Source organism: Sphingomonas sp. (genome assembly GCF_041661825.1).
Taxonomy (GTDB): domain Bacteria; phylum Pseudomonadota; class Alphaproteobacteria; order Sphingomonadales; family Sphingomonadaceae; genus Sphingomonas.
Genome location: NZ_JBAZTU010000002.1, coordinates 1,017,048 through 1,074,718, shown reverse-complemented (window position 1 = coordinate 1,074,718; position 57,671 = coordinate 1,017,048). Strand labels below are relative to the sequence as shown.

Below are 57,671 nucleotides of genomic sequence, written 5' to 3'. Positions count from 1 at the left end.
AGGCCAAGGCGCTGCTGCTGCGCGCGTTCATCGGATCGGTGTTCGACGGCGTCGCGGATGCCGGCGAGCGCGAGGCGGTGGAAGCCGCCGCGCAGGCTGCGCTGGAGCGGATGCTGTGAGCGGGACGATCCTTCTTATCTCCCCTCCCTTTCAAGGGAGGGGCAAGGGGTGGGTGCAGCGACGCGGCGGGCTCGATGCCCGGCGTGGCGCTTTGACCTTGATGCAGCGAGTCTTTTTGAGCGCGCAGACGCGCGCGCCCACCCCCAACTCCTCCCTTGAAAGGGAGGGGCTTCAGAAATGATCGTCCTCACCGACACCCGCCCGCTCGACCTGCTCGCCGATTTCCCGGCGATCCCGGAAGGCTGGGCCTATCTCGACACCGCCGCGACGGCGCAAAAACCGCAACCCGTGATCGATGCGATCACCCGCGGCTATGCCGAGACCTACGCCACGGTCCACCGCGGCGTGTACCAGCGCTCCGCCGACATGACGCTCGCCTATGAAGCAGCGCGCAAGAAGGTCGCCCGTTTCATCGGTGCCGGCTCTGCCGACGAGATCGTCTTCGTCCGCGGCGCGACCGAGGGCATCAACCTCGTCGCCCAGTGCTGGGCGCGCGAGCAGCTGAAGGCAGGCGACCGCATCCTGCTCTCCACGCTCGAGCATCATTCCAACATCGTCCCATGGCAGATGGCGGCAGAACGTGTCGGTGCGGTGATCGACGTCATCCCGCTGACCGCCGACCACCGCATCGATCTCGATGCAATGGCCGCGATGATCACCCCCGCGCACAAGCTGGTCGCGCTCGCCCATGTGTCGAACGTGCTCGGCTCGCTGCTCGACGCGAAGCGCGCTGCGGACATCGCCCATTCGGCCGGCGCGAAGATCCTGCTCGATGGCTGCCAGGCCGTGCCGCGCATGGCGGTCGACGTCGCGGCGCTCGACTGCGACTTCTACGTCTTTTCCGGCCACAAGCTCTACGGCCCGACCGGCATCGGCGTGCTGTGGGCGCGGCCCGAACTGCTCGAGGCGATGCCGCCTTATCAGGGTGGCGGGTCGATGATCGACCGGGTCACCTTCGCAAAGACCACCTACGCGCCACCGCCGGGACGGTTCGAGGCAGGCACGCCGCATATCGTCGGCGCACTCGGCCTGCATGCGGCGATCGAGTATGTCGAGCGGATCGGCCTCGATGCGATCCATGCGCATGAAACGGCGCTGGTCGCAAAGACGCGCGAAGCGCTGTCGCAGATCAACTCGGTCACGCTCTACGGCCCCGAGGATTCAGCCGGAATCGTCAGCTTCTCGATTCTGGGGGTGCATCCGCACGACATCGGCACCATCTTGGACGAGGAGCGGGTCGCGATCCGCGCCGGGCACCATTGCGCGCAGCCATTGATGGAGGCGCTCGGTGTGCCGGCGACGGCGCGGGCAAGCTTCGGCGTGTATAACGGCGCGGCGGACGTGGATGCGCTGGTGCGCGGTATCGAACGGGTAACGAGGATCTTCGGATGAACGAAGAGCGTAAGATTGTGGTTGAAGAAGTGGACTCGGTCGAGGCGCCGCCCAAGGCGCGCGTCGATGGCGGGGTAACGGAGACGTTCGAACGCAAGCGCGACTATCTCGAGGGTTTCCTCTCGCAGAAGCCACAGGCCCAGCCTTCGGGCGAGCCGGGCGGCGCGCTGTACGAGGCAGTCGTCGAGGCGCTCAAGGAAATCTACGATCCGGAAATCCCGGTGAACATCTATGACCTCGGCCTGATCTACGGCGTCGAGGTGACGGACGAAGGCCATGCCGTGGTGACGATGACGCTCACCACGCCGCATTGCCCGGTCGCCGAATCCATGCCCGCCGAGGTGGAGCTGCGCGTCGGCTCGGTCCCGGGCGTCGGCACGGCGGACGTCAATCTGGTCTGGGATCCGCCATGGGATCCGCAGAAGATGTCGGACGATGCGAAGCTCGAACTGGGGATGCTGTAATGGCGACCACCGCACGCGTGCGCCCAGCGGCGCTGATCCTGACTCCGACCGCCGAGGCGCGGATCACGGAACTGATGGCCAAGGCGCCCGAGGGCACGATCGGCGTGAAGCTCTCGACCCCGCGTCGCGGCTGTTCGGGGCTCGCTTATTCGGTCGACTATGTCACCGAGGCGAAGCCGTTCGACGAACGTATCGACACCCCCGGCGGCACCCTGTTCGTCGATGGCGGGTCGATCCTGTACCTGATCGGATCGACCATGAACTGGGTCGAGGACGATTTCACCGCCGGCTTCGTCTTTCAGAACCCCAACGCCAAGGGCGAATGCGGCTGCGGCGAGAGCTTTACGGTTTAAGCATCTCAGCGAGCCGGGACGGTCTGCAGGCCGCTGTTGTTCGCGCAGAGGCGCGGAGGCGCAGAGCCTTCGCTTTTGCAGCCGTCCGCTCATCATCGCGCATGCTCTCTGCGCCTCCGCGTCTCTGCGCGAATCATTTCTCCGCGGCGATTGATTCAAATCCCGAAACGCCTGCTCCAGTATCGAACCGGGTGGTGCCACGAGGCGCCGTCTCGCTCTTTCTCATGGCCATGCAATCGGAATTCCCTGTTCCGGGGCAGGATTTCCCTGTTAACGCGCGGAAATTCCCTGTTCCTGGATAACAGGGAATTGGCATTCAAGCCTTTGAAAAGACTTAGCGATTCAGCCAAAAGAAGCCGAGTCGGGAGGCCGAAAAAAGAAAATTCCCTGTTAATTCCCTGTTATCGGCGCAGGAACAGGGAAATTCAGGCCGGCTTCTTCCGCATCAGCGCGGTCCTGAGGCACGAACACACCTCTTCGTCCCGCTGGTTGATCATTCGGTGCCGAAACGTCACCAGCCCCGCATCGGGCCGCGACTTGCTGTCGCGCAACTCCACCACCTCGGTTTCCCCGCGCAACGTGTCGCCGATGAACACGGGCTTGGGCATCACCAGCTTGTCGTAGCCGAGGTTCGCCACCAGCGTGCCGAGCGTTGTATCGCCCACCGACACCCCGACCATCAGCGCGAACGTGAAGGTCCCATTGACGACGATCCGCCCGAACTCGGTCGCGCCAGCGTACTCGGCGTCGAGGTGAAGCGGCTGCGGATTATGGGTGAGGGTGGACATCAGCAGATTGTCGGTCTCGGTCACCGTGCGCCGGATCTCATGGGCGATCCGGTCGCCCACCTGCCATTCGTCGTAGAATCTGCCGGCCATCAGCCCATGCCTCCCAGCGTGCGTCCCGCCGTCCACCCGCCATCGGCCGGCAACACCACGCCCGAGACATAGCGCGCATAGTCCGAGGCGAGGAACAGGCAGACATCCGCAACATCGTCGACTGTGCCCATCCGCCCAAGCGGCACCGACTTCGCCGACCGGGCCTTGGCTTCCGGCGTCGGCGCCAGCCGCTCCATGCCTTCGGTCCCGGCGATCGGGCCCGGCGACACCGAGTTCACCCGCACGCCTTCCGGCCCCCATTCGATCGCCAGCGTCTTGGTGATCATGTCGACCCCGGCCTTGGCCGCACAGACATGGACCTGCATCGGAGTCGCGATGAACGCCTGGGGCGCCGAGATGTTGATGATGCTCGCGCCGGGCTTGGTCAGATGCTCGTACGCGGCGCGCATCACATGGAAGGTGCCGAGCGTATCGATCTCGGCCACCGCCTTGAAGCCGTTCGAGCTGAGCATCGCCGCCGGCACCGGGAAATTGCCCGCCGCGCCCGACACGAGCACGTCGATCGTACCGCGCTTCTCGCGGAAATCGTCGATCGCGGCCTTCACCGCATCATAGTCGCGCACGTCGAGGCTGTAGCCGAGCGCGGGCGTGTTCTCCGACAGTGCCGCGACCGCGGCATCGACCTTGTCCTGGCTGCGGCTGGCGACGGCCAGCTTCGCCCCGCGCCGGGCAAAGGATTTGGCGATGCCCAGGTTGATGCCGCTGGTCCCGCCGAACACCATCACGGTCTTGCCGGTGAAATCGAAGCCGTCGGCCATATCCATCCCCTGTTCTGTTTTCAGAGCTTCAGCTTGAACCCGGCATGGCTCTTGTTCCAGCCCATCTGCTCGTAGAAGCGGTGCGCATCGGTCCGCGTCGACATCGAGGTGAGCTGCGCCATATGGCAGCCCCGCTCGCGGAACAGCGCGACCGCCCATTCGATCATCTGTTTGCCGAGCCCCTGGCCGCGCAGATCGCTCGCGATGCGTACTGCCTCGATCTGCCCGCGCCAGCCGCCGCGAAAGGCGATGCCGGGCAGGAAGCTCAACTGCATCGTCCCGACCACTATGCCGTCGAGCTCCGCGACGACCTGCATCTGGTTCGGATCGGCGACGATCGCCTCGAACGCGGCGAGATAACGCGGATCGAGCGGCAGGCTCGCGTCCTCACGACCCTTGCTCTGTTCGTCATCGTCGAGCAACGCGACGATCGCGGGAAGATCGTCGGTGGTGGCGGTGCGAAAGGCGACCCCACTCACGCCGCCCGCTCGATCCGCGCCAGCACCGCGCCTTCGCTGACCTGCCCGCCGGTCTCCGCGCCAAGCTCGGCCACGGTCCCGTCGAAGGGTGCGACGAGGCTATGCTCCATCTTCATCGCTTCGAGGGTGAGCAGCTTCTGGCCCTTGGTGACGGTCTCACCCGCCGTCACTTCGACGGCGATGATCCGGCCGGGCATGGGCGAGAGGATTGCGCCGTCGGCGGCGGCACCCGCGGCGCCTGCACCTTCGGCACGATAGGGCCGGGTCTCGAATGCGGCACCATTCTCGAAGAGCGTAGTAGATTGGCCGATCTGAACATAGCCCGGATTGTCGTCGAAATAGGAGCTGCGTCCCCATTCCCCGACATAATCGACCTGCGTCGCACGGCCATCGACGGCCAACCATATGCCACGATTGACCGGTGCATTCAGCCGGAAGCCGAGCATTCCGCGCAGCCGATCGAAATCCGGATCGCCGACTCGGCCGATCACGAAATCGTCATGGAATATCGCCTGGTCGGCGGCCGCCTGAAGCAACGCTGGTCCGGGCTGGGGCGCGCTTGTCAGACCCTCCGCGTGATCGGCGATGAAGCCGGTCGTCACATCGCCTGCCGCGAAGGCCGGTTCCTTCAGCAGCCGTGCGAGGAACCAGGCATTGGTCTTCACCGGTTCGCACATCACCTGCGCGCAGCCTTCGGCAAGATCGCTCAACGCCTGGTCGCGCGTTTCCGCATGAGCGACGAGTTTCGCAATCATCGGATCGTAAAAGGGGGAAATCGCATCGCCTTCTTCGACGCCCGTTTCGATCCGCAGATCTTGTGATAGCCACAGATAATCCAGCGGTCCGGTGGACGGGAGGAATCCGGTTGCGGGATTCTCGGCATAGAGCCGCGCCTCCATCGCCCAGCCATCGATAGCCAGCTCATCCTGCCGCTTCGGCAGCGGCTCGCCCGACGCCACCCGCAACTGCCACTCGACCAGATCCTGCCCGGTGATTTCCTCGGTCACCGGATGCTCGACCTGAAGCCGCGTGTTCATCTCCATGAACCAGATGCGGTCGGCGCGCAGGCCGTCGCTCGCATCGGCGATGAACTCGATCGTGCCGGCGCCGACATAATCCACCGCCTTGGCCGCCTTCACTGCGGCAGCGCAGATCGCTTCCCGCGTGATCTCGTCCATGCCGGGGGCAGGGGCTTCCTCGATCACCTTCTGGTGGCGGCGCTGCAGCGAGCAGTCGCGCTCGAACAGGTGAACGACATTGCCATGCGTATCGCCGAACACCTGCACCTCGATGTGCCGCGGCGAGAGGATGTATTTCTCGATCAGCACCTGGCTGTTGCCGAAGGAGGAGGCCGCCTCACGCTGGCAGGAGAGCAGCGCATCGGCGAAATCCTCCGGCGCGTCGACCCGGCGCATGCCCTTGCCGCCACCGCCAGCGACCGCCTTGATCAGCACCGGATAGCCGACCTTCGCAGCCTCCGTCGCAAGCCGATCGGGCGACTGATCCTCACCGAGATAGCCCGGTGTCACGGGCACGCCCGCCGCGATCATCCGCTCCTTGGCGGCATCCTTCAGCCCCATCGCGCGGATGCTGGCGGGGTTCGGGCCGACCCAGACGATGCCGGCATCGATCACGGCCTGCGCGAAGTCGGCATTCTCCGACAGGAAACCATAGCCGGGGTGGATCGCCTCGGCGCCGGTCTGCTTCGCGGCGGCGATGATCTTCTCGCCCACCAGATAGCTTTCGCGCGCCGGGGAGGGGCCGATATGCACTGCCTCATCGGCCTGGCGCACATGCAGCGCCTTCGCATCGGCATCCGAATAGACCGCGACGGTACGTACGCCCATTGCCCGCGCGGTGCGGATGATCCGGCAGGCGATCTCGCCCCGATTGGCGATGAGGAGGGACTTGATCACGCGCCCATTCCTTCGCAGCCGACGGTCTCGACCGTCCAGGTGATGTTCTGAATCTTCCAGCTCCCCGCATCGCGCACCAGATCGAAATGCTGGTGCCCGCAATGCCGCACCTTGCCGTCGATCGCGAAAGTGTACCGCCCCCGCACCATGGCCATCTCGCCATCGACCCGCACCATTGGATCGATCATCCGTTCCTCATATTTCTCAGGGCCAGGCGTCGCGGCGGCATAGGCATCCAGCGCGGCGTTGCGGACCTTGGTGGTGCCGTCCGTTGCCACCATGATCACGGTCGCGGTGCCGGTGGGGCGGAGGTGCGCGCGAACGGCCGCTTCGTCGCGCGCAGACACGCCGGCAAGCGCTGCTTCGACGGTCGCCAGGACCTTCTTGCCGTCGTCGGGGCTCGAGGCCGCAAGGGCGAGGAACAGCAGGAAGGACAAATCAGCCCTCGCAACCGGTAGCGCGCGCGGACCAGGTGATGTTGACGATCTTCCACGCGCCGGCCTCGCGCGCCAGGTCGAAATGGTCGACGCCGCAATGATGCGCCTTGCCGTCGATGAAGAAGGTATAGGGCGCCCAGACCATCGCGATGTCGCCGTCGATCTCGATCGCGGGATTGCTGATGCGCTCCTCATATTTCTCGGGGCCGGGTTTGACGCCGGCGGCGAATTCGGCCCAGCTCATATGGCGGACCGTGCGTGTGCCGTTGGGCGCTTCATTGGCGACGGTGGCGCCGCCATCGGGGCGGAGTTGCGCGAGGATCGCCGCGGAATCGCGCGCGGCGAGGCCTGCGAACAACGCGTTGATCGGCGCCATCACTGCGCCTTCGTCGGTGCCGGGGGGCGGCAGGCCGGTGCCCTTGGGCATTGGCTGCATCGGCGTGACCTGGGCGAGAAGGGCAAGGATCAGGGACATTCATAGGGCTCCATGGAAAGACGCCGTTTCGACGGTCACGATATTATCCCGAGCTCATCATCCATCGATTCCCAGACGAGGAAGGGTGGATGAGCCGGTTCGTAGCCAAAGGCGACAAAGGTGGCGATCACCTCGTCGATCGTGAAAAGCGTCCCGCCCGCGGGCCTGACGGCCCGGAAATGGTGGACCGGACTCTGCGATCGCCGTTCGATGACGTAGCCGTTGCTCTCGCAGGCGGTCTGGATGAAATCGCCATCCGACAGGGTCAGGATCGCGAAGCTGTTCGCACTGTTCGGCGCCAGCACGCGCAGTTGCGCATCCAGCGTCGCAGCGTTGGGCCGTGGGAATACCAGGCCGTCCTCAAGCTCGAATTCCATCGCTACATCCTGAAGACGCCGAACGACGCCCTTTCCGGAACCGGCGCGTTCAAGGTCGCCGCAAACGCCAGCCCGAGCACGTCGCGTGTCTGCGCCGGATCGATGATCCCGTCGTCCCACAGCCGCGCGGTTGCGTGCCAGGGATTGCCCTCGTCCTCGTATTTCTGGCGGATCGGCGCCTTGAACGCCTCGGCCTGTTCCTCGCTCCAGCTCTCCGCATCGCGGTGCACGGTCGCCAGCACGCTTGCGGCCTGCTCGCCGCCCATCACGCTGATCCGGCTGTTGGGCCAGGAGAAGAGGAAGCGCGGCGAATAGGCCCGGCCGCACATGCCGTAATTACCCGCGCCAAAGCTGCCGCCGATCAGCACGGTGATCTTCGGCACGCTCGCGGTGGCCACTGCAGTCACGAGCTTGGCACCATGTTTGGCGATGCCCTCCGCCTCATATCGGCCACCGACCATGAAGCCCGAGATATTCTGCAGGAACAGCAGCGGGATGCGCCGCTGGCACGCCAACTCGATGAAGTGCGCGCCCTTCACGGCGCTCTCCGAGAAGAGCACGCCGTTATTGGCGAGGATCGCGACCGGCATGCCCCAGATATGCGCAAAGCCGCACACCAGGCTCGATCCGTAAAGCGCCTTGAACTCGTGGAACTCGGACCCGTCGACCAGCCGCGCGATCACCTCATGCACGTCGTAGGGCGCGCGGACGTCGGACGGGATGATCCCGTACAGCTCCTCGGCATCGAACTTCGGCGCGCACGGTGCCTTCAGCGCGATGTCGGGCACCAGGTTTTCGGGCAGAGTCGAGACGATGTCGCGCACGATGGTCAGCGCATGCTCGTCATTCTCGGCGACATGGTCAACCACGCCGGATTTGCGGCCATGCGTCTCCGCGCCGCCAAGCTCCTCGGCCGAGATCACCTCGCCCGTCGCGGCCTTCACCAGCGGCGGGCCGGCCAGGAAGATCGTGCCCTGGTTACGCACGATCACCGTCTCGTCGGACATGGCGGGCACGTAAGCGCCGCCCGCGGTGCAGCTGCCCATCACGCAGGCGATCTGCGGGATGCCCTTGGCCGACATGTTCGCCTGGTTGAAGAAGATCCGCCCGAAATGGTCGCGGTCGGGGAACACCTCGGCCTGGTGCGGCAGATTGGCGCCGCCCGAATCGACCAGATAGATGCAGGGCAGGCGGTTCGCCTCGGCGATCTCCTGCGCGCGCAGATGCTTCTTCACGGTCAGCGGATAATAGGTCCCGCCCTTCACCGTCGCATCGTTGCAGACGATCATCACCTGCCGTCCGGAAACCCGGCCGATACCCGCGATCATCCCCGCGCCCGGCACTTCGTCGTCATACAGCCCGTTCGCGACGAGCTGCCCGATCTCCAGAAAGGGCGATCCCGGATCGAGCAGCCGCTCGACTCGCTCTCGTGGGAGCAGTTTGCCGCGCGAGGCATGTCGTTCACGACTTTTCTCGCTGCCGCCAAGCGCCGTCCGCGCGACGTCCGCGCGGAGTCGCTCGGCCAGGGCACGGTTGTGCGCTGCGTTGGCGCGGAAGGTCTCGCTCTCCGGCGATAGCTTGGTGTCGAGAGCCGGCGCGCTCATGTTTTTATCCTCATCTTGGCCCCTGACTAGACAGCGATCGCGCGAATGGGAAGCGACGCTCGCGGCATAAAGCTGTGCAGGGCGGCGCAGGAAAGGGCGGCGTTGGTATCTGGTGTAACCGAAAACACGGGTGTATCCCCCGCGCCATACACCCTGGAGAGGTCTATCACATGAAGCGTTCAACGATTTTTCTCGCTGCCCTGCTCGCCACCACTGCCTGCACCCAGAGCGCAACGACGCCGGTCGCCGGCACTGCGATCGGCGTCGACGTGGCGGGCATCGACAAGGCCGTCAAACCCGGCGACGATTTCGACGAATATGCCAATGGCGGCTGGCGCGCGAAAACCGAGATCCCGGCCGACCGGTCGAGCACCGGCATCTTCCTCCAGGTGTTCAACATCGCTGAAGGCCGCAACGCGCAGCTGATCGCCGAGGCCGCCAAGGCCAATGCCGCGGCCGGCTCCGATCAGCGCAAGATCGCCGATTTCTACAATGCCTATCTGGATACGGCCGGCATCGAGAAGCGCGGCCTCGCGCCGATCAAGCCCGAGCTCGATGCGATCGCCGCGATCGCTGACAAGGGCGCGCTGGCCAGGGCGCTCGGCGCCGATCTGCGCGCCGATGTCGATCCGCTGAACGCGACCAACTACCGCACCGAGCATCTGTTCGGCCTGTTCGTCACCCAGGCGCTCGACAACCCCGGCCAGACCGTGCCGTACCTGCTCCAGGGCGGCATCGGCATGCCCGAGCGCGATTATTATGTCTCGGCCAAGCCCGAGATGGCGCAGCTTCGCACGGCCTATAAGGCCTATATCACCAAGGTCTTCGGCCTGGCCGGGCTGAGCGATCCCGCCGCGCGTGCCGACCGCGTGATGGCGCTCGAGACCAAGATCGCCGGCGCGCATGCCGGCTATATCGAGAGCCAGGACGTCCACAAGGCCAACAACCCGTGGAAGCAGGCCGACTTCGCGAAGAAGGCGCCGGGCCTGGACTGGAACGCATTCTTCAGCGGTGCTGGGCTCTCGGGCCAGCAGGACTTCATCGTCTGGCACCCCGCGCCGACCGCGAAGCTCTCCGCGCTGGTGGCGAGCGAGCCGCTGGAGGCGTGGCAGGACTGGATGGCCTTCCACCATCTCAACACCGTCACCGCAGTGCTGCCCAAGGCGTTCGACGATGCCTCGTTCGACTTCTACGGCAAGACCTTGGCCGGCACGCAGCAGCCGCGGCCGCGCGACAAGCGGGCGATCGGCGCGGTAAACACCAATCTCGGTGACGCGGTCGGCCAGATCTATGTCGCGAAATTCTTCCCGGCTTCGTCCAAGACCGACATCCAGGGCATGGTGAAGAACATCCTCGCCGCCTTTGACAAGCGAGTCGAGAACCTGACCTGGATGGCGCCCGCGACCAAGGCCGAAGCGCGCAAGAAGATCGAGACGATGCGCGTGGGCGTAGGCTATCCCGACACGTGGCGCAATTACGGATCGTTGGAGATCAAGGGAGACGATGCGCTCGGTAACCTCCAGCGCGCGCGGCTCGCAGAGTACAAGCATCAACTCGGCAAGATCGGCAAGGCGCCCGACAAGGGCGAATGGTGGATGACGCCGCAGACGGTCAACGCGGTCAATCTCCCGCTGCAGAATTCGCTCAACTTCCCGGCGGCGATCCTCGAGGCGCCCTTCTACGATCCCAAGGCGGACGCGGCGGCGAACTATGGCTCGATCGGCGCGGTCATCGGGCATGAGATCAGCCACAGCTTCGACAATACCGGCGCCGAGTTCGATTCGAGCGGCAAGCTGCGCAACTGGTGGACCCCCGCCGATTTCGCGCACTTCAAGGAGCAGAGCGCCGCGCTGGCCAAGCAGTACGACGCCTATGAGGCGCTGCCCGGGCTTCACCTCAGTGGCGAGCAGACGCTGGGCGAGAACATCGCTGACGTGGCCGGCCTGACCGCGGCCTATGAGGCGTATCGGGCCTCGCTCGGCGGCAAGGAGGCACCGGTGATCGGCGGCCTGACCGGCGACCAGCGCTTCATGCTCGCCTTCGCCCAGAGCTGGCGCGAGAAGACCCGCGAGAAATCCACGCGGCAGCAGGTCGCGACCGACGGCCATTCGCCGGGCCGGTTCCGTGCGCAGACGGTGCGCAACCTCGATGCGTGGTACAAGGCGTTCGACGTGCAGCCGGGCCAGAAGCTGTACCTTGAGCCCAATGCGCGCGTGAAGGTCTGGTAAGAAGGGAAGGGCGGACCATGTTGCTCATCGGACAATATGATTCGCCCTTCGTCCGCCGCGTCGCGGTGACGTTGAAGCTCTACGATCTGCCCTATCGCCACGCGCCGCTCTCGGCGTTCGGCGATGTCGAGGAGATCGCACGCTACAACCCGCTGCGGCGCGTGCCGACCCTGGTCTATGACGACGGCATCGCGCTGACCGACAGCAGCGCGATCGTCGACGCGCTCGACGAAATGGTCGGCCCCGACCGAGCGTTCCTGACCCGGCACGGCGACGATCGCCGCGCGATGCTCCGCACCTGCGCGTTTGCCGCCGGGGTTGCCGAGAAGGCGGTCAGCCTCGTCTATGAACGCGCCTTCCGCGACGGGCACAAGATGTGGGTCGAACGGTGCCGTGCCCAGGTGATCGACACGCTCGACCTGCTCGAACGCGAGCGGGCCGCCGCGAAGGACCCTTGGCTGCTTGGCGCGACGATGAGCCATGCCGATGTCCTGCTCGGCACGATGCACGGCTTCGTCAGGGAAGCGCTGGCCGACCAGTTCGTCATGGATGGCTGGGTCGCGCTCGCCGAGCATGCCGCGCGGTGCGAAGCGCTCCCCCAGTTCGTCAATGCCTATCAGGCGTTCAAGCTGACAATGCCGGATTAGGCAGCATAATAGCCGGGTTGATCGATGTCGCTCAGCAGGTCAGGACCGGTCGGCTCCCAGCCGAGCAACGACCGCGTGCGTGCGCTCGATGCCGGGATGTCGGCGCCCGCAAAATCGGCGAACCAGCCGAAATGCTCGCGGCCACGCGATTCGACCGGGACACCGAGCCGCCGGCCGATCACTGCAGCAATATCCTTGAAGGCGACCCCTTCGTCCGCAGTCGCATGATAGGCGGGCTCGGTGACACCCTGTTCGAGCGCAAGCCGGTAGAGCCGTGCCGCATCAAGCCGGTGGACGCCGGGCCAACGGTTCAGCCCGTCGCCGATATAGGCGGACAGGCCCTTCTCGTGTGCCAGGCCGATCAGGAACGGGATGAAGCCATGATCGCCAAGGCCGTGGACCGAAGGCGCCAGCCGGATGGATGCGGCACGTACGCCGCGCTCCGCCAATGCTCTCGCCGCCGTTTCGGATCTGCGCGGGTAGGAGGGGTGGGACGCGGGCAGATCCGCCTCGGATGCGATCCGGCCCGGCGCGAGCAACGCAAAGCCCGATGTGACGAGCAGCGGCCGGTCTGACCCGATCAGCGTGCTCCCCAATGTCTCGATGGCCAACTGATCCTGCCGCGCATTCTCTGCGAACCGAGAGAAATCGTGGTTGAACGCAGTGTGGATCACCGCGTCCGCCGCCGACGCCGCGTCGCGCAGTGTATCGAGGTCGTCGAGCGTCCCGGACACGATCTCGGCACCTGCCGTGGCGAGTCCCGTTGCCTTTTCGGCGGACCGGGCCAGGCCCGTCACCTGGTGACCGGCGCCGACCAGCTCCTCGACCACTGCCGACCCGACCCAACCCGTGGCACCCGTTACAAATACGCGCATCTGCTTGTCTCCATTTCAATGCGCCTATTGTCGTCATCCTGCTTATGCAGGTAAAGTAGTGACCTTATCCTGGTATAAGCACTAACTGGATGGGCAACCATGTCCGACGACAACATGCTCGGTACCTACCTCCGGAACCGGCGCACCAGGCTCGATCCCGTATCGTTCGGCTTCGCCGGTCGGCGGCGAACCGCGGGGTTGCGCCGCGAGGAAGTGGCGCAGCGCGCCAATATCAGCCCGACCTGGTATACCTGGCTCGAACAGGGCCGCGGCGGAAAGCCCTCGGCCGACGTGCTCGACCGCATCGCGACGGCATTGACCCTGACCGAGGTCGAGCGCGAACATCTGTTCCTGCTCGGTCTCGGCCGTCCGCCCGCGGTCCAGTATCGCGGCAGCGATTCGATCACGCCGCGGCTGCAACGGCTGCTCGACGTGCTGACCTGCAGCCCTGCCATCGTGCGGACTGCGACCTGGGACGTCGTCGCCTGGAACCGCGCCGCAGCGGTCGTCCTCACCAACTACGGCACGCTCCCGCCCGATCAGCGCAATATCCTCCGCCTGATCTTTTGCGACGATCGCGTGCGCGCGGCACAGCCCCAATGGGAATCGGTGGCCCGGTTCGTCGTGAGTTCGTTCCGGATCGACGCCGCGCGCGCGGGCGCCGACGCCGAGGTCGCGCCGCTGGTCGACGAGCTCTGCCGGTCGAGCCCGGAATTCGCCTCGATGTGGCGCGACAATGAAGTGCGGACCTATGGCGACGGGACGAAGCATTTGCGCCACCCCGAGGTCGGCCTGATCGCCCTCGAATATTCCGCCTTCGCGGTGGACGGCCGGCCGGACCTCAGCCTGATCGTTTACAATCCGGCCACGCCCGACGATCGGGCGCTCATCCAGTCCCTGGTCGACGGGTGGCAGGCTCCCGTCGAGGAATCCCGCGCGGTCTGGGCATCCTGATCGGGGTACCGATTGACTTAGGTCCGGCACTCGCTCACCTATCGCCCGTCGCACGGGAGAGATCGGCTTTGGCCGGCGCCGAAGGAGCAACCGCCCCGGAAACTCTCAGGCAAAAGGACCGCGCGACACAGACACTCTGGAGAGTGGTGCCATGGCACCCGCCGACGGGATAACGATCTCAGGCAAAGGGACAGAGGGGGCATGCAACGGCGTTCGCAGCGCCTGACAGGAGCATGCCCCGGTGACTTCAACGTCTGTGACGCCTCTTTCCAATCCGCGCCATCGTCCGATCAGCATCGCCGAGATGTTCACCATCGGCATCGGCCCGTCGAGTTCGCACACCGTTGGCCCGATGCGCGCTGCAGCGGATTTCGCGCGGACCATCCTGGCCCTGCCGGAGCGCGCGACCAAGGTCGGTTGCAGCCTGTACGGATCGCTCGCCCTCACCGGCATAGGGCACGGCACCGACATCGCGGTCCTGCTCGGGCTCGCCGGTTGGGAGCCGGAGACGGTCGACCCGGAAGCGGCGGCGGCGTTGGTCGCGGACTTCCGTGCGGACAATGCGCTGCCACTGGGGCGAGGGGAGGGAGAGGGCGGCTACCCGGTCGAGCTGGAGGGAAGGGGCGGTATCGACTTCCACCCCCAGCGCTTCGAGCCGGAACACCCCAATGCACTCGACCTGACTGCCTGGTTCCCCGACGGCACCACCCATATTTCACGCTATTATTCGGTCGGCGGCGGCACGATCCGGCGCGGTGGCGAGCGGCCGGAGCTGGGCAATGTCGCAGTGTGCCATCCCTTCACCTCGGGCGATGAGCTGCTGCTCGCGGCGGAAGCCGAGCATATCTCGATCAGCGAGCTGGTCCGCCGCAACGACACCGCCTGGCGCACGGCGGCGGAGACCGACGCGCTGCTCGACGGCGTCGCCGATGCCATGCGCGCCTGCATCGATCGCGGCATGGTGAAGGACGGCATATTGCCCGGCGGCCTCAGCGTCCGGCGTCGCGCCAAGGGATTGCACGAGGCGCTGATCTCTCGCTCGGAACGCGGCGCGCCGTCGCATACCATCCAGTGGGTCAGCCTCTGGGCACTTGCGGTGAATGAGGAGAATGCGGCGGGCGGCCGGGTGGTCACCGCGCCGACCAACGGCGCTGCCGGCATCATCCCCGCGGTGATCCGCTATTACGAAACGTTCGAAGGCCCGGCGACGCGCGAGGGCATTCGCATCTTCCTGTCGACCGCCGCGGCGATCGGCATGCTCTACAAGACCCGCGCCTCGATCTCGGCGGCCGAGATGGGCTGCCAGGGCGAGGTCGGTGTCGCCTGCTCCATGGCCGCCGCCGGCCTCGCGGCGGTGCTCGGCGCGACCAACGCCCAGATCGAGAATGCCGCCGAGATCGGCATCGAGCACAATCTCGGCCTCACCTGCGATCCGATCGGCGGGCTCGTCCAGGTGCCCTGCATCGAGCGCAACGCGATGGGCGCGGTCAAGGCGATCAACGCCGCCTATCTCGCGCTCGACGGCGACGGCACGCACATCGTCAGCCTCGACCAGGCGATCGAGACGATGCGCCAGACCGGCGAGGACATGCGCTCCAAATACAAGGAAACCAGCCTGGGCGGCCTCGCGGTCAACGTGGTCGAATGCTGACGGCGTCCGCCCCTCAATAATCCTTCGAATAGCGCAGGTTGATCGCGGTCCCGTTCGATCCGCCGGTCTGGCTCAGGATGCTCAGCGCCTTGGACAGCGCGATCTCGAGCTGGGTCGCCGTGAACCCGCGCGTGTCGGTGACGATCTCCACATAGATGTCGTTGGAGATGTACTTGCCCGCGGCGACGGAGGTCCCGCGCCCGGTCGCTTCGTCAGCACCAAGCACCCGCAGCCGGTCGATGCCCGAGGCGGAGCGCAGCTTGCCGAGCGGGTTCAGCCCGCCGCCCGATCCACGCAGCGAGTTGAGCGCTGAGGCGAGCTGGATCGCCTGCATCGGCGACAACTCGGTGATCGAGTTGCCGAACAGGATACGCGAGAGCAGCTCGTCCTGCGGCAGGCTCGGCGAGGAGCTGAAGGTGATCTGCGGGTTCTGCGCCCGGCCGCCGATATTGATCGTGATCGCGGTACCCGAAAGGGTCGCCGTCGCTCGCATCGACAAGGTCGGGTTCGCGACCGAACCACCTTCGAAGCGGATCACGCTGTCCTGGTCGAGGTCGAAACGCTTGCCCGCGAAGTTGTAGGTGCCGCGCACCAGATCGACATTGCCGACCACCTCCGGCGTGGCCGATGTGCCGCCGACCCGGAGATCGGCGCTCCATTCGCTCTCCAGCCCCATGCCCGTGACGAACAGGCGATTGTCGGCGCGGATGCGCAGGTCGAGCTTGAACAGGCTCGGCACGCCCGCCGCAGCAGCAGCGGCATCGCGCGCTGCCTGCGCACGGCTGGTGCCCTTGCGCCGCAAGCCCTGCAATTCGGCGACCTCGGCCGCGCCCTGGCGGATGATCTCGTACCGAACCTCGGGCAGATTGAGCGTGCCCGAGATCAGGCCGCCATTCGCCTTGCTGTTCGTGACGGCAACCTCCCCCGAGACGGTCGCGCCCAGCGCGTCACTGCGGGCGAGCTGTGCATTGCGGAGCGTCACACGGATATCGATCGGGAAGCCCGCGTCCGAGCCGAACCCGACGCTGCCGCTCGCTGACACGGTGCCCTTGCCGGCACGCCCGTTGAACTCGCTGATCTCGAACCGGTCGTTGGTGAAGCGCCCGGTCAGCCGGATCGCGCTGATGCGCGTGCCATAGGTCTCATTGTCATAGGCCAGCGCATTGGCGCGGATCAGTCCGGTCAATTGCGGGTTGGAGATACGACCGGTGAAATCGGCGGCGATGCCGATCTGTCCCGTGAGCGTCTGGTTCGCCAGCCCGGACAGGCTCCACAGCACGTCGGCCGGCCCGTTATAGCGGATGCCGCCGGCGAGCGGCGCGTCCATCAGCGCCGTCATCCAGTCGCCGCCACCCACCGGCTGCAACCGCACTTGCGCCTGCCCGATGGTTGCGCCGCCGCGCTTGATCAGCGCGGCCAGCGTGCCGCCCTCGGGCCGCAGCGTGCCGAGCGCCGAGATGTCGACCGGGGTCGACACGACCGCCGCACCGGAGCGGGTGAAGCTGCGGATATCGATGCGCAGGTCCGCGCGCGGCACGCCCGATCCGGCCTGGACATAATCGAGGCTGCCCGTCGCCCGGCCGCCAATGCCCGCGCCGGCGGCAAAAGTGTTGAGGATCGCGAGGTCGAAATTGTCGAAGCGCGATTGCAACTCGAGCGTCTTGCCATAGCGCCCGGCGACACGGACCTGACCCTGCGGCACGACGATTGCAACCGGCGCGAGCACATAGGTGCCATGATCGTTTCTGATCACCGCCGGCTGGGCAAGGTGGAAAACCACCGAGCCGACCTGACCCTGTGCGGCAATCCGGTACAGGTCAGTGGAGAGCTGGGCATTGGCGGCAATGCGGAAGCTTGCGCCGCTCTGGCCGTTCGCGACGAGCTGCGCGGTGCCGCGCCCGCCCTGGTAATTCACCTTGGCGCGCGCTGTCTGGAGCAGGAAATTACCCTGCCGCACGCCGGCAAGCTGCACATCGGCCAGGATTTCCGGCGCCTTGGCGTAAAGGGTGATCGTCGCCTCGACGATCGCACGCTCGATTACCAGCTTGGCCTGCCCTGGAATATGCGCCCCATTGGCGCGGGCCGAGACCTGCGCCCGCTGGACCTTGCCGACCGCCGACAACGCGACCGTGCCGGTGATGCCCGAACCGTTTGCGGTGAGTTTCCCAACGAACGGTCCCGCGGGCGCCTGGCGGACGGTGCCGGCGAAATCGACCCCGGCGAAGCGCGCCCGGTGGATGTCGATGGTCAGCGGCCCGCCGCCGGTACGGATCAGCACGTCCGCGTTGAACGGCCCGTACGGCGATCCACCGGTCGCGATCACCGCATAGCCGGTGCCCGTGCCACGGATCGTCGCAACGACATCGCTGAGTTGAACGCCGACATTGGGCCGGCTCGCCCGGACCTTGATCAACGGACGCTCGGCGGTGCCTGACACGGCGACTGCAAGCGGACCATATTGTGTGGAATTGCCCTGTGCGGTGAACGCGATGCGGCCATCGGGCAAATAGCTGCCCTGGCCTCCGCTGAGGCGGAAATTCGGTGCGCCCACGCGCAGATTCTGGACCCGGAACACGCCCTTGGGATCGAAGCTGATCGTGCCGGCGATCACCGCACGCCCGCCGAGGAAATCCGCCACGCCCGCATTGTCGAGCTTCACCGTGACGATGCCGAACCGTCCTTGCAGCCCGAAGCCGCCCGACGGAACGGTGACCAGGTTCATGTCGGTCGTCAGGTTGATGATCCCGACACCCTCGATGCGATAATCGTTGATCCGCCCCTTCAGCCCGGCGCGGTAGATGCCGGTCGAGAGGTCGGCGACGACGATCGCGGTCGCGTCGATCTGGGGTGAGCGGATGCGCAGATTGTCCGAAAGGATCGTGTCGCCCGAGATCGCGAACTCGCCGTTGATGGTCACCTTGGTCAGCAATCCGCCGGCCGCCGCGTTCAGCCCGGTGACGCGCGCGATACGGCCGGCGACGGGCACGATGATGCGGTCGGCGTCGACCCGGCTGCGGCCTTCTGCGTAGAGGCCCTGCACCACGGTCTTGTCGAAGCCGATCGCCGCCGCGCTGATCTTGTAATCGACCAGCGGCCGGGCAAACGCCCCGTCAAGGCGCAGCGACGCGCGCACGTCGCGGCCGTTGAGGTTCGGCGCGATCGATCCGGGGGTGAGCAGGCTCGCCTCGACCTGCAAGCCCTCGAAGCGGCTCTGCGCCAGATCGATCATACCGTTCGCTGTGACCGCCAGCGCGTCGGACCTGACCGACAGCTTCGTGTTCGCCCGGCGCTGGGCCAGAGTAGTGGTCAGGTCGACCAGCAGCGCCGGCGCGGTCAGCCGCTCGACCGGTCCCGCCAGGATCAGCCCGGGATGGAGCGGCCCGCGCGCGGTGAAGGTGCCGTTGCGTCCAGTGAGATCAAGCGCGGCGAGCGGCTTGCCGCCGAGCATCGCCTGCGCCTGGCCCTGCCAGGACGACCAGCTGCCGCGCCCGTCGATTCGCGCGACGAGCGGCTGCGTGAGGCCCGCCATCCCTGCGACGATCCCGCCCGCCGGCGCATTGAGCCGCGCATCGACGATCAGCCGATCCTGGTCCGGCACCGCATCGAGCACCAGCGCGAGTCGGTCGCCGCCATCCAGCGCGGCGGCATTGCCGGTGATCTGCGCGCGGCCATCGGCGATATGCGCGACGGCATCGAGCGTCATCAGGCGCCGCGTGCCGGTGACGGGCGCGCCGAGCACGAGGCGGTCGACCTTCAGCTTGCCGATATCGATGTCGATATCGGGCAGGGTGGGGGCGTTGGGGTCGCTCGGCACCGGCTTGAGTTCGGGCAGGCGGGCGAGGGTGATCAGGGGCGCGCTGGCGGACCGGATGTCCGCATGGTTGCGGATGAAGGCGAAGGGCCGCCAGTCGAGGTCGACCTGTGGTGCTGTCGCGAACACACCCTTGGGATCGCTGATCTTCAAATCGCGGATGGTGAGCTTGCCGTAGAGCGAGCCCTCCAGGCGGCCCAGCTCGACCTTCAGGCCGGACGCGGTCTCATAGCCGGAGAGCTTGCTGACGAGGAATCGCCGGCCGGGATCGGTATTGAGCGCGAACGCTGCCAGCACGGCGAGCGCCAGCAGCGCGGCAATGACGATCGCCACCCATTTGGCGATGCGTCCAACCGGGAAACGGCGGCGTGGCGCGACGGTTTCGACCTCGGTCTCGGCCATCAAAAGGCCTGCCCGATCGAGATGTAGATCGCGACCTTGGACTCGCCCTTGCGCCGGCCCAGTGGTGTGGCGACGTCGAAGCGAACCGGCCCGAAATTGGTGTAATAGCGCGCGCCGATGCCGACGCCGTAGCGCAGGTCGCTGAACTTCGGCTGAGTCGAGGCATAGGCTTGGCCGATGTCGAAGAACGGCACGATGCCATAGTCCCCGAACCGGTATCGCGCCTCGATCGCGCCTTCGACGAGGCTGCGCCCGCCGATCGGATCGTTATTGATGTCGCGCGGGCCGAGCTGCTGATAGCCGAAGCCGCGCACCGATCCGCCGCCGCCCGCATAGAGCCGCCGCGACGGCGCGATCGCATCGCGCGGCGCGCCGGCGATCGAGGCGACGCGCACGCGCCCGGCCACCACCAGGCTGTCGGAGACCGGGTAATAGGTGCTGCCGTCCACCTGCGCGCGGACATAGCGATAGTTGCTGCCCTGGGTCTGCGACGTCTCAGGGCTGATGCGGACCATCGCGCGGAAGCCCTTGGTCGGATCGAGCAGGCTGTTCGTGCTGTCGAAGCCGACCTGGCCATTCAGGCCGAAAATGCCGTAATTCTGATAGTCGCGCTTGCCGGTCGCCGCCTGGAACGTGTCTTCGCGCGATCCGAGCAGCTCGAAGCCGTAGGCCCAGGTCCAGCGCTTCTGCCAGATCGGCGTGGAATCGAGCGAGATCTTGCCGTTGATGCCGATCGTCAGCGCCTTGTACGCGTCGAAATCCTGCCGATCCGCCGTGATGCCGAGCAACACCGTCTTGTCGCGCCGTCCGGCATTGGCGCGGCGGAAGGTCGCGGCCACGCCCTGCTCCTGCGTGCCCGCGGTGCCTGTGAAGGTCAGCGATCCTTCCGGGCGGAACAGGTTGCGATGAGTCCAGCTCGCCTCGAGCTTGATGCCTTCGCCTGTCGAATAGCCCGCGGTCGCGGCCAGGCGGCGGGGCTTGCCGGCATTCTGGGTCACGAGCAGGTCGACCACTTCGGTGCCGTCTGGCGCGGTCCGGCCGGTCTGGCGCGGCTCGACCGCGACGCTGTCGAACAGGCCGGTCGCGACCAGCGCCTCGCGCAGGTCGCTCACCTGCCGCTCGTCATAGAGCTGGCCCGGCTTGAAGCGGGCGAGGATGCCGACATGCTTCGCGTCGAAGGCGAGCTTGCCCGTCGTCGAATAGGTGCCGAACGAGGAGCGCGGCCCCGGATCGACCGGCAACGTATAGGCGCCGAGATGAGTCGCATCGTCCAGTTCGATGTCGCGCTGCCCGACCTTCACGAAGGGATAGCCCTGTTGCGGTAGTTGTAGTGCGACGCCGCCCTCCGCCGCCTCGATTGCGCTGGCGACGATCGGATCGCCGGTCCGCAGCGCCAGCGCGCTTCGCACCAGGCCCGGCGGCAGCGTTTCCGGCCCTTCGATGACGATCGAGCCGAGCGTATAGCGCGTGCCAGGTGCTGCGCTGATCGTCGCGGTGACTCGGCCCGGCTGGTTCTGCACCGGTTCCACCAGCGAGGAGACGACGCCGTCATAATAGCCCTCGGACCGGAGCAGCCGCTGGGCCAGCCCCTCATCCTCCTTCGCCCGTGCGGCAATCACCGCGCCGTTGGCACCCTTGCCGTTACCCTTGTCGAGCGCCGAGAGCGCGCGGAAGGGGCCTTCGAGGTTGACCGCGTCGAGCCCTTCGATCTTCACTGAGTAGCGAAGCTCGGGCGGCGTATCCGCGACCTCGGTCTGCGTTGTCGCGGGAGGTGGCTCGACGTCGAAGCCGGCAAGCGGGGGCAGGAGCTGGTTGAGCGTCGGGTCGTCGGCGGCGGGCGCGGCGACCGTCTGCGGAGCGGTGGGGCTCGGCGTCGTCGGCTGGGCGGCGGGCTCGGCCGGCATCGCATCGATGCTCTCGATCGGGGTGAGCGGCTGATTCAGCTCTCCGTCGATCGGCGGCAACGCTTCCCGGAACTGCGAATCCGTGATGATCGGGTCGCTGCTTTCGAGCGCGGTGGAATCGGCCTTGGCCGCCTGATCCTTCTGGTCTTCGCGCGCCTGTTCCACCGGATCGGGGCGGCGCTGTGCGGATGCAGGCTGCGTAACGGCATACAGGCTCGCCAACAGGAGTAAGCTTGAGCTTGAACGCAAAACAGCCTGTCCCCCCGGGCGCCAATGAAGTGAAGTACCTTCCCGTGCGGCGCCTATCGGGCGGGCTGGGTCAGGTCCAGACACAACCCGGCCATCCCGGCCCCTTGTCCTGTTTAACCGTCCGAAAGCCACGCTGGTTCCCTCGGCACGTCGAACACCCGCCTCCGGCTGCCTCTCATACCAAGGCATGAGTCGAAATTTTCCCCGTACCGCTCACTTGAAACGGTGGGATGGCACGCTTATTAGTTGCCGAAGCAACCATTGCTGGAGCAACGAGGTGCCGATCTACTCGCACGAGAAGTTCAACCCCGACATCTCGGTCGGCTATCTGACCAAGCGCATCTTCCAGACGGCGCTGATCGGGCTCGAGCCGATCTTCATCGCGGAGGACATCACGCATCTGCAATGGTCAGCGCTGGTGTCGATCTGGTTCGAGCGGGGCATGACCTGCCGCGCGCTCGCTCACGACCTGGGGCATGACAAGGGTGCGACGACGCGTCTCGTCGACTCGCTCGAGGAGCGCGGCTTTGTCGCCCGCGACCGGGACGAGGGCGACCGGCGCGTGATCAATCTCGTTTTGACGGAAAAAGGCCAGCAGGTCGCTGAGCGCTGCATGCACGGCGTGGTCGATCTCTGGAACGGCTGGCTTACCGGTTGGTCGCCCGAAGATGCCGCACAGCTGATCGGCTATCTGCAGCGGTTGCGGACGACGCTTGAGTCAAGTGTCGGAGAACCGTCATGCGCCTGACCGCCCTGGCGCTTGCCACCACTGCTTTGCTTGCCGGCTGCGCGATCCCCGCATCGCGGCCCGAAGTCGCGCCGATCGCCGATTCCGCGCTCGGCCTGACCGGTGCTACCGACGCCGCCTTCCCTGCGATCGCCGATGACTGGTGGCGCTCGTTCGGCGATCCGCAGCTCGACCGGCTGGTCGCCGATGCGCAAGCCGGCAATCCGACGCTCGACGCGGCGCTCGCCCGCGTGCGCCAGGCAAGCGCGATCCTCGCCAGCCAGCGCGCCGAGGACGGCCCCAATGCGGCGTTCGACGCCCAGGCCCAGGTCGCTCGCCTCAGCGGCCGCTACCAGATCCCGCCGCCCTTTGCCGGCACCACCCGATTCATCGGTCAGGCCCAGGCTGGCCTGAACTGGAACCTCGACCTGTTCGGCCGGCAAAAGGCCGTGATCGCCGGTGCCCGCGCCTCCACACGGGCGGCAGTGCTCGATGCGACCGCTGCACGCCTCGCGCTCGCCGGCTCGGTGGTACAGACCTATATCGAACTCGCCCGCGCCGAACGCCTCGCGGCCCTTGCGCAACAGACCATCGCCACTCGCCAGGGCTCGCTCCGGCTGGTGCAGGTCCGCATCCGCAACAAGCTGGCAAGCGATCTCGACGCGCAGGCAGCGCAGACCCTGCTCGCCCAGGCGCAACAGGCGTTGGTCCGCGCCACGGCGCAGCGGGAACTCGCAGCGAACGCGCTGGCCGCGCTGGCTGGGCGCGGTGTGGACTATCCCGCGACCATCGTCCCCGCGCGGCTCCAGCTCGATGCGGCCCTGCCGTTACCGGCAACGATCCCGGCCGATCTGCTCGCCCGCCGCGCTGATGTTGCTGCGTCCCTCGCGCGGATCGACGCTGCCTCGCAAGGTCGGCTGGCTGCGCGCCGCGCCTTCTATCCGGACGTCAACCTGTCGGCGCTTGTCGGCCTGCAGGCGATCGGCGTGGGCAATTTCTTCAACGCCGACGCCGGCACGGCGGGCGGCGGCGGCGCGATCCATTTGCCGATCTTCGACAATGGCCGGTTGAAGGCCGGCCTCGAAGGCGCGACCGCCGGGGTCGATATCGCGATCGCCGACTATAACGAAAAGGTCGTCGGCGCGGTCCACGAAGCCGCCGATGCGCTCACCCGCATCCGCAACCTCGCCGAGGATCGCGCGCGCCAGACGGAGGTCGTGCGCGGCCTTGCCGAGACCGGGCGGCTCAACACGATCCGCGTGTCGAGCGGGCTCGAATCCCGTCTCGGCCTTGTCGACAATGATGTGCGGCTGCTCGACGCGCAGCAGTCCGATGCCAATCTCGCGGCCGATGCCGCCAGCCAGCGGGTCGCGCTGGTCATGGCGCTGGGCGGCGGCTTCGATCCGAAGGACCCGAAATGACCAAGATGGAAAAGATCGAAGTGCCCGCCGAAACGCCGGCTGCTCCAGAGCCCGCCGCTCCTCCGAGCCCGCCCGTGCGTGGAAACCCGAAGGCGCGCCGTCGCGGGCTGACCATTCTGGCCATCCTCGTCGCCATCGCGGCAATCATCTGGGCGGTGTTCCATTTCGTGCTCGCCAAGCCCGAGCAGGAGACGGACGACGCCTATGTCGCAGGCGATGTCGTCTCCATCACCGCGCGCGACCCCGGCACCATCCTTGCCATCCATGCCGACAATACCCAGACGGTGCGTGCCGGCCAGCCCCTGCTCGATCTCGATCCGGCTACGGTGGACGTCGGCCTCGCCGCCGCTGAAGCCGAGCTGGCCCGCGCGGTCCGCTCGACCCGGTCCGACTTCTCGAAGCTCAACGAAACCGGCGCTGCCGTCGGCCAGGCCCAGGCCGAGCTTCAGCGTGCCCAGAACGACCTCTCGCGTCGTCGCGGTGCCGCAGCCGAAGGCGCCGTCTCCGGCGAGGAACTCAGCCACGCCGCCGATGCAGTGAAGGTCGCCCAGGCCAATCTCGCCCTCGCGCGCAGCCAGCAGGCCCAGTCGCGCACTGGCGTGCAAGGCACGACGGTCTCGACCAACCCGGCGGTGCTCGCGGCGATCGCGGCCTATCGCCGCGCGTCCATCGCGCACAGCCATATGCACATCACCGCGCCGATCGACGGCGTCATCGCGCAGCGCACCGTCCAGCTCGGCCAGCAAGTCGCGGCCGGCACCCCGCTGATGGCGGTTGTCCCGCTCGACCGGGTCTGGATCGACGCCAATTTCCGGGAGACTCAGCTAAAGGACATCCGCATCGGCCAGCCGGCGACGGTGATCGCCGACATGTATGGCAGCGGCATCGTCTATCACGGCCGGGTCATCGGCCTCGGCGCCGGCAGCGGCAGTGCCTTCGCGCTGCTCCCGCCGCAGAATGCCAGCGGCAACTGGATCAAGGTGGTGCAGCGCCTGCCGGTACGCATCGCGCTCGACCGGGGCGAACTTCAGCGCAACCCGCTGCGCGTCGGCCTCTCGGTCAACGCCACGATCGACACGGCGGACGCCAGCGGCGCGCGCGTGGGTGCTCCGGCGCGTCAGGTCTATCATGACGGCGCGTCCGATGGCGGCGACCCCAAGGTCGAGGCGCGCATCGCGCAGATCATCGCGGCGAACCGCTGATGTCCGGCGCCGCCCAGGCGCCGCTCCGGGGCGGCGCGCTAGCCTTGACAGCGTTCGCGCTGGCGCTCGGCACCTTCATGCAGGTGCTCGATTCGACCATCGCCAACGTCTCGCTGCCGACCATCGCCGGCAATCTCGGCGTCAGCAGCGACAATTCCACCTGGATCGTGACGGCCTTCGCCGTCGCCAACGGCGTGGCCGTGCCGCTGACCGGCTGGCTGATGGGCCGGTTCGGCGTGGTGAAGACCTTCAGCGTCTCGGTGCTGCTGTTCACCTTCGCTTCCTTCCTGTGCGGCATCGCCTGGGATCTGCCCTCGCTGATCGGCTTCCGCATCCTGCAGGGCGCCGTGTCGGGCCCGATGATTCCGGGCAGCCAGGCATTGCTGATCGCGATCTTCCCGCCGCAGAAGCGCTCCACCGCACTCGGCATCTGGTCGATCACCACCCTGGTCGCGCCGATCATGGGGCCGATCCTGGGCGGCTATATCTCCGACAATTATCACTGGAGCTGGATCTTCCTGATCAACATCCCCGTCGGCCTGTTTTGCGCGTTCGTCTGCTGGCAGAGCCTGCGAACCCGCGAGACGCCGACGCGGAAACTGCCGATTGACCAGGTCGGGCTGATCCTGCTCGTTTTGTGGGTCGGATCGCTGCAGATGATGCTCGACCTCGGCAAGAACGATGACTGGTTCAATTCCACCCGGATTGTGGTGATGGCGGTCATCGCGGTGATCGGCTTTGCCGGCTGGGTGATCTGGGAACTGACCGACGCCAATCCGACGGTCGACCTGACCCTGTTCAAGAACCGCAATTTCCTGTTCGGGTCGATCGCCTTCTGCCTCGGCTATGCGGTGTTCTTCGCCAACACGCTGATCCTGCCGCTCTGGCTGCAGACTCAGCTCGGCTATACCGCGACCTGGGCCGGCCTGGTCGCGGCCCCGAGCGGGGTGGTGGCGGTGATCCTCACGCCGTTCGTTGCCCGCGCCTCGGGCAAGGTCGATGCGCGGATCCTCGCCTCGATCGCTTTCGTGGCGTTCGGCATCTCCTACTATATGCGCGCCGGCTACACGACCGGCGCGAGCGAATGGGATTTCATGCTGCCCCTGCTCGTCCAGGGCGTGGCGATGAGCACCTTCTTCCTGGCAATGGTGACGATCTCGCTCGACGGCATCCCGCCGGAGCGCATCCCCTCGGCGACGGGCATCTCCAACTTCGCGCGCATCACGGCGGGCAGCTTCGCCGCCTCGATCATCACCACGGCGTGGGACCGGCGCGAGGCGCTGCATCAGAGCCATTTGTCGGAAGCCGTCGGCACCGGATCGCCCCTGCAGGCGGCGCGCGAGGCGCTCGGGCGGCTTGGCATGACCGATGTCCAGGCGGCCGGCGCGATTACCCGCCAGATGGTGGGGCAGGCCTATCTGCTCGCCTCGACCGACCTGTTCCGCGTCTCGGCCTGGCTGTGCGCGATCCTGATCTTCGTGGTCTGGCTCACCCGCCGCCCGCAACCGCCCAAGGGCCCGATCGCGGCGGACTAAGGCCACCTAGATCGCCTGGAACCCGAACTGCTGGATCTTCTTCAGCAAATCGCGGTTCCGGGGGAGCTGGTCGCGCATCCGCGCCGTCATCCGCGCATTCTCGTCGATCAGCCGTGCCGCCCGCTGCCGGGTCGAGGCCGTCTCGAGCGGATTGGCCTCGGTCTCATAGCCCATGCCGTACAGGACATATTGATAGCTTGCGGCGGGGAAGATCTCGTCCAGCCGGTCGAACTCCTCGAAGAACCAGGGCGGCTGGTATTTCCACAAATGCATCAGCTCGCGCAGCCGCTCCGGAATGCTGGAGGGCGCGACATTGTCGATCCAGAACGGGGTGTCGCGCCGCTTGGTCAGCACATAATGCAGCTTCAGGAAGTCGATGATCCGGCCCCAGCGATAATGGCAGGTCTCGTTGAAGCGCCTGGCGACGATGTCCATCACTTCGCGATTGGCCGGCATCTGCTCCGCGATCAGCTTGGCCGACAGCTCGACCAGGACGATCGCCGAGGATTCGAGCGGCTCCATGAACCCGGCGGCCAGCCCGACCGCGACGCAATTGCGTTTCCAGAAGGTCTCGCGGTGCCCGGCGCGGATCGGGATCTTCCGCGCGGTCAGCCCCTCGGCCGCGGGGCCGACATAGGCGCGCAGCTCGCGCTCGGCGGTCTCGTCGTCGATATGCGCGCTCGAATAGACATGACCGGTGCCGCGCCGCGTCGGCAGGCCGATGTCCCAGATCCAGCCGGCCGATTGCGCGGTCGAGATGGTGTGTGACGCGATCGGCGCATCGGGGTCGTCGAACGGCACCTGCATCGCGATCGCGGTGTCGCAGAACAATATGTCCGAACATTCGCGAAAAGGCACGCCCAGCGTCTTGCCCAGCAACAGCGAGGCAAAGCCGGTGCAGTCGACGAACAGGTCGCCCGGAATGTCGCCCGCCTGTTCGGTGCCGAGGCTCAGGATGTCGCCGTCCTCGGCCTGGTTGACCGTCGTCACATCGGCCAGCACATGGCGCACGCCAAGGGTGCTCGTGCAATGCCTCTGCAGGAAGGGCGCGAACTTCCCCGCGTCGAGGTGATAGGCGTAATTGGCGACCGCATCATATTCGGCGGTGGTGATCATCTTGGGCGCAAGGCCCGCCTCGCAGATCGCTTCCTGCGGGCAGACCGCATCGCTGAAGGTCCGGCCGTGCCCGTCCTGCAGCCAGTGCGGCACCAGATTCACTTCGCTGAACCCCTGGGGCAGCATCAGCGGATGGTAATAGGCGTCGTCCTCGGCGCCCGTGGTCCATTTGGCGAATTTCGCGCCCTGCTTGAAGGCAGCGTCGCATTCGCGGAAGAAATCGGTTTCGGAAACGCCCATTTTCTGCAGCGTGGTGCGCATCGTCGGCCAGGTGCCCTCGCCGACGCCGATGATCTTGACGTTGGGCGATTCGATCAGGGTGACGGTGAAGTCGCCCGCCGCGATCCGGCCCTTGTGCCGCGCGGCGATAACGCCCGCGGTGAGCCAGCCGGCAGTACCGCCGCCGACGATGACGATATTGCGAACCGGACGAACCATATCAGTCGGTTACTTTCTTGGGTGTGGCCCGGGCCGCACCTAGCATGAAAGAAAAGAGGGCCGCCAACCGTGACGGTCGACGGCCCCAGGGGATGCGACTCTTCCTAGTAGTGGAACCGAACACCGGCCGTGAGGCGCCGGCCATAACCATAGGCGGTCAGCAGCTGGTTCTTGTACCGGCCATGCGTGCTGTACGTTTCGTTGGTCAGGTTGGTGGCTTCGGCGAAGATCGTGAACTGCTTCGTCAGATTGTAGCTCGTGCTGAAGTCGATCTGCGTGCTCTGGTTCACGAAGGTCGGTTCGGCACCGAACCTGCCATTGTTCTGCGCCTGGCCGAACTGAAGCAGATATTCGTCACGCCAGTTGACCGCGACGCGGGCCTGGAAGCCGTATTTGTCGAAGAATCCGACGAAGTTCGCCGAATTGGCCAGCCCGGTGACGGCGAAGCCGCTCTGGCTGAAGTCGTTCGGATCATAGGGCTTGTTGGTATCCACGAGGGTGGCGTTGGCGTTGAAGCCGAAGCCGCTGTCCCCGAACACGTGCTGCCAGGCGATTTCGACACCCTTCACCGTCGCGTCCGGTCCGTTGACCCGGGCCGAAACGGAGAACTGCGCCGGCAGATTGGTCGTCGGATCGATCACATTGTTGATCGGCTGACGAGTCACGCCGGCAACGATGAAGTTGCTGACGTTCTTCACGAACAGATCCACCGCGAAGTAGGAGTTGCGCTGGTAATACCATTCGGCCGTGAGATCGAAGTTGTCGGATAGATACGGTTTGAGCGTCGGGTTGCCGCCGGTCGCCGTGAACGCGCCGAGCCGCTGCCCGCTGCCCACGTTGAGAACCGGCGTCAGGAAGCCGAGGTTCGGACGAGTCAGCGTACGCGAGGCATCGAAGCGCACGTCGAATTTGTCCGTGATGTTCAGCTTCATGTCGATGCTGGGCAGCAGATAGGCGTAGCTGCTCTTCGTCGTGACCGCCTGGCTCGGCGAGAACCCGACCGACAACAGGGTCGGATCGCCAATGCCCTGGGTCAGCGTCAGCGGCAGCCGGCCGATACCGCTCGAAGTGATGTTCGTGACTTCCTCGCGGGCACCCGCGTTGAAGTTGAACTTCATCCCTGCGATCTCGGTTTCGAAGCTGGCGCGGACGAACGCCGCCCAAGTCTTCTCTGTGATGACCTGAACGCTACCCGGGTTGAGCGCAACGTCGAAGGTTCCCTTGAAGTTCGGCCCGACCTGCGGATCGCCATAGTTGAAGCCGGGGATATTCTTCGTCTGCGGATTGCCCAGGCTCGTCAGATACGCCTGATAGTCCGCTGCCGTATAGCGCAGCAGCGTCGGTGGCAGATTGCCCGTATAGCCCGGAAGGAAATTGGCCGTGCTCACGGTACCCTTGAACAGGCTCGCCGGGAGCAGAACGCCCGTCGTGCCACCGGAGGGCGGTCCATATCCCGAATAGGCCTGCCAGAAGTTGTTGGCGAAGGTGTCGCTGGTTTGGATTTCGAACGTGTCGTCGAGATAGGTCCCGCCGAACTTGAGCGAGAAGTCGTCTTGTTTCCATTCACCCGACAGGCGAGCCTGCTTGACGGTGTCGGTGTTCTTGTTCGCGGTGTTCACCGTCACGTGCGATCCGATGACCGAGGTATCGGTCCAGCGCGCTTCGTCACCGTTGACGCCATAATTGTTGAGCGTCGGAATCGAATTCGTGCTGTCGCCGGCGATGAGAATGCCGAGCGACGGACCGATGCCGAAACCATAACCTACGTCGCCGTTGCGGCTGTTGACTCGCCCGTCCGGGTTGCGCCAGCCCCTGGCATAGTTGGCGTCGGCTTCGACCTTGAAGTTATCGGATACGTCCCACTTCACGTTCAGGCCGGTCTGGCTCGTCTGGCGTACGTCGCTGTTCGTGGTGGCATTGAAGTCGGTCTGCGTGCCCGCCTGGGTAAAGTTCGTCGGCACGCCGTTGCTGTCGAGCGTGACGTTGCGAAGAGCACCCTGGTTGAACCAGATACCGAACCCGAATGAATCCTGGTTGATCGTCTGACGCGAGAAATTGCTGTCGAGCGTTACCAGAACCTTGTCGGACGGTTGCCATTGCAGGGCAAGGCGCCCGTCAATGCGTTCATCCTTGGTGTAGATCTGACTCAGGCCATATTGCTGTTCGAACGCACCGCGGACGCTCGTCAAATTGCTGGCTGGTGTCGGGACGTGGTTGGCGTCCTCGAGCGCCGAGGTCGGCGAGCAGGTCGGCGCCGTGCTTCCCGCCAGCTGGCAGGGGGCGAAATACGCGAAGCCGAAGCCATTGATATAGGCCTGGTTCGACTGGGTATCGTGGCGGGTATAGACCACATCGGCCAGGATGCCGAAAGTATCGTCCGCAAAGGTCTGGCTGACCAGCAGTCCGCCGGTCGGCACCACCTTCTTGGCGAATTCCTGGTACGATCCCGATGCGGTCGCGGCCAGCCGGAATCCAGGATGGTCGAATGGCTTGGGGAACAGGATGTTGAGGGTCGCGCCGATCGAGCTGGCGCCGATCGAGACGTCCGGGGTCTTCATCACGTTCAGCTGACCGACGAAATCGGCGCCGACCGTGCTGAAATCGACCGAGCGTCCGCCGTTCGTCGTCGGAACGCGACGGCCGTCGTACAACGTCTCGTTGAAGTCGCCGCCGAAGCCGCGGACGGTAATGCCAGTGGCTTCGCCGCGCGCGCCGTCGCGCTGGATCGACACGCCGGGCAGGCGCTGCAGTGCTGATGCGACGTTCGAATCCGGGAACTTGCCGATGTCTTCCGCCGAGATCGCGTCGAGAACGCCCACCGCGTCGCGCTTGATGTCGAGGTTGCGCTGGAGCGAACCGCGGATGCCGGTGACGACGATGTCCTCGGAAGGGGATGCTGGCTCGGCGGCGGCCGGAGTGTCCTGCTGCGCCGCGGCCTGGGCATAGGCCGGTGCCGCCATCATCGTGAGCGTCGAAGCGCCGAGGAGCAGAAGGCTGCGTATCGGCAGCGCGCTCCCCCTGTTTGGTTGTGTGCCCACCCTGTTCATGCTCATTCTTCTCTCCTGCTTAGTTTCTGGTTCGGCGCCCGGCATTCTTCCCGGTTGGCGCATCCTTGTCGGCGCGGGTCACTGCGAACCACGCCCCATGCCGCGCCAGGCCCAGGGGCCCGACGACGCATTTCGTCACGATGATGAATGAAGCCCCACTCATCCTCCTCCTGGTGAGGTCGCGCCGTTACGCGCCTCATCGATTTTCATATCCTATATGCGCTTTCGCATATTATATATCCTATATTGGTAGCGCGAACATTTTTGTTGGGCAAGCGTCATATTTGCCACATTTACAGGGCCGAACGGCGAGCCGCCGCCCAGTCGGAAGATTGAAATGAACGGATCTACAACAGGAATGGATCTAGTTTGTGTGCGCTATCATCCACCATTGGCTTCGCATATGGCGGCAGCTACCATCGGGCGATGGCGAGCCCCATGGTCAGGGGCGCGGCGAAAGCCATCGCCAAAACGGATCGGTCAGCCGACGTGAGAACGGCGCGGCCATGGGAAGGGCGGCGGAATAAATGAGCAATATCGTGCCACTGGACACCGTCGCGCACCGCGACCTGCGCATCGATACCGTCGCGTCCCCGCGCAACGGCGACGATCGGCACCTCGTCCAGGTGATCCTGCGGGAATTCGCCTTGCTCGCGGTCGACTATCCGATCCTGTTCGGCAAGCAGTCGGACACTGGCGCCTTTTTCTGCGGCGCGATGCTCGGTTTCGGCGAAGGCGAGAATCTGTTCCTCGAGCCGGGCGGTGGCATGAAGGGTTACCGGCCGCTCAACCTGGAGCGCGAACCTTTTTTCGCGACCGAGACTGGCCTCGCGATTGATCTCGACAGCCCACGGATCAGCGCCTTCGGCGGCGAGCGCGTGTTCGACGATGTCGGGGAGCCGACGCCCTATCTGCAGCGCATCATCGCCGCCTTCCGGGAATTGCGGCCGGGCATGGAGGAGACGCGTGCGTTCATCCGGACGATGCTCGATCTCAAGCTGGTCGAACCGATCGATATCGATGTGAGTTTCGACGACGGCACGAAGAGAAGCGTGGCGGGCGCCTATACGATCAATCGCGATGCGCTGGGCGATCTCGAGGATGTACAGGTGGTCGACCTGTTCCGGCGCGGCTATCTCCATGCCGCGTCGCTGATGCTCGGCTCGCTCAACCAGGTTCCGTCGCTGGCGCGCCGCCGCAACGACCGGCTGACGGCGCTGGCCCCGGCCGGAGCGTTCTGAGCCGGCCATGCCCGCCGTCGAGGAATATCCGGTAGGGTCCATCACGGGCGCCGCGGCGTTCCGGCGGGATGTGGTCGAGCCGTGCCGCCCGGTCCTGCTGCGCGGGCTGGTGCGCGACTGGCCGGCGATCGCGGCGGCGACTGACTCGCCGGCCGCGTTCGCGCGCTACCTCGCACCGTTCGATGCAGGGCGTGACATGGAGGCTTTTTTCGGCGCGCCGCGTATCGCCGGCAAATATTATTATGACGAGACGCTGCAGGGCTTCAATTTCGAGCGTCGGCGGATGCGCTTCGCAGAGGCGCTCGAGGCGATCGTCGCCGGCCTGGGCAAGCCCGATGCCGACAGCATCTATGCCGGCTCGCTGTCGATCGACGACTATCTCCCGGGTCTCGCCGATCGCAACCCGCTCCCCATGCTGCCCGGCATCAGGCCGCGCATCTGGATGGGACACGCGTCCAATGTCGCGGCGCATTACGACACGATGGACAATATCGCTTGCGTCGTCGCCGGCCGCCGGCGCTTCACCTTGTACGATCCCCGACTGATCGACAGCCTCTATGTCGGCCCGATCGACCGGACGATGGCGGGGCAGCCGGTCAGCCTCGCCGCCGCGGCGGCCCCCGGCGATCCGCGCTATCCGCGCTTCGCGGCAGTTCGCGATCAGGCGCTGGTCGCCGAGCTCGAACCCGGCGACGGGCTCTATCTCCCCAAGCTCTGGTGGCATCAGGTCGAATCGACCGCGCCGTTCAACGTGCTGGTCAATTACTGGTGGGACGCGTTCAGCGCGGGGCCGGACGCGCCCTATACGACGATGCTGCTCGCGATGATCGCCATCGCTGACCGGCCCGAGGGCGAACGCGGCGCCTGGAAGGCGCTGTTCGACCATTATGTCTTCCGCGAGAATGGGCATCCGCTCGCGCATCTGCCGCCGGAGCGGCACGGCATCCTCGGGCCGCTCCGCGACAATTACGGTCGCATCCGCGCTTATGTGATGCAGATGCTGCGCGGTTGAGCGCCGCCGTCAGCCTCGACTGATAAAGGCGACGAGATTGTCGAGCGTCCGGCTGGTGCCGAGATGCACGCCCATCTGCATATACTGGTCGAGATGCTCGCCCGATTGGCACTGGATCTCGACGGTCATGCGAGTCCTGCCCGCAGCCTCGTCGAGCATGACCCGGCCGACCGCGCCATTGGCGTCGAACACGATCAGGTGCGGCGGCGCGATCTCGCGATAGATGCCGGAAAAGGGCCGGTCGGGATGGTGCCCGCTGACGAAGCGGAAGGCACCGCCAGGGCGCAGGTCGATCTCGCACGAACTGAGGCGCTCGCCCGTCGGATCCCACCAGCCGGATACCTGCTCGGGCTGAGTCCACGCCTCGAAGACGCGGATGGAAGGGGCGTCGAAAGCGCGCATGAAGCGGATCGTGTTCGTTTCGCGATCGATCGTGAAGCCGGTGGGGTTGATGAGGTCGTTGTCGGTGTCGGTGGCAGTGAACATGAGTCAGTCCTCCTCTTTCGCGGCTTGGGTGGCCAGATGTTGGTCGAGATTGTCGAAGCGGCGCTCCCACAGGCGGCGGAACGGCTCGATCCAGTCGGCCATGTCCTTCATCGCCTCGGCGCGCAGCCGTCGCGGCCGGCGCTGCGCATCGCGGCCGCCCTCGATCAGGCCGGCATTCTCCAGCACCTTGAGATGCTTCGAGATGGTCGGCTGACTGAGCGAGAAGGGTCGCATGAGTTCGGAGACACTCGCCTCGCCGAGGCTGAGGCGCGCGAGAATCGCGCGTCGTGTCGGGTCGCCGAGCGCGGAAAAGACGGCATCGAGGCCGGGGTCTATTTGCATTGCCATTTAGATATATAGCCATATGGCAATGTACGAGTCAAGAGCTTGCGCTCGATGCAGGTGTCGCGGGTTCTGGGACCGGAATGCCCCAGGGGTGGATCGCGCAGCCTTTTGATGATGACGGGTCGATTCAACCCAATCGAAATAGCTGCATGATGCTTCCGGATGCGGGTTCCCGACACCCGCCGCGCTCTTTGACATGACCGACCGAAGGGCGTCTTGGAACGCCGCATGCCCACCCTGTTATTGGCGCGGGTTCACCCTGTTATGCCGAATTTACACCCTGTTCCGCATAACAGGGAGGGCGTGGGTCAAATCATTGATATTTCTTCGAAAAAAGGCACTCCGAATCCAACATAACAGGGAGGGAGTTTTTCCCCTCCCTGTTCCTTCCCTGTTAATCGGCCGAAACAGGGAGCAAAACGGGTCAATCGGGCTACCGCCCAAGCCCCGCCCGCACCGCCGGCAAGGTCTTGCGCACCACGATCGCGACCCCCTTCGCATTGGGGTGTAACCCATCGGCCTGGATCAGGGCGCGGTTGCCTGCCACGCCGTCGAGGAAAAAGGGATAGAGCGGCATGCCGTATCGTTTCGCCAGGCGCGGATAGATGCTCTCGAACGCGCCGCGATAATCTGCGCCGAGATTGGGCGCGGCGCGCATGCCCATGATCAGCACCGGTATCTGGCGCCGCTTCAACTCGGTCAGGATGCGGTCGAGATTGCTCGCGATCTGGCCTGTCGGCAGGCCGCGCAGCATATCGTTCGCACCGAGTTCGAGCAGGACGAGATCGGGCTTCTGGCCAAGTCCGCGCAGGCCCCATAGCAAGCGCGCGCGTCCTTGCGCGGCGGTGTCGCCCGACACCCCGCCATTGCGCACCTCTGCATCGACGCCGGCTTGCCGAAGCGCCCGTTGCAGCTGCGGCACATATCCCTGGTCCGGCGGCAGTCCGAGGCCCGCGGTCAGGCTGTCGCCGAACGCCCAGACCAGCTTTTTGGGTGGCGCCGGCGCGGCGGCGGTGAGCGCCAGCAACAAGCCGAGTTGGACAAGTCGGCGAAGCACGCCATATCCCGGGAATCGTGGCATCATCATCTTCTTCCGCATCGGCCGGTATCCCGGATAGCCCCACACCTAACGAAAGCAACGTGATCGTTGCCGACGGGGTCACGCTGGCGCTGGGGCAACCGCCCGCCCGCGTGCAGATCCTGCATGGGATCGACCTTTCGGTCGCCACCGGGGACAGCGTCGCGCTGCTCGGGCCGTCGGGGTCGGGCAAGTCGTCGCTGATGGCGATCCTCGCCGGGCTGGAGCGGCCGAGCAGCGGGGCCGTCGGCGTAACCGGCCTGGATTTCGCGACGCTCGACGAGGATGCGCTCGCGGTCGCGCGGCGCGGCCGGATCGGCATCGTGCTTCAGGCCTTCCACCTCCTCCCGACCATGACCGCACTGGAGAATGTCGCCGTCCCGCTCGAACTGGCCGGCGAGCGCGACGCGTTCGAGCGGGCTGCGGCGGAACTGGAAGGCGTGGGGCTCGGCCACCGGCTCGACCATTATCCCGCCCAGCTCTCCGGCGGCGAGCAGCAGCGCGTCGCCATCGCTCGCGCGCTCGCGCCGCGCCCGGCCTTGCTGTTCGCCGACGAACCGACCGGCAATCTCGATACCGCGACCGGCGCCGCGATCATGGACCTGCTGTTCGCGCGCCACCGGGACACTGGCGCAACCTTGTTCGTGATCACCCATGATCCGGCACTGGCGGCCCGCTGCGCCCGGGTGATCGAGCTGGCCGACGGCCGCATCGTCGCTGACCGGCGCCGCGCGTGAGGCTCGCCTGGCGGCTGGCACTGCGGGATCTCCGGCGCGGTGGGCGCGGCCTGATGCTGCTTGCGCTGTGCCTGTTCCTCGGCACCGCCGCGCTCGCCGGGATCGGCAGCCTGTCGGCGAGCATCCTCTCCGCGCTGGAGGGGCAGAGCAGGGCCATGCTTGGCGGCGACCTGCAGATGCGCATCTCGCAACGCCGCGCGACGATCGAGGAAAGCGCTGCCTTCGCCGCCCGCGGCCGCATGGCGGAAACCGTCGGTATGCGCGCGATGGTCCAGCCGGAGGGCGGCGCGACGCCGACCCTGATCGATCTCAAGGGCGTCGACGATCACTGGCCGCTCGTCGGTAGCTTCAGGCTCGCCCCGGGCGCCACTGCCCAGCGGCCGCACGGGCGCCAGGCGGCCATCGCGCCCGCGCTCGCCGATCGCTTTGGGCTGAAGGTCGGTGACCATATCCGCATCGGTACCGCGCGCCTCGCCGTGATCGGCATCATCGCCGAGGAGCCGGACGCATTGGGCGACGGCTTCAGCTTCGGCCCGCGCGTGATCGTCGACATGGCCGGGCTCGATGCGACCAATGCGGTGCAGCCGGGCAGCCTCTATGAGAGTCGCTACCGCCTGGCACTCCCGCCGAGTGTGGATGTCGAGGCGCTGGGCAAACGCCTGACCGCGCGCTTCCCGGGCGCGGGCTGGTCGGAACGCACCGCCGATAGCGCCGCCGGTGGGCTCAGGCGCGGCATTGCCCAGCTCGGCCAGTTCCTCCTGCTCGTCGGGCTCGCCGCGCTAGCCATCGCCGGGGTCGGCGTAGGCAGCGGCGTCAGCGCCTATCTCGCCGGCAAGACCCCGATCATTGCGACGCTCAAAGTGCTGGGCGCACGGTCGAGCACCATCGCCTCGATGTTTCTGATCCAGCTTGGCCTGGTCGCCGGCGCGGGCATCGGCGGCGGCCTGGTCCTCGGCGCGGCGGTACCGGCGATCGTCACTGCCTTCGCGGGTGACGCGCTGCCCGTACCGCCACGCCTCGCTTTCTATCCCGCGCCCTTGCTGAGCGCGGCGGCGCTGGGCTTGATCGTCGGCGTCCTGTTCGCGCTCCCGGCGCTGGCCCGTGCGCGAAGCGTCCCTGCGGCACGGTTGCTGCGTGGCGCAGTCGCCCGGCGCCATCTGCCATCGTGGCGGGTGATCGGGGCGATGGCCGGGCTGCTCGCCGCGCTGGTCGCGCTCGCGGTGCTCACGGCGTCGGATCCGATCCTCGCGCTGGGCTTCGTCGGCGCCATCGCGGTCCTGATCATCGCGCTCTGGCTGATCGGACTGGCACTCCGGCGCGGCATCGCCAGGCTGCCGCGCCCACGCCGACCGCTGCTGCGCATGGCGCTCGCCAATCTCCACCGGCCCGGCGCGCAGACCGACCGGCTGGTGGTCGCGCTGGGGCTCGGCTTCTCGCTGTTCGTCGCGCTGGCGGTGATCGACACCAGCCTGTCGAGCGAGATGGCCAATGCCGCCCCGGCCAAGGCACCGCGCTTCTTCGCGATCGACCTCCAGCCCGAGGATGCGACGACCTTCCAGACTGCGGTCAAGCGCGCCACGCCCGATGCGCGGTTCGAGGCGACGCCGTCACTGCGCGGCTCGGTCGTGGCGCTCAAGGGCCGGCGCGTGACCGACATGAAGAACTTGCCCGAGGACGCCTGGGTGCTCCGCGGCGACCGCACCATCACCTGGGCCGCGACCCTGCCGGCGCGCAACACGATCAGCGCTGGGAAGTGGTGGCCGGCCGACTATCGCGGCCCGCCGCTCGTCTCGATCGAGGACAAGGCGGCGGCGTCGCTCGGCCTGAAGATCGGCGACGAGATTACCGTCGCCGTGCTCGGCGTCGATGTGCCGGCGCGCATCGCGGCCTTGCGTACCATCGACTGGAGCGGGCTCGGCCTGAACTTCGCGATCGTCTTCTCGCCCGGCCTGATCGAGGAAGCGCCGCACAGCCTGCTCGCCAGCGTCTATGCCCCGCCGGGCCGTGACGGACAGATCGCGCGCGAAGTCGGCGCGGCCCTGCCCTCGGTCACCTTGATCCGGGTCGGCGATGTGATCGGGCAGCTGGGCGAGCTGCTCGGCCGGATCGCCTTCGCCGTCCGTGCCGCCGCGGCCGTGACGGTGGCGGCCGGCATCGCCGTGCTGGTCGGCGCGGTCGCTGCCTCGGCCCGTGCCCGCCGGATGGATGCGGTGATCCTGAAGCTGCTCGGGGGCAGCCGGGCGCAGGTGCTGGCGGTCCAGGCGATGGAATATGCGCTGCTCGGGTTGCTGCTCGCCGGCGTGGCGCTGGCGATCGGGGCGGGGGCAGGATGGTACGTCATCGTGCAGGTGTTCGACCTGCCTTGGGCGCCGGACTGGGGCGTGGTCGCGCTGACGCTGGCGGCGTCTATCCTGGTGACCCTGGGCATCGGCGTGCTCGGCAGCCTGCCGGTGTTGAACGTGCGGCCGGCACTGGCATTGCGAGAGGATTGACCGTCAGAGCTCGATGATCCCGCGCCGCGCCGCCACGGTGACCGCATGGGTGCGATCGGCCACGTCGAGCTTCGCGAAGATCGTCTTCAAATGCCCTTTCACCGTCTCTTCCGAAAGGCCGAGGTCGCGGGCGATCTGCTTGTTGGCCTTGCCGATCGAAACGAGCCGCAGCACCGCGACCTCCCGTTCGCTCAGATCCTCGTCGATCACATGCAGCGCGATCTCGTCTGCGACGTCGCGGTGCAGGTGCCGGCGGCCGCGATGCACGTCGCGGATCGCCTCCAGCAGCTCCTTGCGCAGGCTGCTCTTGAGCAGATAGCCGGCCGCGCCCGCCCGGAGCGCGCGCACCGCCAGCACGTCGCCGGCATAGGTGGTCAGCACCAGGATCCTGGCCTCGGGGAATTCGCTGCGGATCGCGGTGATGGTCTCCAGCCCGTTCATGCCGGACATCTTCAGGTCCATCAGCGTCACGTCGGGGCGAAGTGCGCGGAAGCGCTCCAGCGCCTGGGCGCCGTCCTGCGCTTCGCCGACCAGTTCCATATCGCTTTCGATGTTGAGGATCGCACTGACGCCCTCGCGCAGCATGGCGTGGTCGTCGACGATCAGGATGCGGATTGGGCTGCTCATCGCTCAGGTCTCCGCGTGACGGAACAGGGGCCAGGAAAACGGGCCGAACCCTTTCCGCTCTTCGCCGACATAGGCCAGCCTGGCAGGGATGGTGAAGCTCACATCGGTCCCAGCACCCGGGGTGCTGTCGATCGACAGGCTGCCGCCCAGCTCCTCCGCGCGCTCACGCATGCCGGGCAGGCCATAATGCCCCTCGGCCTGTCCCCGGGCGAGGATCTCGTCGGGAATGCCGACGCCGTCGTCGCGAATGCGAAGGCCAAGCTGTTTCGCGCCAAAGCTGAGATTGATCTCGACCGAGCGGGCCTTGGCATGGCGCGCGATGTTGAACAGCGCCTCGCGGCCGATCCGGGCAATTTCCAGCGCGGCGAGGGGATTGGCGGCGCGCGGCCGCCCCTCGACGACGACACGCACCGGCAAGGAGGGATCGAGCGTGCTGGCGACCATCTCCCTGACCAGTTGCTGTAGGTCACCCGGATTATCGCGGGCACGCAGGATGCGGACGCTGTCCCTGCCTTCCTCCAGCACATCGTCGGCCCGCTCGAGCGCGCTTTCCAGCCGCTGCCGCGAGGGCGCGTCGCCGGGCATGTCGTTTGCGACCGCCTGGAAACGCAGGATCAGGCCCTGGACGCTCTGCAGCAGCGTGTCGTGCAGGTCGCGGGCGATGCGCTCGCGTTCGCCATGGCGTTCCTCGAGCCGTCGCCGCATGCGGTTCGCGACCTGATGCAGGCGAACCCGGAAGAGCAGCCAGGCGACGAGGAGCGCCAGCACCCCGCACAGCAAGGCGAACCAGCGGGATTGCAGGAAGGTCGGCGGAACCTCGAATGTCACGACGGCGCCGGTGCGGTTCCAGACGCCGGCATCATTGGCGGCGATGACCTGGAAGCGATACTGCCCCGGTGCGAGGTTGGTGTAGAAGGCCTGCCGCCGCTTGCCCGGGTCGATCCAGTCCTGGTCGACGCCCTCCAGCCGATACCGCACCTTGACCAGCTCCGGAATCGAAAGGCTGAGCGCGGCAAAATCGATCTCGATGCTCGGCGAACCGCTCGGCAGGGAGAGGGTTTTCGGGTCGCGATACCGTCTCTCGCCGACCGTCAGCGCGGTAATTGCGACGCCGGGCGGCACGGGGTTGCTGTCGATCTTCGCGGGATCGATCCAGACGGTCCCGGCCTGGGTCGCGAACCACACTCGCCCATCTCCACCATGGACGATGCCCCGGCCGGTCTCGGCGGTCGGCCGGTCGGGCAGACCCTGATGGAAATCCACAACGGTGACGGGCGGCAGGTAGCGACCGTTGGACAGGGCCTTGTCGAAGTCGCGTGTCGTGATCCGCGCGACACTTGCCGTGAGCATCGCCCAGATATCGCCCTGCGGCGTCTGCACGATACCGTCCGCGCCCCTGAGGCCGGGAATCCTGGCCATCGGCAACAGTCGTGCGCGCCCTGCCTGCACGCGCGCGAGACCGAAATTCCCTAGGACAAGCAAACCATCGGGCGTCTCGTCGAACGCCCTCACGATCGGCTTGCCCGTGCCGACGGTGATCGATTGGCGATTGGGGGGATCGATCCAGCTGATCGTGCCCGGGTTCCACAGGACGACCGGCCTGTGCCGCGCATCGGCGATCATCCTGGTCGGATGGAACCGGGCCTCGTCGGTTGGACCGAACATCGCCTCCCACCGTCCGCCGCGATAGCGGTACATCCCGTTCCCGGCCGCGGTGAGCCACAGGTCGCCGCGACGATCGACTGCGCAGTCATAGACGCCCGTCTCGGTGCGCGGGTGAGTCAGCACATGGGTGGTGCCGTCCTTCCTTCCGACGATCCGATCGGCGAACACGGTCCAGACGGTGCGGTCGGGTGCCTCGCACATCGCCTCCGGCTCGGCCGTCTTCGTCATGTAAGGCTCCGGGCGGCCGCCCGGCGCGACCCGGTAGACGCTGTCGGCCTGGGCGACATAGACCGAGCCGTCCGAAGCGCCGAGCAGGATGTCGCCATAGGCGGCCGGTCTGGTCAGCAACGGTTCGACCGCCACGGCCGCCGGCCGGAACCGGTCCAGCCCCAGCGAGGTGGCGACCCAGATATTGCCCTCGCGATCCTCGAGCAGCTTGTTCGTCCGATCGGAGGTGAGGCCGTCCTCGGCGCGGTAATGGTCGATCTGCGCAGCGGCCACAGCGGCCGAGGAAGCACCGTTGGGGGACGGCGTGCGGAGCCGTTCCAGCCCACCCGAGCGCAACGCGATCCAGAGATTGCCGTCCCGGTCGAAGATCGGCCTGCCCCGGCGTAAAGACCGGTCCGTCGGATAGGGAAATCGGACCACCGGTGCCGGCCCGACACCGCCCGGGCCAGTGACCGCGCGCGTTCCGTTCTTGTCCGAAAGCCAGATCTGTCCGGCCTTGTCCGCGGTCAATGTTCCCGAGGCCTCGGGCGTGGCCAGCATCTGCTGGAACCGCCGGGCGCCCGGCGCGAGCCGGTGGACCGAGTTGATGTAGGACACCCACAGGGCGCCGTCCGTGGCGACTACCATCCCGTAGAGCTGGTCGCGCGGTAGTCCCCAATCGGCCCCGACGCGTTCCCACCGCCCCTGATGGCGCCGCAACAGCGGCTGGCCCAGATCGCCGATGCCGGCCCAGATCGCGCCATCCGGTGTCTCGACCATACGAGTGACCTGCCCATCGACCGACGGCGCGGCGACGAGGCGTAGCGCACCGTCGCGATAGACCGCGAACCGCCCCGACCGGGCGAACCAGGTCCAGATGTCGCCATTGCGCGCCGCGAGTACCGTGATGGCCGATCCGTGGGATTCAGTGCTTCCCTCGACCTCGATCTTCTCGAAACCGAGCGCGTCGAACCGGTAGAGCCCGACGCCGGCTGCAAGCCAGAGATGGCCATCGCGGCCCTGGACGATCTGGAAGATCGGCGCCGGCACGCCGGTATTCCACATCCAGCGGCTATGCTGATATTGCGCAATGCTGCGCGCCGGATCGAGCGCGCGGGCTGGAATGGACGGCAGCAGGGCCAGCGGCACGAGCGGTGCCAGATAGTGCAACAGCCTCAACGCCGATCTCCCCACCCGGCAGTTACTGCACCCGGAACCGCGAACGAGCGCATGTGCCGCGAGGTGTCACGGCAATCCTACCCCCGAACGAGGCATTCGGTCATCCCCCGGCTGAGGATTAGCGGCGACACGTCCTGGGGATAGTAATCCAGAGGTGCCAAAATTCCATTCATCCTACCCCGATGGGCCCCATGGCATCGCCTTGCTGGTCCTCCGACTTTGCCACGCAGCTGCAGCGCTTTCGATCCTCACGGGCTTGAATGCCCTGCCGCTGTTCGCGCGCATCGCCATGCCGATGGCGGTGATCGTCGCTATCCTGCTCGTTGCGGGATTGGGCACGCGCTATGCGAGCTTCGTGCTCGGCTGCGCGGCTGCGTGGAGCGCCGCCGCGTCACATGAAGGATTGGCGCTCCTCCTGATCGCGCAGGCCGGGGGTAGCGTCGCGCTCATGGTGTTGGGTGCCGGTGCTTACTCGCTCGACGCCAGGATTTTCGGCCGCCGCGTCATCCATCTTGGCGGATGACCCTCGAATGGGGCGGCATGTGCTGCCCTGCCTCGGGATTTCGCGGAAATGGCGGGCGTGGGAATGTCGCACCCATTGGTGCTGGGAGATCGCGATATGCTGATGGATCACAACCCCGATCGGGATGAGCCGGTCGATGCGATCGATGTGCAGTCCGAGGATGCGCTGCGGGAAATGCTGTTTCGCGAACTGCATCACCGCTTCTACAACAGCCTCCAGGCGATTTCCGTCATGGCCGGCACGACGATCCGCCGCGGCGCCACCCCCAAGATGCTGCGTGCCCTGCAGGATCGCATCGGGGCGCTGGCCCGGATCCAGCGGCTGCTCGCTGAGCCCGTGGAAGCGAATGTCTCTCTTGCCCCGGCATGCGAAGCGCTTTGCGCTGACCTGCTGCGCGCGTTCGACCGGGAAGACTCGCTCGTCGAAGTGCGCATGGACGCATTCGGCGGCGATCCGATGATCGGGCGCGGCATCCTGCTCCTCGTCGTCGAACTGGTGACCAACGCGCTGAAGCACGCTCGATCCGGTACGCCGCAACGAATCACCATCTCGCTTGCAGATGCGGCCAAGGGGCTTGAGCTGGTAGTCAGAAATACCGGATCGGACGCTACATCCGCCGTCGCGGCCAAACCGGCGATCGCCAAATCCCTCGCCCGGTGCCTCGGCGGCGCGCTCGCGGTGCGGGTCGGGTTGGATTTCGAGGTGCGAGTAGCGCTGCCGATGCGCAGGATAGCGCCGCCGGCGTCCGGTGCGCGATCTCCGGCGCTCGCATCGGCTAGGGAAGGAATCCCGGCATGAGCATGGATCACGGGGTAAAGGTTGACGGACGGCCGCTGGTCTTCATCGTCGATGACGATGCGGAAATCCGAAACGGCGTGAACGATCTGCTAGAGTCGGTGGGGATCGAGGCGGCCGCGTTCGCATCGACGCGGGAACTGCTCGAGGCCGACCTTCCCGATCGACCGGGCTGCATGATCCTCGATGTGCGCATGCCGGGGTCGAGCGGCCTCGATCTCCAGGATCGGCTGGCGGCCAAGGGCGACGCCAAGCCGATCGTCTTCCTGACGGCGCACGGCGATGTTCCCATGACGGTCAAGGCGATGAAGGCAGGGGCCGTCGATTTCCTGGTCAAGCCGGTGCGCGATCAGGCCTTGCTCGATGCGGTTTCGGCCGGCATCAAACGCGACATCGCGCAACAAGCCAGTGCGCGATCGATCAGGCGGCAACTCGAATTGTTCGCCACACTCACCCCGCGCGAGCGCGAGGTGCTGCTCTGGGTCGCCAGGGGGCGACTCAACAAGCAGATCGCCTTCGACCTCGGCATCAGCGAAGTCACGGTCAAGCTCCATCGCAGCAACGTTATGCGCAAGATGAAGGCGTGTTCGCTCGGCGCCCTTATCCGCATCTGGGAAGCGCTGCCGACCGATATCCGGCAGGGAGGCAGCTGAGGTCGGCCGCATGACGCTGATCCGGGCGCCTACAACCCCGGCGCCCCTCATTTCGCCTGCGCTGCCTCCTCGATCAATGAGGCGACCTCTGCGGGATGCGAGATCATCACCACATGCGACGCCCCCTCGACGACGACGGTCTTCCGGGCATGCGCGCGTTCGGCCATGAACTTCATCACGGCAGCGGGGATGTTCCGGTCGGCCGTGCCGTAGATCATGTAGGACGGCAGCGTCTTCCACGCAGCCACGCGTGACGGTTCACCCAGGGCGGATAGCGTCACGGGGCGCTGGGTCGCCGCCATCGCTTCGGCCTGTGCCGCCGGAACGTCAGCGGCGAACTGCGCGTGGAACTTCTCGGGCTGGATATAGAGGTCCTCGTCGCCATCAGGCAGCACCACCGTCGTCAGGCTGGTCCCGAGCGTGCTTCCGGGGAATTTGGCGGCGAGGGTGAGGCTCGTTTCGCCGGTGTCGGGCGCGAACCCGGCGACATAGACCAGCGCCTTGACGTTGGCATTGCCATTGGCCGCCTCGGTGATGACCGGTCCACCATAGGAATGGCCCACCAGTACGACCTGCCCCTTGATCGACCGGATGACGGCCGAGACGTTGACGGCGTCGCTGGCCACGCTGCGCAGCGGATTGGCCGCGGCGATGACGCGGTAGCCGTCCTTGCCGAGCTTCGCGATGACCGGATCCCAGCTCGACGATTCCGCGAACGCACCGTGCACCAGCACGATCGTGGGTTTATCCTGCGGGGCTGCGTTCTGGGCAACGGCGCTCCCGGAAACGGCGAGCGTGGCAGTGAGCATCAGGGCGCGAAGCGGAGTGCGCATATTCATCTCCGTGGATGGTGGTCAGGAATGTGGGGGAGGGCGCCTAGAGCAGGTGGCGCTCGAGAAAACGCCAGCTGCGGCCATTGGCCAGCGCCGCCGCGTCCGCGTTGTAGTGAAGGCCGTTGTGACGGGCGAAGGCATGGCTGCAGCCTGGATAGCTGTAGATGTCGATCTCCGGCCGGTCCGCGAGCGCTGCCTTGATCTGCGCCTGCGCCGCCTTCGAGATGAACTCGTCTTCTTCGGCCAGATGCATCAGCAACGGCGCCGTGATCCCGGGGGCTTTATCGAGATATCTCTCGGTCTCGGCGCCGTGATACGCCACCGCGACATCGATCCGCTCCCGCGCCGCCGTGAGGAAGGTCATCAGGGCGCCAAGGCAGAAGCCCAGCAGGCCGACTTTGCCGGAAGCGCCCTCCAAAGCGCGGGCGGCACCTATCGTGGCGGCGATGTCGCTGACCGCGGCATTCCGGTCGAAAGCGGCGTAGAGCACCTGCGCCTTTTGCCAGTCGGCATCGCTGGTCACGTCGAGATCGACCCCGGACTCCAGCCGCCAGTACAAATCCGGACACAACGCGATGAAGCCCAGCGCTGCGAGCTCGTGGCAGGTCTGGCGCATGTCGGCATTGACGCCGAATGCTTCGTGCAGGACGATAACGACGGGTGCGATGGGCTGGCTCGGTCGAACGATATAGGCGCTGAAAGCGCCGCCCTCTGTCTGGACGGTGATATAGCTGGACATGGAATTCTCCTTTGATCAGGGATCAGCCCGAGAGGGTCGACGTTCGTGCCGGCCGCAGGCTTTGGCGCAGCCAATCGTCGAACTTCAGCGAGGCGATACGGGCATCCGGCCCGGGCAGCAGCGACCTTTCCGCGAGCTCGGCGCCGAAATAGCGGGCGTGGATATCGGCCACGACCCGGCGGCTGTCCTCATGCGCGGTCGCGATTTCGGTCGCGACCGCGTCGAGGCGGAATTGCTCGGGCCCGGCGACTTCGATCGTCGCGTCGAACGGATCGCTGAAGGCCGCGTCCGCCAGCGTCTCGGCGACATCTTCACCCGCGATCGGCTGGACCAGCGCGGGCGCTATCGCGATCTCCTGCGCGGTACCGTCCTGCACGACATCGCTGATGAACTCGAAGAACTGGGTCGAGCGCAGGATCGTGAAGGGAATGCCTGATGCCTTGATCAGGTCTTCCTGGATCTTCTTTGCGCGGAAATAGTCGCTGGCAACCAGCCCATCGACGCCGACGATCGAGAGCGCGATATGGTGCCGCACGCCTGCCGCCCGCCCGGCGGCGACCAGGTTGCGACCCGACGCCTCGAAGAACCGCAACGCGTCCGCCCCCTCCAGCGAGGGCGAGTTCGAGACGTCGATCACGATTTCCGCGTCCGTCAGCGCGTCGGCCAGGCCGACGCCGGTCACGCTATCGACGCCCCAGCTCCGCGAAGCTTCGAAGACCCGGCAATCCTCCTGGCGCAGGTTCCTGACCAGCTTCTCGCCGATGCGTCCGCTGCCGCCGATCACGACGATCTTGGGCATCACGCCAGCCCTTCCTCGGCCAGCGCCTTGCGCACAGTTTCCCGCTCGGCGACGCGCTCGAAATAGGCGAGCATCTCGGGTGACATGCGCACGCCGAACGCCTTGGCCCAGCGCAGCATGACGAACAGATAGGCGTCAGCCACGGTGAAGCGCGGACCGAACAGATAGAGTTCGTGCATCCGCTCGGCGATGACGTCCAGTCGCTTCGCGACGGCTTCGCCGGCCTCGATCTTCTCGGCGTCGCTCGCCCCGTGATAATAGGGTTTGAAGGCGATATGCAGCTCGGTCGAGAGATAGGACAGCATCTCGAGCAGGCGAGTGCGCCCCAGCGGGCCGCCCGGCGCAAGCTTCGGTTCGCGATCGGCAATGAACTCCAGGACCGCGATATTCTCGGTCACCGAGTCCCCGTCGTCGAGCACGAGCAGGGGCACATAGCCCTTGGGATTGATCGCGGTGAAATCATATCCTTGCTCGGTGAACTTGGTCTTGAGGTCGACCTTTTCGAAATCGGCGGGGAACCCGGCTTCGTGAAGCGAGATCCGGCCGGCAAGGCTGCAGGCACCGGGCGCATAATAGAGTTTCATTGGTCTGACTCCTGTTGGAAAAATCCAGCCCGGACGATCGCCGGCAATCTCATCGTGACGGTCGTGCCGATGCCCGGTGCGCTACCGATGGAGATGTCTCCCCCGGCCCCGCGCACGAAGCGTTCGACCATCGGCAGGCCGATCCCGCCCAGCCCGTCTTCCTTGGTTGTGAAGAAGGGATCGAAGACGCGAGAAAGAGTGCCGGGCGACATGCCCACGCCGTCGTCCGCGACGCGGATCTCGACTCCCGGCGCGCTGCGGGACATCGCGCGCGCCTCGATCGAGATGATGCCGCCGCCCGCCATTGCGTCGCGCGCGTTGAAGACGAGGTTCAGGATCGCGCGTCGCAATCCGATGGGGTCGCATTTCACCTGGGGCAGGCCCGGTTCGACATCGATCTCGATGACGAGGCCGGCCTCGTCCATGCTCCCGACCAGCGCTGCGACGTCGGTGAGGCATGCCATGACGTTGGTGTCCTCGACCGCTGGGATATGGTCACGGATCCGGCTGATCGTCTGCTGGACGATCGCGCCGGCTTCCTCCAGCGAGGCCTTCGCGCGGCCGAGCAGCGGCTGCGCGTGAACGGTCGGCATGCCGGGCGTGCGCACGAGGATGTTGATCGCGGCAGACGCGACCTGGATCAAATTGCCGAGGTCATGAACCGCTCCGGCCGCCGAGAGGTCGCGAGCGACTTCGCCCTGTGCGCTGAGGGTTTGAAAGGGCGTCATGCGATCCTCCCTGGCGGGTGGGGATGCGCGGTACGGTTGGGAGCCACGTACCGCGCATCCCCGGGCGATCAGGCAGCCGCGGCCACCGATTCCTCAATGGGGTGGACGGCGCGAAGGCTGATCTGCACCCGATTCCAGAGGTTGATGGCGCCGATCAGCAGCGTGAGATAAGCGATCTCGGTCTCGTTGAACTGGCTCTGCAGCAGTGCATAATCCGCGTCTGGTGCGTGGGTCTTGGCGATCCGGGTCAGGCTTTCGGTCCAGTTCAGGGCGGCGCGTTCACGGTCAGTGAACAGCGGGGAATCGCGCCAGCCGTCCAGCATGTGGATACGCATGTCGCTCTCACCATGCTTGGTCGCGTCCTTGACGTGCATGTAGACGCAGAAGGAACAGCCGTTGATTTGCGAGGCGCGCAGCCGCACCAACTCGAGCAGGCCGTGCTCGATGCCGCTCTTCTCGATGCTGGCCTCCACGGCGAGCATCGCCTTCGAGCCTTCGGGGGCGACCTGGAAGATGTTCATACGAGGGGTCATTTTCTTCTCCTTGGAAAGGAACCTGGTGGTTCCGGGTGGGGATATGCTGGGTGGAGGTTCAAGCGGCGCGGGCGGCACGGCGGTCGTGCACGGCCCACCAGGTCAGGGCGGTGCCCAGGATCACCGGGAGGGTGACCGCCGGGAAGTCGCGGGCGAGCGCCGAGGGTCCGCAAATGCCGACTGCGACTTCCCAGAAGTGGAAGAGTGCGTGGCAGCCGAGCCACAAGGTCGGCGCTCCCCAGGACAGGACTCGATTGTCCGGCCGGGCAGCGCCGATCAGGAAGGCGGCGCCCACGAACAAGAAGATGATCCCGATATCGCGGATGAAGTGCTGGTTGAACGGCCCGGTGGTCATGACGCCCGGTACCGCGAAATACCAGTCGGCCGGGGCCACAAGCATGAAGGCGCCATTCGCCAGGCCGCCCACGCCGAGCGTGACAGCCGTGATGAGGCAGAGCAGTTTCAGCATTGCTGGATCCTTGTCTGGAGGGAGGCTGCGGACGGTGCCGCGGCCGCTTATCTCTTCGGCGGCGGTGGGACGTTGGCGAGCCACCAGTCGAAGCCAGTGGCGCCGAGGCGCGCATCCGGGCCGGGCATTAGCGACCGGTCGTCCAGCGTGAGACCGAAATAGGGTGCTTGCGGATCGGCGATCACCGTGCGCGGATCCTTGTCGAAATCGAGCACGCGGGCGACGATCTCGTCCATGTGGAAGATATCGGGGCCGGCCACTTCGACGGTGTCGTTGATCGGCAGGCCAAGCGCCGCTTCCGCGACCGCGGCGGCGACATCCCGCGCGGCCATCGGCTGGAAACGGGCATGCGGCAGGCGGACGGTGTCGCCCTCGGTCCCGGACTGCGCGATGCCGCGCAGGAACTCGAAGAACTGCGTCGCGTGGATCAGGGTGTAGGGGATTGGCGCGGCCTTGATCAGCTGCTCCTGGACAAGTTTGGCGCGGAAATAGCCGCTGTCCTGCAGCCGCTCGGTACCGACGACCGAGAGCGCGATGTGGTGGCGCACATCGGCAACCTGTTCTGCCGCAGCGACATTGCGGCCCGCGGTCTGGAAGAAGTCCATCGCTGGTTGGGCGTCGAAAGAAGGCGAGTTCGCGACGTCGACCACCACCTCGGCACCTTCCAGCGCCTTGGCGAGACCTTCGCCGGTGATCGTGTTCACGCCAGTGTTCGGCGCAGCGGCAATGGCTTCATGGCCGCCCTGGCGGAGCGACTCGACCACTTTCGACCCGATCAGGCCGGTGCCTCCAATGACCACGATCTTCATGATTTCACCTCGTCTGTTGGCGGGCCGCGACTGGCGTCGGCCGGTTCAGGGTCGAGAGTGAAGATCGCGCATCCGGCCCCCGGCCTCTATCGTGCCGAGGGATGCGCCATGGTCCCCCTGAAGGGGCAGCGGACCTGTCCCTTGGCACAGGGTCGGCTCGACCAGCGCTCCGATACCGGCCGCAGGCGCAGTGGTTGGGACTGTCGCCTCTTCCCTTCGTCAGGGCGCCCTTTTCCCCGGGGCTGGTGCGGCCCGACCTTCAGTCAATCGATTTCAGGCACCGCGGCCGGCAGCGAGAACTGGAAGAGTGCGCCCCCTTCTGGATGGTTCGACACGCTGATCGTGCCGCCATGCGCCGCGATGATCGACTGGCAAAGCGCGAGGCCGATGCCGATGCCTTCATCCTTGGTCGTGAAGAAGCTGCCGAAGATGCGGTCCAGATTCTCCTCGGCGATGCCGTGTCCGCTGTCGTGAATAGTGAAGACGACCGAACCATCTTCGCCGGTGGCTGTATCGAGGTCGATCCGGCCCGGCTCGCCATGCTGCGCCTGCACGGCATTGACCAGCAGGTTGACGATCACCTGCTGTAGCTGGACCCGATCTCCGAGTACGGGAGGGAGACCGGACGCAAGGCGTGTCGACAGGGCGATCGCGCGGGATTCGATCTCGTGGCGGACGAACAGCAGTGCCTCTTCGACGATCCCGTTGAGGTCGAGCAGGACTCGCTCGGGCGCGCGCCGGGCCGCCATGCCGCGAATGCGCTGGACGATGTCGCTCGCGCGCCGGGCATTCTCCGCGATCCGCACCGTGAGCTGCCCGACCTTTGCCAGATTCGGGTCGTCGCGCGACAGCCATCTCAGGCTGGTCTCGGCATTGGTGACGATCGCGGAGAGCGGCTGGTTGACCTCATGCGCGATCGAGGTGGCGAGTTCGCCCAGCATCGAGATCCGCGCCGCGCGGCTGTAGTCGGCGGTCAGCTGGCGCAATTGCGCTTCGGTGCGCAGCCGATCGGTGACGTCCTCCAGGCTGAGGAGCGTCACATCGAGCCGCTCCGGCGGCGTCGGATAGGTCACCGACAGCTCGACGTCGCGCAGGCGTCCGTCGAAGGTCCGTAGCTTCATGGTCTCGGCATAGTTGCGGTGGCCGTCGAAATGGGCGGCGATCACACGCTTTGCAGTGTCGGGAGACGCTGCGAACAGGAAGTCGACCGAGCCGATCAGGCTTTCGGCACCGCCCACCCCGAAGAGTTGCACGGCGTTCTGATTGGCATCGGTCACCTGGACCAGTTTGCTGCACTGGCTGGCCAGGTCCGGCATATCCTCGAGATGGGCGCGAATATCGGTGAGGCCGTCGCGGCGGAGCGTGTCGAAGAGCACCGACATCGGCGTTGAGTCCACCTGCAGCAGTGCCCAGGGGAGATGATGGATGAGGTTGCGGTAGCGTGTCTCCGAGGCCCGCACCGACCATAAGGAGCGGTGGTCGACCACCGTGCCGGCGATCGACAGGAACACGATGTCGGGATGCGCACCGGTTTCGTCGGTCGCTATGCTGATCACGGGGTCGGCAAAGGCAAGCGACGTGATCTTGCGCGTCCGCGCCGCGTCCGACGGATAGTCCGCCACGCCGGCCATGATCAGCTCGGCCAGCGCAGACCAGCTTTCGGGCGGCCAATAGGCGATGATCGGTTGCCCGATCATTTGCCGGCGACCCGCATAAGGCCCGACAAGATGCACGATATTCTGGTCGACATCGGCGATGCTGATGCCGGCGAGAAGCAGCTCAATCCAGTTGGCGGGCCCATTTCCGCTCGCGATCGACGCGACGGTGGCGCGTGCGCCCGACACGTCGAGCGTCCACCAGGCCGTCGTATCGTCGTCGCCACTGGCGCGAGGCGGGGCCGGGGTAGCGCTGTCATTTCGTCCGACCTCGACGAGGGAAGGGGACGCCGTCGCCACGTCAGTCGGTACCGCGCGGGCTCATCGCCGTCAGCAGTGCTCCGAGCAATGCCTCGTCGGCAACCGGCTTGGTGAGCCAGGCGGCAGCGCCGTCGCGCAATGCACGGGCGCGCGTGGCATCGTCCGTCGAGGAAGTGAGGAAGATCACCGGCATGGCGGAGCCACGCGCACGCAAGTGTCGTTGCAGTTCGAGGCCGTCGATCTCGGGCATCCTGACATCGGTGACGAGGCAGCCGAAACGGCCCGGCCTGGCCTCGGCAAGGAAGGCCGCCGCGCCGTCGAAGGTGCACGCCGCGAGGCCTTCAACCTGAAGGAGATCGAAGAGCGCCTCGCGTACGGCCTCGTCATCATCCACGATCGCAATCACGGGTGGGTTGGACAAACGAAAGGACCTCAATGACGCGGCAGGCGCCGCCACCACTGGATGTCGCTGAATTCAGGGGGCATTGTAACCATACCATGGTCTAGGTCGTCCGCTCGCGGATCTCGGCGGGAAGCATTTCCCAGGCGCGGATGAGCTCGCCGATCGATGCGGCCTGCATCTTCTTCATCACGCCGCTGCGATGGAGCTTCACCGTCACCTCGGTAATGCCGAGCTCGAACGCGATCTGCTTGTTGAGGCGGCCAAGTGCCACCAGCTTCAGCACCTGGCGTTCGCGCGCGGTCAGGGTGGCGTAGCGGTCGGCAAACTGCTTTACCGTTCGGGCATCGGCGCGCTGGGCAAGGTCCCGCTCGATGCCCGCGGTCACCGCATCGAGCATGGATTGATCGCGGAAGGGCTTGGTCAGGAAATCGACGGCGCCCGCCTTCATTGCCTGGACCGTCATCGGGATATCGCCGTGCCCGGTCAGGAAGATGATCGGCTTCGCATTGCCGGTCGCCGCGAGATGTTGCTGGAGATCGAGTCCGCTTGACCCGGGCATGCGCACGTCGAGCACCAGGCAGCCGGGCCGTTCGGGCAAGTCTGCTTCGAGCAGCTCGCGGGTTGAACCGAAGCCGGTAGCGTCGACCCCGACCGACAACATGAGCTCCTCGATCGACGTGCGGACCGCCGCATCGTCATCCACGATGACGACCAGCGGGCGTTCGCTCTCGGCGGCGGCAACGGTCATGATGGAACCTCCCTGTTCGGGGATGATGCGGCGGCCGGGCTCGACCGTCGGGTACGGCTTCGGACACGGTCGCCGAGCCAGGTCTCGACCTCGGTCGAGAAATCGGACGGTGCCTTGCGGGCAACCGCCTGAGTCAGAGCGGCCAGCGACTGACCGGCCAGCGTGTCGCGCATTGCCTTTTCCGCGCGCAACATCACCGCATGGATCGAGCAGACGCCATTTGTCGCCCATCGCGGCGGCTCGCTGCCGAACAGCGCGCACCGCCCTCGTATCTCCTGGCAATCGAACAGCGGCTTGCGCCCCTCGATCGCGTCGACAACCGCGAGCACGCTGATGTCTTCCGGCGCGCGCGCCAGCAGATAGCCGCCACGCACCCCCTCAGAGGCGCGAACGATCCCGGCCTTTTCCAGTCTGGAGAAGATTTTGGCGAGGAAGCTGTGCGAGATGCCCTGGAGGTCGGCAAGGTCGCGGCTGCTGAGCGGCGTGTCGCCCGAGCCCGCCAGCCAGAGCAGGCAGTGGACACCATATTCGACGCTGACGGTGAGGTGAGCCATAACGCGGATAATATCAGTCCGCGTTTGAATCGGCAATGCCGATCAGGGCGCCGACAGCACTGACGCGGTGATCGAGTTCGGAAGGGGCAGGGGCTTTTCGATCCTGGCGATGATCGGCAGGATGATCAGGAAGTGCGCGAAATAATAGATCGCGGCGATCTGCGAGACGATCACATAGCGCGGCTCGGCCGGCGCGCCGCCGCAATAGCCCAGGGTCAGCACGCAAGGGGTCAGCCCGAACCAGTAGAATTTGCGGAAGAGCGGCCGGTAGTGACCCGACCGCACCGGTGACGTGTCGAGCCAGGGCAGGAAGAACAGCAGGAAGATCGAGGCGAACATCGCCATCACGCCCCACAGCTTGGCCGGCAGGATGAAGTCGACGGTGAAGGCGCGCAGGATCGCGTAGAACGGCCAGAAATACCATTCGGGCACTATATGCGCCGGTGTCGAAAGCGCGTTGGCGGGTACATAATTGTCGGGATGGCCAAGCGCATTGGGCCACAGGAACAGCAGCATTGTGAACAGGGTCAGCGCAACCGCGACGCTGAACCCGTCCTTCGCGGTGTAATAGGGGTGGAACGGGACGGTGTCCTGCGGCCCCTGGACTTCGACGCCGGTCGGGTTGCTCGAGCCGGGGGTATGGATCGCCCAGATGTGCAGGATCACCATGCCGGCGATCACGAACGGCAGCAGGTAATGCAGCGCGAAGAATCGGTTCAGCGTCGCGTTGTCCGGCGAATAGCCGCCCAGCAGCCAGGTCTGGATCGGTTCTCCGACGAGCGGGATCGCACTGAACAGCCCAGTGATGACCTGCGCGCCCCAGAAGCTCATCTGACCCCAGGGCAGGACATAGCCCATGAAGGCGGTCGCCATCAGCAACAGCAGGATGACGAGGCCGAGCAGCCACACCATCTCGCGCGGCGCCTTGTAGGAACCGAAATAGAGCCCGCGGAACATGTGGATATAGACCGACGCAAAGAACAAGGATGCGCCGTTCATATGCGCATAGCGGATCAGCCATCCGCTGTTCACGTCGCGCATGATGTGCTCGACGCTGTTGAACGCGAAGCCGGTGTTTGCGGCATAATGCATCGCGAGCACGATGCCAGTCACCATCTGGATGACGAGCGCGGTCCCGTTCAGGACCCCGAAGTTCCAGAAATAGTTGAGGTTGCGCGGCACCGGATAGCCCACGCCGGTGACCCCAAAGACGAAGCGCGGCAGCGGCAGCTTCTCGTCGAGCCAGCGCATCGCCGGATGCTTCGGCTCATATCGCCTGGCCCATGGAAAGCTCATGATCTTGTCCTGGATCGAGGATGGAGACGCGTGGAATCTGGGTGGCTCAAAGGAGCGCCATGCCTCCATCGACGCGCAGATCGATGCCGGTGACGAAGCTGCTAGCCTCCGAGGCGAGGAACAGTGCCGCACGGGCGACCTCGTCGGGCTGGCCCAGCCGCCCGAGCGGGATTGCTGCAGCCATCGCTGCTTCGAACGCGCCGAGTTGCTCCGGCGGGATGCCGAGCTTCTCCAGAATCGCAGTGTCGGTCGGTCCGGGACTCAGCACATTGACCCGGATGCCGCGCGCCTTGAGCTCGATCGCCCAGTTGCGGGCAAAGGCGCCGATCGCTGCCTTGGATCCGGCATAAGCGGCATGGCCGTCGAGCACCTTGTCGCTCGCCAGCGAACCGGTCAGCACGATCGCGCCGCCGTCGCGCATGATTGGCAGCATCTTCTGCACGCCGAAGAAGACGCCGCGCGTGTTGACCGCGAATTGCGTATCATATTCGGTTTCGGAGACCTCGGCCGACTGGCGGATCGTGTTGATCCCGGCATTGGCCATATAGATATCCAGCCCACCGAACCGCGCCGCGATCTCCGCCGCCACATGGTCGTGATGCGCCGGCTCCGCGACATCGCCTTCCAGGCCAAGGGCGCCGGACCCGATCTGCCGGATCGCCTCGTCCAGCGCCTCGCGGCGCCGGCCCGATATGATCACCTGAGCGCCTTCGGCAGCGAGGGTCTTGGCGATGGCAAGGCCGATTCCGCTACTTGCGCCCGTGATCATGGCCGTCTTGCCGGTCAGCACTCCCATGTCGTTCCTTCCAGACTGTTGCGCCCGAGAGGTAGCGATGCAGCGCAGGCCCGCGACCTATGCGCTGGTCGAGATCGGTACCGCGGAAGGAGCAGGTCGTTGACGTCCGACGTATCGTGCGATCGCCAAAAGCGTTGGGGATGCCTGCCATGGGTCATGCCCGAATGGCGGGCGAGCACGTCCGGTGAAGGGTGTCGCCTGCGAGATCGGGCAGGCGGCTTCCTGCCTCCGCTCAGATGCTGTCCGGCGACCCGGCTGCCACGAGGCAACGGCACGCTTGCCCCCGGTCGCCTGTCTCAGTCCGGGCCTCGCGGGCAGCTTGTGGAGCCGTGTCAATCGGACGCGACAGGGATGATGAACGCAGGGGTTTTTCCGATTTCACCCTGCGGCCAACGAAATGGCAGTCGAGCGTCCAACCTGTCCGGCTCTTCAAGTCCTCGCCTCAGCCGCGGCGCAACACTGCGCCGCTCTGGAACCGTGGCCGACCATCATATGATCGCACCGGATAGCAATCCAGCGACCCCAAAATTCCCTGTTCCTGCGAGATAACAGGGAATTTAACAGGGAATTTGTATTTTATACCCCTGTTCCGCGTCGAAGATGGTCGAATTTCCTTATGGATTATAGGGGCTTATATGGGGTTTCCCTGTTATTCGATAACAGGGAATTTATCCAGGCATAACAGGGAATTCTTCCACCGGATCAGGGAAATTCATTGTCCACAACTGAGAAAGAGCCGGTGCGCACCCCGTATAGGCGCCGCCGGATCCCACGTTCCCACGATCCGCAGAAATGTTGAATCAAGGCCGGCCTGCTGCCGGATCGCGATCCGCCCTAGTCGGCACGCGCCTTTCCCATATCGGTTGGCGGCGGCGGTGCCGGCATCGGCTTGGTGTGCATGCCCGTGTCCGGTGGCCCCCCGCCGCCATTGGGCATCACGGGTGGCATGATCGAGGTATCCCACGCATAGGAACTGATCGTCACGTCGCCATCGGCGGGGTCGTTGACTGACGCCCCGCCGGTACTGCCGTCATGCTGCAGCTTTGGGCAGGTCGACCCCGTGGAATAGGCGTAGAAGATCTTTTCGTAGTTGGTAGGGTCCTTTACGCCGAGATTGACCGCCGTCATGCCGGCTGTCGTGGTGTAAGTGATCGTCATCACCGAATGTGGCGGCAGCCAGCAACTCCCGTTTCTGACGTTGCCGCAGAAATCACCGAAATAGAGACCGCCCGTCGACGACGAGACACCGCCCGGCACATATTCGATGAACCAGCGGTAATCGGTGTTGTTGTAGATATGGCGCTCGCACGCGGCGTCCGCTGCGGTGGCGCTTCCCAGCGCGAGAAGCGCGACGGCGATTTTCGGAATCCACGACATGACCGATTTCCCTTCCGCTATCGCCCGCGCGATCCGGGTCGATGCGAAGGCGTAACAGTTTATGCGTCGCACGTCGCGCGGTCCCTATCGCAACCGTTCCGCCAGGAAGTCGACAAAGGCCCGCACCCGCGCTGGCGTGTTCGAACCACCGACGAACACCGCATGGATAGTCTCCACATCGCCTGGATTATACGCATTGAGCAGGGGGATGAGCCGGCCCGCGGCGATGTCGTCGACCACGCTGAACGCGCCCACGCGCGCTACGCCGACGCCAGCCACAGCCAATTGCCCAAGCGTCTCGCCGTTATTCGCCTCAATGCTGCCGTGCACGCTCAGGACATATTCCTGCCCGTCGCGGCGGAAGGGCCAGATCGGTTCGGCGCGGCGGAAGTTGAAGCTCAGGCAGTTATGGCGGTGCAGATCCTCCGGAACCTTCGGCGTTCCGTGTTGCGCGAGATAGTCGGGCGACGCGACGATCACCCGGCCCGTCTCGCCCAGCTTGCGTGCAGTCAGCGGGCTGTCCGTCAACGGGCCGAAGCGCACGCCGACATCCGCCTGGCCGCCCG

General features: G+C 66.0%; 53 protein-coding genes and 2 riboswitches (2 of these 55 cut by a window edge). Of the genes, 19 read left to right on the top strand and 34 right to left on the bottom strand.

Going from position 1 to position 57,671, the window contains the following annotated elements; genetic code table 11:
• The 4 genes from WC729_RS12300 to WC729_RS12285 all read left to right on the top strand — a co-directional run.
• A protein-coding gene (locus WC729_RS12300; protein WP_372853047.1) for a SufD family Fe-S cluster assembly protein crosses the window boundary here: on the top strand, positions 1-119 show its end. The gene continues 631 nt to the left of window position 1, outside the view; only the last 119 of its 750 coding nucleotides appear in the window; its start codon lies beyond the left edge, outside the window; its stop codon occupies positions 117-119.
• 178 nt (positions 120-297) lie between these two features.
• Positions 298-1,512, top strand: coding sequence for a cysteine desulfurase (locus WC729_RS12295; RefSeq protein ID WP_372853045.1), 1,215 nt, complete (start codon positions 298-300; stop codon positions 1,510-1,512).
• The gene (locus WC729_RS12290) at positions 1,509-1,976 is read left to right on the top strand and encodes an SUF system Fe-S cluster assembly protein (protein WP_372853043.1); all 468 of its coding nucleotides are present in this window, start codon (positions 1,509-1,511) and stop codon (positions 1,974-1,976) included. The genes WC729_RS12295 and WC729_RS12290 overlap by 4 nt, the downstream gene beginning before the upstream one ends.
• Complete coding sequence (locus tag WC729_RS12285; protein ID WP_372853041.1) at positions 1,976-2,329, top strand: HesB/IscA family protein; 354 nt, start codon at positions 1,976-1,978, stop codon at positions 2,327-2,329. Before WC729_RS12290 ends, WC729_RS12285 begins: the two co-directional genes overlap by 1 nt.
• Positions 2,330-2,754: 425 nt before the next feature.
• On the opposite strand, the gene WC729_RS12280 is transcribed toward WC729_RS12285, so the two are convergent.
• From WC729_RS12280 to WC729_RS12245, 8 genes are read right to left on the bottom strand one after another with little or no spacing between them, the layout of a single operon-like run.
• Positions 2,755-3,207 (bottom strand): MaoC family dehydratase, encoded by a 453-nt coding sequence (locus WC729_RS12280; protein ID WP_372853039.1) that lies wholly within the window; start codon positions 3,205-3,207, stop codon positions 2,755-2,757.
• Positions 3,207-3,986, bottom strand: a complete 780-nt coding sequence (locus WC729_RS12275) for an SDR family oxidoreductase (protein WP_372853037.1) — start codon at positions 3,984-3,986, stop codon at positions 3,207-3,209. Before WC729_RS12275 ends, WC729_RS12280 begins: the two co-directional genes overlap by 1 nt.
• A 20-nt stretch (positions 3,987-4,006) precedes the next feature.
• Positions 4,007-4,465 (bottom strand): N-acetyltransferase family protein, encoded by a 459-nt coding sequence (locus WC729_RS12270; RefSeq protein ID WP_372853035.1) that lies wholly within the window; start codon positions 4,463-4,465, stop codon positions 4,007-4,009.
• Entirely contained in the window at positions 4,462-6,381 is a 1,920-nt protein-coding gene (locus WC729_RS12265; protein WP_372853033.1) for a biotin carboxylase N-terminal domain-containing protein, read from the bottom strand. The genes WC729_RS12270 and WC729_RS12265 overlap by 4 nt, the downstream gene beginning before the upstream one ends.
• A complete protein-coding gene (locus WC729_RS12260; RefSeq protein WP_372853031.1) occupies positions 6,378-6,818 on the bottom strand; it encodes a DUF4440 domain-containing protein in 441 nt (146 codons plus the stop codon). The genes WC729_RS12265 and WC729_RS12260 overlap by 4 nt, the downstream gene beginning before the upstream one ends.
• A gap of 1 nt (position 6,819) precedes the next feature.
• Positions 6,820-7,293 (bottom strand): nuclear transport factor 2 family protein, encoded by a 474-nt coding sequence (locus tag WC729_RS12255; protein ID WP_372853029.1) that lies wholly within the window; start codon positions 7,291-7,293, stop codon positions 6,820-6,822.
• 35 nt (positions 7,294-7,328) lie between these two features.
• Positions 7,329-7,670, bottom strand: coding sequence for a hypothetical protein (locus tag WC729_RS12250; protein ID WP_372853027.1), 342 nt, complete (start codon positions 7,668-7,670; stop codon positions 7,329-7,331).
• 2 nt (positions 7,671-7,672) lie between these two features.
• Positions 7,673-9,274 carry a carboxyl transferase domain-containing protein gene (locus tag WC729_RS12245; protein ID WP_372853025.1) on the bottom strand — a complete coding sequence of 534 codons (1,602 nt, stop codon included), beginning with the start codon at positions 9,272-9,274 and terminating at the stop codon, positions 7,673-7,675.
• A gap of 170 nt (positions 9,275-9,444) precedes the next feature.
• On the opposite strand from WC729_RS12245, the gene WC729_RS12240 reads away from it, so the two are divergent.
• Both WC729_RS12240 and WC729_RS12235 read left to right on the top strand, forming a co-directional pair.
• Complete coding sequence (locus WC729_RS12240) at positions 9,445-11,502, top strand: M13 family metallopeptidase (protein WP_372853023.1); 2,058 nt, start codon at positions 9,445-9,447, stop codon at positions 11,500-11,502.
• A gap of 17 nt (positions 11,503-11,519) precedes the next feature.
• On the top strand, positions 11,520-12,149 hold the full coding sequence (locus WC729_RS12235; protein ID WP_372853021.1) for a glutathione S-transferase family protein: 630 nt from the start codon (positions 11,520-11,522) through the stop codon (positions 12,147-12,149).
• Here the strand turns inward: WC729_RS12235 and WC729_RS12230 are convergent.
• Positions 12,146-13,024 (bottom strand): SDR family oxidoreductase, encoded by an 879-nt coding sequence (locus tag WC729_RS12230; RefSeq protein ID WP_372853019.1) that lies wholly within the window; start codon positions 13,022-13,024, stop codon positions 12,146-12,148. The genes WC729_RS12235 and WC729_RS12230 overlap by 4 nt on opposite strands.
• A gap of 99 nt (positions 13,025-13,123) precedes the next feature.
• On the opposite strand from WC729_RS12230, the gene WC729_RS12225 reads away from it, so the two are divergent.
• Both WC729_RS12225 and WC729_RS12220 read left to right on the top strand, forming a co-directional pair.
• A complete protein-coding gene (locus tag WC729_RS12225) occupies positions 13,124-13,978 on the top strand; it encodes a helix-turn-helix transcriptional regulator (RefSeq protein ID WP_372853017.1) in 855 nt (284 codons plus the stop codon).
• A gap of 43 nt (positions 13,979-14,021) precedes the next feature.
• Positions 14,022-14,109: riboswitch (glycine riboswitch) on the top strand.
• Between the two features lies 1 nt (position 14,110).
• Positions 14,111-14,176: riboswitch (glycine riboswitch) on the top strand.
• Positions 14,177-14,219: 43 nt separating this feature from the next.
• Complete coding sequence (locus tag WC729_RS12220) at positions 14,220-15,629, top strand: L-serine ammonia-lyase (RefSeq protein ID WP_372853015.1); 1,410 nt, start codon at positions 14,220-14,222, stop codon at positions 15,627-15,629.
• Between the two features lie 13 nt (positions 15,630-15,642).
• On the opposite strand, the gene WC729_RS12215 is transcribed toward WC729_RS12220, so the two are convergent.
• Positions 15,643-19,842, bottom strand: coding sequence for a translocation/assembly module TamB domain-containing protein (locus WC729_RS12215; protein WP_372853013.1), 4,200 nt, complete (start codon positions 19,840-19,842; stop codon positions 15,643-15,645).
• The gene (locus tag WC729_RS12210; protein WP_372853011.1) at positions 19,842-21,968 is read right to left on the bottom strand and encodes a BamA/TamA family outer membrane protein; all 2,127 of its coding nucleotides are present in this window, start codon (positions 21,966-21,968) and stop codon (positions 19,842-19,844) included. The genes WC729_RS12215 and WC729_RS12210 overlap by 1 nt, the downstream gene beginning before the upstream one ends.
• Positions 21,969-22,272: 304 nt before the next feature.
• Here WC729_RS12210 and WC729_RS12205 point away from each other — a divergent pair, with 304 nt between their 5' ends.
• Genes WC729_RS12205 through WC729_RS12190 form a run of 4 tightly spaced genes read left to right on the top strand, consistent with a single transcriptional unit; the run spans position 22,273 to position 26,880 of the window.
• Positions 22,273-22,743, top strand: coding sequence for a MarR family winged helix-turn-helix transcriptional regulator (locus WC729_RS12205; protein WP_372853009.1), 471 nt, complete (start codon positions 22,273-22,275; stop codon positions 22,741-22,743).
• A complete protein-coding gene (locus tag WC729_RS12200) occupies positions 22,734-24,143 on the top strand; it encodes an efflux transporter outer membrane subunit (protein WP_372853007.1) in 1,410 nt (469 codons plus the stop codon). The genes WC729_RS12205 and WC729_RS12200 overlap by 10 nt, the downstream gene beginning before the upstream one ends.
• Positions 24,140-25,345 (top strand): efflux RND transporter periplasmic adaptor subunit, encoded by a 1,206-nt coding sequence (locus WC729_RS12195; RefSeq protein WP_372853005.1) that lies wholly within the window; start codon positions 24,140-24,142, stop codon positions 25,343-25,345. Before WC729_RS12200 ends, WC729_RS12195 begins: the two co-directional genes overlap by 4 nt.
• Positions 25,345-26,880, top strand: coding sequence for a DHA2 family efflux MFS transporter permease subunit (locus tag WC729_RS12190; RefSeq protein WP_372853003.1), 1,536 nt, complete (start codon positions 25,345-25,347; stop codon positions 26,878-26,880). Before WC729_RS12195 ends, WC729_RS12190 begins: the two co-directional genes overlap by 1 nt.
• Before the next feature lie 6 nt (positions 26,881-26,886).
• Here WC729_RS12190 and WC729_RS12185 read toward each other — a convergent pair whose 3' ends face one another.
• Positions 26,887-28,434, bottom strand: coding sequence for a tryptophan halogenase family protein (locus WC729_RS12185; protein WP_372853001.1), 1,548 nt, complete (start codon positions 28,432-28,434; stop codon positions 26,887-26,889).
• A 104-nt stretch (positions 28,435-28,538) separates the two neighbouring features.
• On the bottom strand, positions 28,539-31,481 hold the full coding sequence (locus WC729_RS12180; protein WP_372853322.1) for a TonB-dependent receptor: 2,943 nt from the start codon (positions 31,479-31,481) through the stop codon (positions 28,539-28,541).
• Between the two features lie 527 nt (positions 31,482-32,008).
• Between WC729_RS12180 and WC729_RS12175 the strand changes: the two genes are divergently transcribed.
• The gene (locus WC729_RS12175) at positions 32,009-32,722 is read left to right on the top strand and encodes a SapC family protein (protein ID WP_372852999.1); all 714 of its coding nucleotides are present in this window, start codon (positions 32,009-32,011) and stop codon (positions 32,720-32,722) included.
• A gap of 7 nt (positions 32,723-32,729) precedes the next feature.
• A complete protein-coding gene (locus WC729_RS12170) occupies positions 32,730-33,734 on the top strand; it encodes a cupin-like domain-containing protein (RefSeq protein WP_372852997.1) in 1,005 nt (334 codons plus the stop codon).
• A 9-nt stretch (positions 33,735-33,743) separates the two neighbouring features.
• Here WC729_RS12170 and WC729_RS12165 read toward each other — a convergent pair whose 3' ends face one another.
• The 3 genes from WC729_RS12165 to WC729_RS12155 form a co-directional block, all read right to left on the bottom strand.
• On the bottom strand, positions 33,744-34,220 hold the full coding sequence (locus WC729_RS12165) for an SRPBCC domain-containing protein (protein WP_372852995.1): 477 nt from the start codon (positions 34,218-34,220) through the stop codon (positions 33,744-33,746).
• 3 nt (positions 34,221-34,223) lie between these two features.
• Entirely contained in the window at positions 34,224-34,568 is a 345-nt protein-coding gene (locus WC729_RS12160) for an ArsR/SmtB family transcription factor (RefSeq protein ID WP_372852993.1), read from the bottom strand.
• A gap of 430 nt (positions 34,569-34,998) precedes the next feature.
• On the bottom strand, positions 34,999-35,646 hold the full coding sequence (locus tag WC729_RS12155) for an arylesterase (RefSeq protein ID WP_372853320.1): 648 nt from the start codon (positions 35,644-35,646) through the stop codon (positions 34,999-35,001).
• A 59-nt stretch (positions 35,647-35,705) separates the two neighbouring features.
• Between WC729_RS12155 and WC729_RS12150 the strand changes: the two genes are divergently transcribed.
• Positions 35,706-36,380: an ABC transporter ATP-binding protein gene (locus tag WC729_RS12150; protein WP_372852991.1), complete on the top strand. Its 675-nt coding sequence runs from the start codon at positions 35,706-35,708 to the stop codon at positions 36,378-36,380.
• Positions 36,377-38,872: an ABC transporter permease gene (locus tag WC729_RS12145; RefSeq protein ID WP_372852989.1), complete on the top strand. Its 2,496-nt coding sequence runs from the start codon at positions 36,377-36,379 to the stop codon at positions 38,870-38,872. Before WC729_RS12150 ends, WC729_RS12145 begins: the two co-directional genes overlap by 4 nt.
• Before the next feature lie 3 nt (positions 38,873-38,875).
• Here WC729_RS12145 and WC729_RS12140 read toward each other — a convergent pair whose 3' ends face one another.
• The gene (locus tag WC729_RS12140; protein ID WP_372852987.1) at positions 38,876-39,499 is read right to left on the bottom strand and encodes a response regulator; all 624 of its coding nucleotides are present in this window, start codon (positions 39,497-39,499) and stop codon (positions 38,876-38,878) included.
• Between the two features lie 3 nt (positions 39,500-39,502).
• The gene (locus WC729_RS12135; RefSeq protein WP_372852985.1) at positions 39,503-42,550 is read right to left on the bottom strand and encodes a triple tyrosine motif-containing protein; all 3,048 of its coding nucleotides are present in this window, start codon (positions 42,548-42,550) and stop codon (positions 39,503-39,505) included.
• 256 nt (positions 42,551-42,806) lie between these two features.
• On the opposite strand from WC729_RS12135, the gene WC729_RS12130 reads away from it, so the two are divergent.
• The 3 genes from WC729_RS12130 (at position 42,807) to WC729_RS12120 (ending at position 44,521) form a co-directional block, all read left to right on the top strand.
• Positions 42,807-43,073: a hypothetical protein gene (locus tag WC729_RS12130; RefSeq protein WP_372852982.1), complete on the top strand. Its 267-nt coding sequence runs from the start codon at positions 42,807-42,809 to the stop codon at positions 43,071-43,073.
• Positions 43,074-43,169: 96 nt separating this feature from the next.
• Positions 43,170-43,871, top strand: coding sequence for a histidine kinase dimerization/phosphoacceptor domain -containing protein (locus WC729_RS12125; protein WP_372852980.1), 702 nt, complete (start codon positions 43,170-43,172; stop codon positions 43,869-43,871).
• Entirely contained in the window at positions 43,868-44,521 is a 654-nt protein-coding gene (locus WC729_RS12120; RefSeq protein WP_372852978.1) for a response regulator transcription factor, read from the top strand. Before WC729_RS12125 ends, WC729_RS12120 begins: the two co-directional genes overlap by 4 nt.
• 47 nt (positions 44,522-44,568) lie before the next feature.
• Here WC729_RS12120 and WC729_RS12115 read toward each other — a convergent pair whose 3' ends face one another.
• The 16 genes from WC729_RS12115 to WC729_RS12040 form a co-directional block, all read right to left on the bottom strand.
• Complete coding sequence (locus WC729_RS12115) at positions 44,569-45,354, bottom strand: alpha/beta fold hydrolase (RefSeq protein ID WP_372852976.1); 786 nt, start codon at positions 45,352-45,354, stop codon at positions 44,569-44,571.
• A 43-nt stretch (positions 45,355-45,397) separates the two neighbouring features.
• A complete protein-coding gene (locus WC729_RS12110; RefSeq protein ID WP_372852974.1) occupies positions 45,398-46,093 on the bottom strand; it encodes a dienelactone hydrolase family protein in 696 nt (231 codons plus the stop codon).
• A 22-nt stretch (positions 46,094-46,115) separates the two neighbouring features.
• Complete coding sequence (locus WC729_RS12105; protein ID WP_372853317.1) at positions 46,116-46,892, bottom strand: SDR family oxidoreductase; 777 nt, start codon at positions 46,890-46,892, stop codon at positions 46,116-46,118.
• Entirely contained in the window at positions 46,892-47,476 is a 585-nt protein-coding gene (locus tag WC729_RS12100) for a glutathione binding-like protein (protein ID WP_372852972.1), read from the bottom strand. Before WC729_RS12100 ends, WC729_RS12105 begins: the two co-directional genes overlap by 1 nt.
• Positions 47,473-48,204: a sensor histidine kinase gene (locus tag WC729_RS12095; RefSeq protein ID WP_372852970.1), complete on the bottom strand. Its 732-nt coding sequence runs from the start codon at positions 48,202-48,204 to the stop codon at positions 47,473-47,475. Before WC729_RS12095 ends, WC729_RS12100 begins: the two co-directional genes overlap by 4 nt.
• A gap of 68 nt (positions 48,205-48,272) precedes the next feature.
• Positions 48,273-48,737, bottom strand: coding sequence for a carboxymuconolactone decarboxylase family protein (locus tag WC729_RS12090; protein ID WP_372852968.1), 465 nt, complete (start codon positions 48,735-48,737; stop codon positions 48,273-48,275).
• A 58-nt stretch (positions 48,738-48,795) separates the two neighbouring features.
• Positions 48,796-49,206, bottom strand: a complete 411-nt coding sequence (locus WC729_RS12085; RefSeq protein ID WP_372852966.1) for a hypothetical protein — start codon at positions 49,204-49,206, stop codon at positions 48,796-48,798.
• A 47-nt stretch (positions 49,207-49,253) separates the two neighbouring features.
• Complete coding sequence (locus tag WC729_RS12080) at positions 49,254-50,015, bottom strand: SDR family oxidoreductase (protein ID WP_372852964.1); 762 nt, start codon at positions 50,013-50,015, stop codon at positions 49,254-49,256.
• Between the two features lie 263 nt (positions 50,016-50,278).
• Complete coding sequence (locus WC729_RS12075) at positions 50,279-51,970, bottom strand: sensor histidine kinase (protein WP_372852962.1); 1,692 nt, start codon at positions 51,968-51,970, stop codon at positions 50,279-50,281.
• 1 nt (position 51,971) lies between these two features.
• Positions 51,972-52,337, bottom strand: coding sequence for a response regulator transcription factor (locus tag WC729_RS12070; protein ID WP_372852960.1), 366 nt, complete (start codon positions 52,335-52,337; stop codon positions 51,972-51,974).
• Positions 52,338-52,434: 97 nt separating this feature from the next.
• Positions 52,435-53,082, bottom strand: a complete 648-nt coding sequence (locus WC729_RS12065) for a response regulator transcription factor (RefSeq protein WP_372852958.1) — start codon at positions 53,080-53,082, stop codon at positions 52,435-52,437.
• The gene (locus WC729_RS12060; RefSeq protein WP_372852955.1) at positions 53,079-53,636 is read right to left on the bottom strand and encodes an Rrf2 family transcriptional regulator; all 558 of its coding nucleotides are present in this window, start codon (positions 53,634-53,636) and stop codon (positions 53,079-53,081) included. Before WC729_RS12060 ends, WC729_RS12065 begins: the two co-directional genes overlap by 4 nt.
• A 42-nt stretch (positions 53,637-53,678) precedes the next feature.
• Positions 53,679-54,932, bottom strand: a complete 1,254-nt coding sequence (locus WC729_RS12055; RefSeq protein ID WP_372852953.1) for a cytochrome bc complex cytochrome b subunit — start codon at positions 54,930-54,932, stop codon at positions 53,679-53,681.
• A gap of 46 nt (positions 54,933-54,978) precedes the next feature.
• Positions 54,979-55,728, bottom strand: coding sequence for an SDR family NAD(P)-dependent oxidoreductase (locus WC729_RS12050; protein ID WP_372852951.1), 750 nt, complete (start codon positions 55,726-55,728; stop codon positions 54,979-54,981).
• An 834-nt stretch (positions 55,729-56,562) separates the two neighbouring features.
• Positions 56,563-57,105 carry a hypothetical protein gene (locus tag WC729_RS12045; protein ID WP_372852949.1) on the bottom strand — a complete coding sequence of 181 codons (543 nt, stop codon included), beginning with the start codon at positions 57,103-57,105 and terminating at the stop codon, positions 56,563-56,565.
• 84 nt (positions 57,106-57,189) lie between these two features.
• Positions 57,190-57,671: the 3' portion of a LysR family transcriptional regulator gene (locus WC729_RS12040; protein WP_372852947.1), read on the bottom strand. The gene runs 424 nt beyond the window's last position; only the last 482 of its 906 coding nucleotides appear in the window; its start codon lies beyond the right edge, outside the window; the stop codon is at positions 57,190-57,192.

Coding starts and splice junctions, on each gene's coding strand:
- WC729_RS12190 (WP_372853003.1), top strand. CDS start 25,345: ATGTCCGGCGCCGCCCAGGCGCCGCTCCGGGGCGGCGCGCTAGCCTTG.
- WC729_RS12120 (WP_372852978.1), top strand. CDS start 43,868: ATGAGCATGGATCACGGGGTAAAGGTTGACGGACGGCCGCTGGTCTTC.
- WC729_RS12045 (WP_372852949.1), bottom strand. CDS start 57,105: ATGTCGTGGATTCCGAAAATCGCCGTCGCGCTTCTCGCGCTGGGAAGC.
- WC729_RS12245 (WP_372853025.1), bottom strand. CDS start 9,274: ATGAGCGCGCCGGCTCTCGACACCAAGCTATCGCCGGAGAGCGAGACC.
- WC729_RS12065 (WP_372852958.1), bottom strand. CDS start 53,082: ATGACCGTTGCCGCCGCCGAGAGCGAACGCCCGCTGGTCGTCATCGTG.
- WC729_RS12250 (WP_372853027.1), bottom strand. CDS start 7,670: ATGGAATTCGAGCTTGAGGACGGCCTGGTATTCCCACGGCCCAACGCT.
- WC729_RS12125 (WP_372852980.1), top strand. CDS start 43,170: ATGCTGATGGATCACAACCCCGATCGGGATGAGCCGGTCGATGCGATC.
- WC729_RS12195 (WP_372853005.1), top strand. CDS start 24,140: ATGACCAAGATGGAAAAGATCGAAGTGCCCGCCGAAACGCCGGCTGCT.
- WC729_RS12275 (WP_372853037.1), bottom strand. CDS start 3,986: ATGGCCGACGGCTTCGATTTCACCGGCAAGACCGTGATGGTGTTCGGC.
- WC729_RS12165 (WP_372852995.1), bottom strand. CDS start 34,220: ATGTTCACTGCCACCGACACCGACAACGACCTCATCAACCCCACCGGC.
- WC729_RS12180 (WP_372853322.1), bottom strand. CDS start 31,481: ATGAACAGGGTGGGCACACAACCAAACAGGGGGAGCGCGCTGCCGATA.
- WC729_RS12235 (WP_372853021.1), top strand. CDS start 11,520: ATGTTGCTCATCGGACAATATGATTCGCCCTTCGTCCGCCGCGTCGCG.
- WC729_RS12225 (WP_372853017.1), top strand. CDS start 13,124: ATGTCCGACGACAACATGCTCGGTACCTACCTCCGGAACCGGCGCACC.
- WC729_RS12060 (WP_372852955.1), bottom strand. CDS start 53,636: ATGGCTCACCTCACCGTCAGCGTCGAATATGGTGTCCACTGCCTGCTC.
- WC729_RS12255 (WP_372853029.1), bottom strand. CDS start 7,293: ATGTCCCTGATCCTTGCCCTTCTCGCCCAGGTCACGCCGATGCAGCCA.
- WC729_RS12185 (WP_372853001.1), bottom strand. CDS start 28,434: ATGGTTCGTCCGGTTCGCAATATCGTCATCGTCGGCGGCGGTACTGCC.
- WC729_RS12170 (WP_372852997.1), top strand. CDS start 32,730: ATGCCCGCCGTCGAGGAATATCCGGTAGGGTCCATCACGGGCGCCGCG.
- WC729_RS12050 (WP_372852951.1), bottom strand. CDS start 55,728: ATGGGAGTGCTGACCGGCAAGACGGCCATGATCACGGGCGCAAGTAGC.
- WC729_RS12295 (WP_372853045.1), top strand. CDS start 298: ATGATCGTCCTCACCGACACCCGCCCGCTCGACCTGCTCGCCGATTTC.
- WC729_RS12175 (WP_372852999.1), top strand. CDS start 32,009: ATGAGCAATATCGTGCCACTGGACACCGTCGCGCACCGCGACCTGCGC.
- WC729_RS12285 (WP_372853041.1), top strand. CDS start 1,976: ATGGCGACCACCGCACGCGTGCGCCCAGCGGCGCTGATCCTGACTCCG.
- WC729_RS12055 (WP_372852953.1), bottom strand. CDS start 54,932: ATGAGCTTTCCATGGGCCAGGCGATATGAGCCGAAGCATCCGGCGATG.
- WC729_RS12085 (WP_372852966.1), bottom strand. CDS start 49,206: ATGCTGAAACTGCTCTGCCTCATCACGGCTGTCACGCTCGGCGTGGGC.
- WC729_RS12140 (WP_372852987.1), bottom strand. CDS start 39,499: ATGAGCAGCCCAATCCGCATCCTGATCGTCGACGACCACGCCATGCTG.
- WC729_RS12115 (WP_372852976.1), bottom strand. CDS start 45,354: ATGCGCACTCCGCTTCGCGCCCTGATGCTCACTGCCACGCTCGCCGTT.
- WC729_RS12215 (WP_372853013.1), bottom strand. CDS start 19,842: ATGGCCGAGACCGAGGTCGAAACCGTCGCGCCACGCCGCCGTTTCCCG.
- WC729_RS12280 (WP_372853039.1), bottom strand. CDS start 3,207: ATGGCCGGCAGATTCTACGACGAATGGCAGGTGGGCGACCGGATCGCC.
- WC729_RS12110 (WP_372852974.1), bottom strand. CDS start 46,093: ATGTCCAGCTATATCACCGTCCAGACAGAGGGCGGCGCTTTCAGCGCC.
- WC729_RS12230 (WP_372853019.1), bottom strand. CDS start 13,024: ATGCGCGTATTTGTAACGGGTGCCACGGGTTGGGTCGGGTCGGCAGTG.
- WC729_RS12160 (WP_372852993.1), bottom strand. CDS start 34,568: ATGGCAATGCAAATAGACCCCGGCCTCGATGCCGTCTTTTCCGCGCTC.
- WC729_RS12290 (WP_372853043.1), top strand. CDS start 1,509: ATGAACGAAGAGCGTAAGATTGTGGTTGAAGAAGTGGACTCGGTCGAG.
- WC729_RS12095 (WP_372852970.1), bottom strand. CDS start 48,204: ATGACGCCCTTTCAAACCCTCAGCGCACAGGGCGAAGTCGCTCGCGAC.
- WC729_RS12080 (WP_372852964.1), bottom strand. CDS start 50,015: ATGAAGATCGTGGTCATTGGAGGCACCGGCCTGATCGGGTCGAAAGTG.
- WC729_RS12200 (WP_372853007.1), top strand. CDS start 22,734: ATGCGCCTGACCGCCCTGGCGCTTGCCACCACTGCTTTGCTTGCCGGC.
- WC729_RS12105 (WP_372853317.1), bottom strand. CDS start 46,892: ATGCCCAAGATCGTCGTGATCGGCGGCAGCGGACGCATCGGCGAGAAG.
- WC729_RS12090 (WP_372852968.1), bottom strand. CDS start 48,737: ATGACCCCTCGTATGAACATCTTCCAGGTCGCCCCCGAAGGCTCGAAG.
- WC729_RS12240 (WP_372853023.1), top strand. CDS start 9,445: ATGAAGCGTTCAACGATTTTTCTCGCTGCCCTGCTCGCCACCACTGCC.
- WC729_RS12155 (WP_372853320.1), bottom strand. CDS start 35,646: ATGCCACGATTCCCGGGATATGGCGTGCTTCGCCGACTTGTCCAACTC.
- WC729_RS12100 (WP_372852972.1), bottom strand. CDS start 47,476: ATGAAACTCTATTATGCGCCCGGTGCCTGCAGCCTTGCCGGCCGGATC.